Genomic DNA, 57,064 nt, shown 5'->3' with positions numbered 1-57,064 from the left:
GGATCAAAATCAGCCGGCCTGTGAAAATGCTGTTGCCGCTGCTTTTCTATTGCCGATTTTGAAACAATCTCGGGTAGAAATTTTGTGTGCAGCAGTACCCCCGATGGCGCCTGACCACCTGGTCCGTCGTAAAGAAGGTTCAATTGAGGCGGCAGCAATGAGTGCGTTGAATTGACGTAGGAATACCGGCGGCTCCACTTCACCAGAGGGGTTTTGTTCAAGGTGGGTGAGCGCCGCAGGTCATCGCCATAGAACATCCGTTCGCGCGCGCCACCCTGCACCCAGAGGTTCCCCATTGGCGCCTGTCGCACCACCCGGTAGGGGCTGGGATCAAACCAGGGCATCACATCGCGCGGGTCCTGCCCTGGCGCATAGGCGCATTGATCCAGCGGCCCCTTGGGGTACAGATCCAGCATCAGCGCGCCAAAGCCGAGCTGCCCGCGCCCCTCCAGCCAGGCGGTGAGTTGGCGCAGGTCCCGGCTGTCATCGCCGCTGTAAACCAGCAACTCATCCGCATCGACCAGCAGACACCAGTGTCCCTGTGCATAATTGATCTGCAGCCAGGTCAACCAGTCGAGGCCAAAACGCGAAGCGTGATAGCTCTGCGCCGTGTGCCACAGCGAGACATCCGGTTGCGCCGCCAGGAACTCTGCGCTGCCATCATCGCTGTCGTTGTCCACCACCAGAAACTGAGCCACCCCCAGCCGCCGGTAATGCTCCAGAAAGAACGGCAGCCGGGTGATCTCGTTGCGCAGCACGACAACGGCAACAATGTCATCCGGTTTGATCGTATCTGTGCGATCGCTGACAACAGCCAGGTGATGCCGTGACTTGTATGATCTCCAAAGCGCCCGCCGCCGCCGCCAGCGCAACCGATAGGCCTCGCGCCAGCTGATCGCTTGCTCTGGGAGTTCAGGCGCAGTCAATTCAGGACTCGTAGTGGCCTGTTTGGTGCCAACGCCAAGCGTCCTTGATCATAATATCCAGGGTTGACCGGGTTGGCTTCCAGCCAAGTTCTACTTCAGCGCGGGTAGAACCGGACACCAGTTTGGTGCAATCGCCCGCCCGACGATCACCAATGGCAAAGGGAACGTCCCGGTTGGTAACACTGCGCGACTGATCAATCACCTCGCGCACGGAGAACCCAGTGCCAGTGCCCAGATTGAACACCCGGCTGCCCTTGTCATCCTGCAGCCACTGCAACCCCAGAACATGGGCATCAACCAGATCGCAGACATGGACATAGTCGCGGATACAGGTGCCATCCGGGGTGTCATAATCGGTGCCAAAAACCGTCAGCGCGCCGCGCTTGCCTTCGATTGCGTCCAGCACCAAGGGCACCAGATGGGTCTCGGGGCGGTGAAACTCACCCACTTCAGCCTCGGGATCGGCACCGGCGACATTGAAATAGCGAAAGATCACCGAGCGCAGCCCATAAGCCGCCTCAAAATCCTGCAGAATATCCTCAACCGCGCGCTTGCTGGCGCCGTAAGCGTTCAGCGGCTGTTGGGGAGTGTCCTCGTCCAGCACCACATTGTCATGCTCGCCGTAAGTGGCACAGGTCGATGAAAATACAAAATCCAGACAGCCCGCAGCAACCGAGGCTTCGATCAAATTCAACGAGCCACCAACATTGTTGGCCCAATAACGGCCGGGCTGGCTCATGGCCTCGCCCACCTGGCTGAGGGCGGCAAAATGCACCACCGCCACGGGCTGATATTTGGCAAACACCTGATCCAGCCGGGCGCGATCCGTCAGCTCACCTTGCTCAAACGGGCCGAATTTCACCGCATCTTTCCATCCGGTGACCAGATTGTCATAAACAACAGGAGTATACCCCGCCTGCTTCAACGCCTTACAGGCGTGCGAGCCAATATAGCCGGCGCCGCCTGTCACCAAAATATGTACCACTATTTTATTTGCCTTCTGTCAAAACCCGCCCTACGGCGTACTTATTCTGCGGCCTTTGTGACCGGGGAAATACTGCTCAGATAGCGGCTCAGATCATCGCGCAGATCGTCGCGCGCCAGAGCAAAGGACACCGTTGCCTGCAAAAAACCCGCCTTGGAGCCACAGTCAAAACGCTGACCACGGAACCGGTAGCCATAAACCGGGACATCACTGCCGATATCCTGCGCAATGGCATCTGTCAGTTGGATCTCACCACCCGAGCCGGTCTTGATTTTATTCAGATTGCGCAACACCGAAGGTTCCAGGATATAGCGGCCAATCACCGCCAAATTCGACGGCGCATCTTCGGCTTTGGGTTTTTCCACCATGCCGTTGATCGACACCACCGATCCCATGTCTTCCTTCACGTCCAGCACACCATAATTGCTGATCTGCTCGGGCGGCACTTCCATAGCGGCAACCATATTGCCACCGGTCTCGGCATAGGCTTCGACCATCTGCTGCAGACAGGGTGTCTCGGCTGCGATCACGTCGTCAGGCAATATCACCGCAAATGGTTCGTTGGAAATCAGCCGCCGGGCGCACCAGACCGCGTGCCCCAGCCCCAGAGCCTGATGCTGGCGGACATAAGCGATGGCACCGCTTTCCATATTGGTCTCTTTGAGCGTTTCCAGCAGGGCCGTCTTGCCCTTTTTTCGCAGCGCCTGTTCCAGCATGGGCGAGTGATCAAAATAATCTTCCAGCGCACCCTTGCCGCGCGATGTGACAAATATGAATTCCTTGATACCGGCGGCACGGGCCTCGTCGATGGCATATTGCACCAGTGGACGGTCCACCAAGGTCATGATTTCCTTGGGAACGGATTTGGTTGCCGGCAGGAACCGTGTTCCCATGCCCGCCACCGGAAAAATTGCTTTGGTTACTTTTCTACGCATATCTACTCTCAATATAATAGATGGATAGCTCAGGTTCGCCCCGCGATAAGCGCCGGACAGAGCCACCACAATCAAAATACCACCGCACAGCCATCAAGCCCAGCCCCCCAAAAGGGTAAACAAGTCGTCAGACGCGCGCATCACAACCCTCATTCACACGGGCACATTGCATATCGAGTACGTCAGATATGCTAATTTTGCCCCATTTCCCGCATCATTTGCTCCAACCGCGGCACGTCTTCGGGGTTATTCAACTCCCAGAACTGTCGTCCGCGTGCCTCAACTTCAACGCAGAGTACCTTGCGGCCATGTTCCATAAACCGCAACTGCTCCAACCCTTCCAGCGCCTCAAGTGGTCCCGCCTCCCAGCGCGGATAAGCGCCCAGCGCGGCGGGCCGGTAGGCATAGACGCCGACATGGTGAAACACCGGTGCAGCCTCATCATCACCATACACCCGTGACGTGTACGGCACTACTTCTTTAGAAAAATATAGCGCGTGATGATCCTGGGTAAAGACTGCTGTGGTGCCGCCAACGCGACCAGCCCTGCGATCACTCAAAAACCCTTTCAGCGCCCGGCCGTCACAGCGCAGCACCGGCGTCGCCACCTCGGCCATTGGATCGTCGCGCAATCCCTTGATCAGATCCTCGACAAACCAATGTGGGGTCAAGGGCGCATCCCCCTGCAAGTTGACCACAATTTCATAGCCACCACCCAGGGTGTCGAACGCCTCGGCGCAGCGTTCAGTGCCATTGGCGCAGTCAGACGAGGTCATCACCACCTCAGCCCCAAAGCCCTGCGCGACCTCTTGAATTTGCGCATCATCGGTGGCCACCACCACCCGGTCCACACCCTCCACTGCTGTGGCAGCCCGCCATGATCTCTCGATCAGCGTGCGTTTCTCACCCGAAGCACCGGTCAACTGAACCAGTGGTTTACCGGGATAGCGGCTCGAGGCAAAGCGGGCGGGGATAACGACCAGTACAGACATCAGGCTTTTTTCAACTCCACTCCGGGGGCACAGGCAATAAAGAACGGGTTGGCATAACCGTCCTTTCCGTAGAGCAGTGGCGAATGGTCATCAAACCGAACGACCTGACCGCCGGCCCCCGACAGCACGGCGTGACCGGCGGCGGTGTCCCACTCCATGGTCCGGCCAACGCGCGGATAAAGATCGGCCTCGCCTGTGGCCACCAGACAAAACTTCAGCGACGAGCCGGCGCTTTTGCTGTCTTTGACATTGTATTTGCCAATGTAATCATCGGTGGCCTGATCGCGGTGTGATTTGCTGGCCACCACCATCAGCGCGGCATTATCACTGTCGGCCACCCGAATCGGGGTCACCTCTCCCGGCTTATCTGCGTCAAACGGGCCGGTCTCTTCGACGGCGGTGCCATCTGCCAGAGTATAGAACATCCGTTCCTTGGCCGGGGCGTATACAACACCACGGGTTGGAACGCCGTTTTCCACCAGCGCAATATTGACGGTAAAATCACCACGCCGGTGGATGAATTCCTTGGTGCCATCCAGCGGATCAACGATCAGAAAGGTATCCCCTTTGATCTTGTGCGAATCCGCCTGCTCTTCGGTCACCAGCTTGATGTCAGGAAACGCAGCCCGCAGCCCAGCCGAAATCAACGCATCAGCGGCCTCATCCGCTGCCGTGACCGGACTGTCGTCGGACTTCTGCTTTACCTCAAAATCATCGGAATTATAGATCTCCATGATCTTGCTACCTGCTTCAATTGAAAGCTGACGGATCACGGGAATAAGAGCATCATACGGCACTAAAAGACTCCACCACACGGGATTTGTTGAAAATACACATTTATCCCCTTATGATGGTGCGGCAACGGAACAGCAAGAAATCCGTGCTATATTTGAGCAAAGTTTCAGGTCCACAGCATTATGTTTCAACAGCAAGCCAAGCCAACAGCCCTCTCCGGCGCCTTCTCGATGTCAGAGGTGGTGTTCCATTCCATCGTGCGCAACGTACGATCCAATCACAACAACGCCTTTATTGCGCTGGGGTTGAACCTGCTGCAAACCCTATTGATGGTTGCCGTCTTTTATTTGATGTTCTCGGTTCTAAATATGCGCGGATCAGCCGTTCGTGGTGATTTCCTGCTCTATGTGATGTCCGGTATATTTCTGTTTATCACCCACACCAAAGCGGTAAGTGCCGTGGCCGGGGCTGAGGGGCCCAGCAGCCCGATGATGCAGCACGCCCCAATGAACACCATAGTTGCCATCCTGTCAGCGGCGATCGGATCACTTTATATTCAGGTGCTGTCACTGTTCGTTATCTTATCCATCTATCACATCGCCTTTACCCCGGTGCATATCGAAGAGCCGATCCCGGCCTTTGGCATGCTGTTGCTATCCTGGATCTCTGGCGTTGGAGTCGGACTGATACTGCTGGTGCTAAAACCCTGGATACCCAGCCTAGTCGGGATTTTCACAACCATCTATCAACGGGCCAATATGATTGCATCGGGCAAGATGTTCCTGGCCAACTCGATGCCATCCTTCATGCTGTCGATGTTCGATTGGAACCCGCTGTTTCATTGCATCGATCAGGCGCGCGGCTATGTTTTTATCAACTACAATCCGCATTTCAGTAATTGGCAATATGCCGGATGGGTGTCGCTGGTGCTGATCATGATCGGATTAATGGGTGAATTTTACACCCGCCGTCACGCCTCTCTCAGCTGGGGTGCGCGGCGGTAATATGAGGGTCTTGGGCGGGTGTGCTGCTCGCTACCGCGCTAAGCGCCCTGCCAGCGGTTCAACAGCCAATACCATTGGTCCGGGTGCGCCCGGATGCGTGCCGACAGACTGTCGTTGAACGCTGCCGTCATAGTCTTGGCGTCGCTATGCGGGATCGGCGCCTCGTATTCGACTGCAAAATCACTGCCATCGCCAATACGCGTGCCATAGGCGGGCACCATCGGAATGTCGTATTTCAACGCCAGTTGCGCCGCCGCCAGCGAGGTCAGCGCCGGGCGGCCCAAAAACGGCAGGCGGGCACCGTCGGGGTGTTTTTCGTCCAACAATATCGCAACCACGCCTCCGGACCGCAGATGCCGCACTAGTGTTTTAGTGCCAACCCGTCCGGTTTCCATGATCGGCAAGCCGCCAGCCTCGATCCCGGCCAACAGGCGGCGCTGATAGTGCCGGTTGCTCTGGCGGCGATACACCGCGCCCACTTCGATGCCACGCGCCTTGAGCGAGGCGCGCACGGCCTCCCACTGGCCAAAGTGACCCGATACGATGATCGCCCCCTTGCCCGCCGCCTGCGCCGCCTCAATCGCCTTGAGGCCCGGCCCTGAGACGTGGAAATGGTCCAGCCGGGTGTGAAATTCCGCGTTATGATAGATCTCGAACAGGGTCTGCCCCATGTTCCGCCCCATTTGGCGTCGCAAACAATTGCGCTCCTGGCGGGACATTTCGGGGAACACCTGCTTCAAATCACGGTTCACCCGGCGCCGCGCGATCGGGAACCAACGCATTACGCCGCCAACGGCACGCCCCAGCGCCGCCGAACGTGTTCTGAATGAGCGCCATCGCGAAACGGTCAACATGGACCAGAGAGGAACATACCTGATATGTTGCCAAGCGTATTTAACCGGACGTGTAATCATACCTACTATATGGGCATTTTTTCAATCTGCGCCAAGGGCCTCGTTGGCAAAATTCCGCCACGTGAACTTCTCACGTCACCACCCTCAATGTCAGATTGATCCGGCCACCCTTGGGCAGCAACCGCGACGACTTATACCGAATCCGGTCCACACCATGATAGCTCAGCCGCGCCTCTCCGCCCATCACAACCACATCGCCCGAGCTCAGCCAGATCGATTCCGTCTTGCCACCCCGAGTCTGGTTGCCCATGCGAAAAAGCCCATCATCGCCCAGACTGACGGACACCACCGGATAGGAAAAATCCGCTTCATCCTTGTCCTGATGCAGCCCCATTTTTGCATCTTCGCCGTAATAGTTCAGCAAACAACATTCGGGCTGACGCTCAAGCCCGGTCAGTTGATGCCAGATCGAGACTATTGGCTCCGGGATTGCGGGCCAGGCCTGCCCTTTGGGATGAGTGTCGATGTAGCGGTACCCAGCGGCATCAGAATACCAGCCGAATTGTCCAGAGGAGGTCATCCGAACGGACATCTCGCCACCGCCGGCAACCCGGGGCGAAAACAGTGGCGCCGCCTTCAGGACGGGCCGCAGGGCGTCTATCAGCGCCCGTTGCGTCGGCAAATCCAGATATCCTTTGTGGATTTCAAACCCGCGAAGCCGCAGCCTGGCCATCAACATTATTCCATTCTTAACCAAGCCCGTTCAAAAAAACCGTATGGATTCGCACGAAGCAGCGTCATGTGACGGTTGCAGGGCTCATTTGTGCTCCCTATATACGCCGAGACGCATGATGGTGTAGGCCATTGTGCAAATGAATTGAGGTCAGGATGCCAAAAAGGGTTCAGGCCTCAGGTAATCGCCTTATTGAGAAAAGGGATCGAAGAGTATGAGCAAAGTTATCGGCATTGACCTGGGCACCACCAACTCCTGTGTGGCCATCATGGACGGATCGCAGCCTCGCGTGATTGAAAACGCAGAAGGCGCCCGGACAACCCCCTCGATCGTCGCCTTCACCGACGACGAACGCTTGGTTGGCCAGCCGGCCAAACGCCAGGCCGTCACCAACCCGGAAAACACCGTATTTGGCGCCAAACGCCTGATCGGTCGCCGCTTTGACGACAAGGCCGTCACCAAGGACCAAAAAATGGTTCCCTTCTCCATTGTCAACGGTGGCAACGGCGACGCATGGGTACAGGCCAAGGGCGAAAAATATTCGCCATCGCAAATCTCCGCCTTCACCCTGGGCAAGATGAAAGAAACCGCCGAGTCCTATCTTGGCGAAGAAGTAACCCAGGCGGTTATCACCGTTCCTGCCTACTTTAACGACGCTCAGCGTCAGGCCACCAAAGACGCCGGCAAGATCGCCGGTCTCGAAGTGCTGCGCATCATCAACGAGCCGACCGCGGCTGCGCTGGCCTATGGCATGGACAAAGAAGAAACCCAGACCATCGCAGTTTATGACCTTGGCGGCGGCACTTTCGACGTCACCATCCTGGAAATCGACGACGGGTTGTTCGAAGTTAAATCGACCAACGGTGACACCTTCCTGGGTGGCGAAGACTTTGACATGCGCATCGTCAACTACCTGGCCGACCAGTTCAAAAAAGAACACGGCGTCGATCTGTCCAAGGACAAGATGGCCCTGCAGCGCCTGAAAGAAGCCGCTGAAAAAGCCAAGATCGAACTGTCCTCGGCCAGCCAGACCGAAATCAACCAACCGTTCATCTCGATGGGCAAAGACGGCGCGCCACTGCACATGGTGCTGAAACTGACCCGCGCCAAGCTGGAAAGCCTGGTCAGCGACCTGATCAAAGCCTCGCTGAAGCCCTGCGCCGCTGCGTTGAAAGACGCCGGCCTGTCCGCCAGCGACATCGACGAAGTTGTTCTGGTTGGCGGTATGACCCGCATGCCGCGCGTCACCGAAGAAGTCAGCAAGTTCTTTGGCAAAGAGCCGCACAAGGGTGTGAACCCGGACGAAGTGGTTGCCATGGGCGCCGCCATTCAGGCCGGTGTTCTGCAGGGCGATGTCAAAGACGTGGTTCTACTGGACGTAACACCACTGTCGCTGGGCATCGAAACCCTGGGCGGCGTGTTCACCCGTCTGATTGATCGCAACACCACCATCCCGACCAAAAAGTCGCAGGTGTTCTCGACCGCCGAAGACAACCAGAACGCCGTGACCATCCGGGTGTTCCAGGGTGAGCGCGAAATGGCTGCGGACAACAAGATCCTTGGCCAGTTCAATCTGGAAAGCATTCCGCCCGCTCCACGTGGCCTGCCGCAGATCGAAGTGACCTTTGACATCGACGCCAACGGCATCGTGTCGGTTGGCGCCAAAGACAAAGGCACCGGCAAAGAGCAGCAGGTCACCATCCAGGCCTCGGGTGGCTTGTCAGATGCGGACATCGACCAGATGGTCAAGGACGCCGAAGATAATGCCGAGGCGGATAAAGAACGCCGCGAGCTGATCGAAGCGAAGAACCAGGCCGAAGGTCTCATCCACTCGACTGAACGGTCGATGGAAGAGCACGCTGACAAGGTGGATCCAACCACCATCGAAGCAATCGAACTGGCTATCGTTGCGCTGAAAGATGAAGTCGACACCGACAATACCGATAAGATCAAATCCGGCATCCAGAACGTGACCGAAGCAGCCATGAAGCTGGGCGAGGCGATCTACAAAAATGCCGCCGCCGAAGCGGATGAGCCTGCGCCGGCTGACGCTCCGATTGATGACGACATTGTCGATGCCGAGTTTGAAGATCTGGACGACGACAAACGCGCCTAAGCGGCAAATCTACGCCAAGGCGGGCCGGTCCAAATTCAGGGCCGGCCTACTTTCGTTCAGGCAGAAGGGATAAACTGATGTCCAAGCGTGACTATTACGATGTACTTGGCGTGGCCAAAGGGGCCTCTGCTGACGAAATCAAAAAGGGCTTTCGTACGAAAGCCAAAGAGCTGCACCCCGACCGGAACCAAGACAAACCGGAGGCTGAATCGCAGTTCAAAGAGGCCAACGAGGCCTATGACGTTCTGAAAGACGGCGAGAAGAAAGCCGCCTATGACCGCTTTGGTCACGCCGCCTTTGAAAATGGCATGGCTGGCAATGGCGGCGGTCGTCCGGGTCAGGGCTTTGGCGGCGGCGGTGGAGACTTCTCCTCGGCCTTCTCCGATGTGTTTGACGACCTGTTTGGCGACTTCATGGGGGGTCAGCGCGGCGGCGGGGGCGGACGTCGGGCCGCACGCGGTGCTGATCTGCGCTACAACCTGCGTGTCTCGCTCGAAGACTCCTTTGCCGGTGTGCAGAAAACCATCAACGTCCCAACCGCCGTCGGCTGCACCTCCTGCGAGGGCACCGGGGCCGAGGGTGGCGTCGAGCCAACAACCTGTCCCACATGTTCGGGCATGGGCAAGGTGCGCGCACAGCAGGGCTTCTTTACTGTCGAACGTGGCTGTCCGACCTGCTCCGGTCTGGGCCAGGTCATCAAGAACCCCTGCAAAAGCTGCGGTGGCCATGGCCGGGTGGAAAAAGACCGTTCCCTGTCGGTCAACATCCCGGCTGGCGTCGAAACCGGCACCCGCATTCGCCTGTCCGGCGAAGGCGAAGCTGGTATGCGCGGCGGCCCCCCCGGTGATCTCTATATCTTTGTCGAAATGCTGCCGCACAAGCTGTTTGAGCGCGATGGCCAGAACCTCTACTGTCGGGTCCCCGTCAGCATGGCCAAGGCCTCGCTCGGCGGCGCGATTGAGGTGCCAACGATCGACGGTGGCCGTGGTCGGGTACAGATCCCCGAAGGCAGCCAGTCCGGCCGCCAAATGCGGCTGCGCGCCAAGGGCATGCCTGCCCTGCGTGGCGGCGGTCCCGGTGATATGTTCATCGAACTGGCGGTGGAAACTCCGGTGAACCTGACAGCGCGGCAAAAAGAGCTGCTGCGGGAGTTTGAAGATCTCTCCGAAGACACCACCAACCCGGAATCCGGCAGCTTCTTTTCCTCGGTGAAGAGCTTTTGGGATTCGATGAAAAGCTGATCTCGTTCCTTGGACAGATGATCTATGAAAGGGCGTCACCGTATCGGTGGCGCCCTTTTATTATTCAGAACGGTGTGACGGCTGGTATCAACCCGAACTTCAACCCCGCACGTTAACAACTTATCAACCATAACGAGAGCACCCTAACGCCATGACACGGCGCGATTCCTTTCAGGACACATCTCTGCCGCTGTTTCAGGGCAGTGACGAGGCGCCGGTGCAAGCGCTGCCAAAGGGACGCTTGCCGTCCTACATTCAGGACCACCGCGCCCGGCTGCGCCAACGATTCATGCAGGGCGGCGCAACTGCGATGCCGGACTATGAATTGCTGGAACTGGTGCTGTTCCGCTCCATCCCACGCCGCGATGTGAAGCCGCTGGCCCACGCGCTGCTGAACAAGTTCCGGGATTTCAATCGGGTGGTCACCGCTCCGACAGAGCGGCTGCAGGAGGTCAAGGGTATTGGAGCTGCGGTGATTGCCGATCTCAAAATTCTCGAGGCAGCGGCGCACCGCATGGCGCGGGCCCGTGTCATGCAACAGCAAGTGATTTCCGGCTGGGACGCGGTGCTGGATTATTGCCACACCACCATGGCCCATCGCGAAACGGAACAATTCCGGGTGCTGTATCTGGACCGCAAAAATGTGCTGATCGCCGATGAGGAACAGGCCCGTGGCACCGTCGATCATGTGCCTGTCTACCCCCGGGAGGTCGCCAAACGCGCCCTGGAACTGAACGCCAGCGCCTTGATACTGGTACATAATCATCCATCTGGTGATCCAACTCCGTCGACCAGTGACATCGACATGACCGACCGGATCAACACCGCATTGATGGCACTGGGTCTGGTGCTACACGATCACTTGATCATCGGAAAATCCCGCGAGTTGAGCTTTCGTAGCGAGGGCTACCTGTAGCCCTGCCAAACGAGTGAACAGCCCCATACCTCGCAATGCTCCCGCCCCCGCGCCCTGCATCGGCTGATCGCCGCTGCCGCTTGCAGCCTTGGGCGTGGCGCCGCGCTTGCGCGGCGCCACGCCCAACGGAGGGCGGGTCTCGAAGAGACCGACAGCGGGCGGGAGACATTGGCTTTGACAATGCGCGCTCTGCTGCCCGGATTATCCCCAACAGGTCAGCGCAGCCAGACTTCGACCCGGCGGTTTACCTGGCGACCCCAGTCGCTGTCATCGCAGGCCATCGGCAGCGCCTCACCAAAGGCCTCCACCTCAATTTGCATACGCTCCAAATTGACCGTTTGAGCGGCCCTGACCACCGCATCCCGCACCGTCTCGGCCCGTTTCATCGCGATATTTCGATTGCCAGCCGCGGCACCTTCACCGTCGGAAAACCCGACAAATACCAGCGTCTTGGTATCATACACCCCGGCCTCCATCGCCCGCGCAAGCTGAGCGATATTGGCGCGAGACTGCGCGTCTGGTCGGGTGGACCCGGTTTCAAACCGAAACGATGTGGTCAGCCGCTGCATATCATCCATCAGGCCAACCAGGCGCTGCAACTCGGCCAGGTCAATTTCTTCGCCCGCTGCCATAATGGCATTTGCCAGCCGTTGGCCCTGGGCCTTGATCGGGATCTGTTCCGGCGCCTGGTCGACAAATCCAACGCGCCGAATCACCACTTGCGCCGCCGGGCCACGGGTATAGTTCAGAAAATCGCGCGCCACCTTGGGCAGGCGCCGCGCCGGCAGGTACAAAAACATCGGCGCGCTTAACGGGTAATCCTCTGTTTTGATGGCGCGACGCCCCGCAGCCAAGGCAAACCCACAGGACCCGGTCAGCGTCAGCATCCGCGCAGTGCCTGTCTCGGCATAGCTGGCAATGCCAATGGCAAACGGATCGGTGGTCACCGCGCGGGCCAAGCCGCTGCTGCGATCATGGCGCCGCAAGTCCTGCGACAGCGGCAATTTCGCGGGCGCCAGCAGACGATCTTCGACCGCCTGGCTCAAGCCCGAGCCCGCCACCGGAAGATGCAGCGATATCGGCGCATCTGCGCCGCCTAGCTCTTGCCAATTGGAGATCTCGCCGGCAAAGACCCTGGCCAGTTGCGGTACGGAAATACTGGTCACCGGATTGCCAGGCGCCACCACTGGCACCATCGCATCCAGCGCCAAAACCCGGCTACGACTTGGGTCTGTCATGTCTCCCATGCCGGCACCCCGAGCCCGTTGGCGCTCCTCTGGCCGGATTTCGCGCAGGGCCATGACCACATCTGCCTCGTTGGCCAGAAGATCGGCAAAACCTTCGTCGGTGTTGCTGACCAGAAATGTGAACCGCGCCACTGGCGTGTAGTCGCCCCGCAACAACAGATATTCAAAATACCCGTTTTCCAGGCTGTTCCTGCGGGTTTGGTAATCGTTTCTCAGCGCGAAGGCCTCGATCAGGGCCGGCAACAGAACTTCGGCCATGGTCGAGGAGCCGGACAGTGTCAGTTCCGCAACAAAATCCGCCAGATTGGGGCATCCCGGTCCGTCACAGATCACCCCGGATCCATCTACGGTCAGTTCACCAAACTGGGTATCCACCCGGTAAAACTGGCCGTCAAAGCCAAGCAGGTCGCCGCTGATCTCAACCGCGCCATCCGGTGAGGACAGTGTTACGTCCTGCGCCGAAGCGGACAGGGTGGAGCCAAAAAGAAAGAGTGCGGCGCAAACCGCCGCACGATGCCAAGCCATATAGAAACCCTAGTGAACCGCAGATCAATTGGCGGCGATTTTCAGGTCTTCTACAAGATTATTCAACACCAGAAAGTCGCCAATCGCATTACAATTTGGCATGGATAATACTAAATCGCGTGTTCGCAGCCCTTGACCACCGCGAATCTCCAGGGTTTGCGCCGAAATTTCACGGCCACAGTTATTTGCCGAGACCTCGGCCTCGATGCTCAGCGCGACCGTTCCATTGGCGTCGGTCATGTTGCGGGCAAAACTGTAGACCTCGACCATACGGGGCAATAACTGCTGGCCATCGCCAAGTCTCAGCACCTGACTGGTCCGCCCCCTGTCAGCCGCACCCGACCATACATGGCCACCCTGGCCGTAATCAGCCCCAAATTCACGGGCATGGATTTCAAACCCGCTGCCGCCAGTCCACTGCAGCGCAACCCGGTCGATCTCGTCCAGATCGCTCACCTTGGTGGAGGCCACGGCGCCGGCGCCGGACTCCAACTCAATGATGAAGATCGCATTTTCCACCAGAGCCGGAACCTGCATGGACAATCTGCCATCGCCATCCGTGGTTGCGGTAAACATCAGGCCCGAGTGGTGAACGGTAACCCGCTCACTGCTGTTACACGGCGCCCAAAAGGTCAGCGCAACAAGGGCCTGCGGTTCAGGACGGGCCTGTGCCGACACTGCGCAGTTGATCTTTTGCGAGAACGCCATCGCCGGCAGTTGATCGCGACGGATCAGATCTGCTGGCTCAATATTCACGGTTGAGGTCAGTCGAATGTCGCGAAGAACCAGTTCAGCCTGGGCCTCTTCTGCCGCTGGCGGCACTGTTGACTGAATATCACCGGGGCCGGAATTGTATTGCATAGCAAAGCCAATCCCCAAGGCCGCAACCAGGGTCACTCCGCTCATAGCCATCATATGTTTGTCTAGCATCACCACTTACCTCACCAAATAAGTTAACACAAAAGTGACACTAAAAAACGGCCGGTTTGTGGCCAGCGCCGGGTGAGACTTTGGCAAATGCAATCAATCCATGTCGGTTCAAAGTCTTCCCAGACGGGTTTGGGCTGACTGAGGGCCGCATTCGGCGGCGGCGCCCCGGCCCGCAAACACGGCTCACAAACCCGGCCAGTAGTAACCACGAATGTTGGCCCCAAACAAAACAGCGCCCCTGAAATCCTGGGATTTAGGGGCGCTGCTTCTAGAACAATTGTAGCGGCAGATCAGGCCAGTCGGCCGTGACAATGCTTGAATTTCTGCCCCGAGCCACAGGGACATTTATCGTTGCGTGATGGCGAACCCCAAGTGGAGAGATCATCCTCAACAAACCCCGGCGCGGGCTCCTCTGCCAGCGCCTGCCCAGGCGCGATTGCGCTGCCCTGCAACTGCGCCTGCCGTGCGGCCATCTCATGCAGCATTGCCTGCTGCTCTTCTTCGCTCATCGGGCGAATGTGGCTCAGCTGCTTGCTGACGGCTTCCCGCAGGCTGTCCAGCATGCTTTCGAACAATTGGAAGCTCTCGTTCTTGTATTCGTTGAGAGGATCACGCTGCGCATAGCCACGGAAGCCAACAACCGAGCGCAGATGCTCCAGAGTCAGCAGATGCTCGCGCCATTTTGAGTCGATGGCCTGCAACAATACCTGTTTTTCGATATTGCGCATGTTCTCAGGGCCAAAGGCGACTGCCTTTTTGGCCATCAACTCATCGCTTTCCTTGATCAGGCGCTCTCGGATTTCTTCGTCATCCACACCTTCTTCGGCCGCCCAATCAACCAGCGGCACATCAATGCCCAGCTTTTCAATGACCTGTTGATGCAGACCCTCGGTGTCCCACTGATCGGCATAGGTTTTGGGTGGCATATAGGTGTCGAGAAGGTCGTCGATCACCTCGTGACGCATATCACTCACGATATCCGAAAGATCCGCTGCTGACATGATCTCGCGGCGCTGACCAAAGATTACCTTCCGCTGGTCGTTCATCACGTCGTCAAATTTCAACACGTTCTTACGCTGGTCAAAGTTGCGGCCTTCGACTTTCGCCTGCGCCCGCTCCAGCGATTTGTTCACCCAGGGGTGAATGATCGCCTCGCCCTCTTTCATGCCCAATGTGGTCAGCAGCTTGTCCAGCCGCTCCGAGCCAAAAATGCGCATCAGGTCGTCTTCGAGGCTGAGGTAGAACCGGGTCAGCCCAGGGTCACCTTGACGGCCCGAGCGGCCGCGCAGCTGGTTGTCGATCCGGCGGCTCTCGTGGCGTTCGGATGCCATCACGATCAAGCCACCCGCGTCGATCACCTTTTGCTTTTCTTCGGTGTGCCGGGCCTCTTCTTCAGCGCGCAGAACAGTCGGATCGGCATCCGGGTTTTGCGCCAGCACCTCCAGCACCTTCATTTCGACGTTGCCGCCAAGCTGAATATCGGTGCCACGCCCGGCCATATTGGTGGCAATGGTCACCATGCCAAACCGGCCTGCATCCGCAACAATCTGCGCTTCTTTTTCGTGCTGGCGCGCGTTCAGGACGTTATGTTTAACGCCTTCCTTCTCCAGCATCTGGCTCAGCAACTCGGATTTCTCGATGGAGGTGGTGCCCAAAAGAACCGGCTGGCCCTTGGCATTTGCGACCTTCGCCTCGTCGATCATAGCCGTGTATTTTTCGGCCGCCGTGCGATAAACCCGGTCGTCTTCGTCCACCCGCGCAATCGGCTTGTTGGTGGGCACTTCGACCACAGCCAGCCCGTAAATCTCGGCAAATTCCTCGGCCTCGGTCAGGGCGGTGCCGGTCATGCCGGACAGCTTGTCATAAAGACGGAAATAGTTCTGGAATGTCACCGAGGCCAGAGTGGTGTTCTCAGGCTGAATGGTGACGCCTTCCTTGGCCTCGATGGCCTGGTGCAACCCGTCGGACAGACGACGCCCGGGCATCATGCGGCCGGTGAATTCGTCGATCAAAACCACATCGCCATCACGAACAATATAGTCCTTGTCGCGCTGGAACAGCTTATGCGCGCGCAGAGCCTGGTTGACGTGGTGCACCACCGACGTGCTTTCCGGATCATACAGCGAGGCACCTTCAGGCAGCAAACCGCGCTCCATCAGCTGTTGCTCCAGATAGTCGTTGCCATCGTCGGTGAAGGTCACACCACGGGTTTTCTCGTCCAGGTCATAATGGTCGTCGCTCAGCAGCGGAATCACCAGATCAATGGTGGAGTATAAATCCGAGCGATCTTCGGCCGGGCCGGAAATGATCAGCGGGGTACGCGCCTCATCGATCAGGATACTGTCAACTTCGTCCACAATCGCAAAGTTGTGATGCTTCTGGAACAACTGGTTCAGTTCCGACTTCATGTTGTCGCGCAGATAATCGAAACCCAGCTCGTTGTTGGTGGCATAGGTGATATCGGCTTCGTAGGCGGCCTTCTTTTCAGCCTCCGGCATGTTGGACCAGATCACCCCGGTGGTCATGCCGAGTTGAGCGAACACATTGCCCATCCACTCCGAATCCCGCTTGGCCAGGTATTCGTTGACCGTGACCACATGCACGCCCTTGCCGGTCAGTGCATTGAGATAGGCCGGTAGCGTCGCCACAAGGGTTTTACCCTCACCGGTCTTCATCTCGGAAATGCTGCCCTGATGCAGGAAAATGCCGCCCATCAACTGGGTGTCAAAGGCGCGTAGGCCCAAGGCCCGCTTGGCGGCCTCGCGTGCATTGGCAAAGGCCTCGGGCAGTAGATCATCCAGCGAGGTGCCATCCAGCGCGCGTTGGCGCAGCTCTTTGGTCTTGTCCTTCAGCCCGTCATCGCTGAGCTTCTCGAACTCGGGTTCAAGCGCGTTGATCTTTTCGACCAGCGGCTTTGTCGCCTTTATTTTGCGGTCATTCGGTGTCCCGAAAACCTTTTTGGCGATTGTTCCGATACCCAGCATTTGCTCTCCAACGATCCTGTCTTGGCCCCTAATATTTGGCAGGGTTGCCCGCTCAGCTCACAACCCATAAACACGGATGTGAATGACGGTCCTGCCACGGGCCACTAAGGGATGTAAGCGGCAGGGTATTCAGTGTCAACGCCATGCCCGTTTGCGGCAACAAAATAGGAAGAATCGAATGCGTAAAGGTCTCACTTTTTTGCCTCGTGTGGCGCTGGCCGCCTTGCTGGTCTTGCCGCTGCCCGCAGCAGCCGCCCCACATGCCAATACTGTTGTTGCCATTGTGAACGGCGAAGAGATCACCATTGGCCATATGATCCTGTCCCGTTCTGTGCTGCCAGCCCAGTATCAGCAGTTGCCTGCGGATGTATTGTACAATGCCATTTTGGATCAATTGATCCAGCAAACGGCGCTGAAACAGGCGCTGCATGGTGAAGTCCCGCATTACGTTCAGCTTTCTCTTGAAAATGAAAAACGCTCATTGCTGGCTGCCGATGTGATCGAATCCGTGATGGAGATGGCCTCCAGCGAAGAAGATCTGCTAGCCGCCTATGAGCAGGCCTATTCCGAAGGCGATGGCGGCGACGAATTCAATGCCTCCCATATCCTGCTGGAAACCGAAGAAGACGCCCGCGCTGTGCGGGTCGAACTGAACATCGGCGCTGATTTTGCGACTTTGGCCAAAGAAAGATCAACGGGCCCCTCTGGTCCAAGCGGCGGGTCTTTGGGCTGGTTCACCAAGGGCCGCATGGTACCGGAATTCGAAGAGGCAGTACTGACCCTTAAATCGGGAGAAATTTCGGCGCCCGTCCAGACCCAGTTTGGCTGGCATGTGATCATTCTGAACGAACGCCGCAAATCCGCCGCACCTGAATTTGAGGCCGTGCGGGAGGAACTGGCAACCCAACTGCGCAATCAGGCAGTCGAGGCGCGGGTCTCGGAACTGACCGCATCAGCCACCATAGAGCGGGTTTTGCTCGAAGATCTGGACCCCAGTATTTTGCAGAATATTGAACTGGTAAGGAACTGACCATGGCGCAGTCTTTGTCACCCTCTCCGCTGGCCCCCGCCAGCTTTCCTGACATGCCCATTGTCGGCGGCGTCCGGTTTGCTTCGGCTGCGGCCGGCGTGAAATATAAAGACCGCGCGGATGTGATGCTGGCCCTGATGGTCCCCGGCACCACAGTGGCCGGCGTCTTCACCCAGTCGTTGACCCGATCCGCCCCGGTGCGCGATTGTCAGGCAAAATTGACGACCAGAGGTCCCGATGGTGCTGCCATTCTGGTCAACTCGGGAAATTCCAACGCCTTTACCGGCCACTTTGGTCAGACCTCGGTGGAGCAGATCGCCAGCGCTGTTGCCGCAGCGACTGCCCTGCCCGAAGCCCGTGTTTTCACCGCCTCTACCGGCGTTATCGGCGAGCCACTGCCACATGATCGTATCGTTGCAAAAATCGGCGAACTGGCGGAGGGACTGTCCGAGACCCGGATCAAAGACGCCGCCGAAGCCATCATGACAACGGACACTTTCGCCAAGGGTGCCTCAGCTCAGGTTGAGATTGACGGGCAGACGGTTTCCATTGTCGGCATCGCCAAGGGATCGGGCATGATCGCGCCGGATATGGCCACCATGCTGGTCTATATCTTTACCGACGCACAGGTAGAGCAGAGCGCCCTCCAGGCCCTGCTGACGTCGATTTGCAACCGCACCTTCAACTGTATCACTGTCGACAGCGACACCTCGACCTCGGACAGCCTTATGCTCTGCGCAACGGGTGCCGCGAACGTTGACGCCACCGGCAGTAACGCCTTTGCCTCTGCCTTGGAGACGGTGATGCTGGATCTCGCGCATCAGGTGGTAAGGGATGGCGAAGGCGCCACAAAATTTGTTGAAATTCAGATCACCGGGGCGGCATCCGATGGTGATGCCAAGATCCACGGGTTGGCTATCGCCAATTCGCCGCTGGTCAAAACGGCGCTTGCCGGTGAAGATCCCAACTGGGGCCGTATCGTAATGGCCATCGGCAAATCCGGCGCCGACGCCGACCGGGATTTGCTGTCGATCTCCTTTGGCGATGTTCTTGTCGCTGAAAAAGGCTGGGTTTCGCCCAACTACCGCGAAGAAGAGGCGGCCGCTCTGATGAAACAGGACGAGATTACCATCAAGGTGGATCTGGGCCTTGGAACCGGCCAGGCCACGGTGTGGACCTGCGATCTGACCCACGGTTATATCCAGATCAACGCGGATTACAGATCTTGAAGACCCTGCTTGTTTCCGCCGTCGCGCTGATTGACGTCGAAGGACGGGTGTTGCTGGCGCAGCGCCCGCCGGGAAAATCCATGGCGGGTCTGTGGGAATTCCCCGGCGGTAAGGTGGAACCCGGAGAGACACCCGAGATCGCGCTTATCCGGGAACTGGAAGAGGAACTGGGGATCAATACCTGGTCCTCATGCCTGGCGCCGCTGACCTTTGCCAGCCATAGCTACGATGATTTCCACCTGTTGATGCCCCTGTTTGCCTGCCGCAAATGGCAAGGTATCCCGCAGCCGCGAGAAGGTCAGACCCTGAAATGGGTCCGGGCGAAGGATCTGCGCAATTACCCGATGCCTGCCGCCGACATCCCACTTATCCCGATCCTTCGGGACTGGCTCTAATTCCAACTTTAACGAAGCTTACCTTGCCTCAATCACCCTCAGGCTGAATTGAGCCGCTATTTACGGAAGATTACGGCGAAATCATGGCTTTTATGAACGTTTTATTAAGTTTTGCTGTGTCAAATTATCGTTAACCAAGGTTAAACTCCAACAGTGAAATTCCTTTGGGGAGGATATGACATGCTTCGGACTATTATTATGGGCAGCTGTGTTTCAGTTCAGGGAACATATGTTCGCGCGCTTCCGGATGGCCGGATCGCCGTGAAGGTCGGACGTCAAGTGTTTGAGGGATATCCGGTCAAAGTTGCGGCCTAGGGCTTCAATACTCACAGACCAAATGAAAGAGGACTGCCTAAGGGCAGTCCTTTTTTTATGTGCAGCCAATAAAAAACCCCGGCACAGGGCCGGGGCTTCTTGATTTTGACTGGCGAGACAGCTGTTAGGCCAATGTTCGGGTGACCTCTTCGCGTTCGAAGATCTCGATGACATCGCCGGGGCGAACATCATCGTAGTTATCAAACGCCATGCCACATTCCTGACCAGACTGAACTTCGGGCACTTCGTCCTTAAAGCGCTTCAGAGTCTTCAGGCTGCCTTCATGGATCACCACGTTGTCACGCAGCAGACGCACACCGGCCGAACGACGGGCAATACCTTCGGTAACCAGACAACCAGCGACTTTGCCGATGCCGGTAACCTTGAACACCTCTTTGATATTCGCGTAACCGATAAAGTTCTCGCGGATTTCGTCGCTCAGCAGACCAGAGGCGGCCGCTTTCACATCGTCGACCAGGTCATAGATCACCGAGTAGTAACGGATCTCAACGCCCTTTTGGTTGGCCGTGTTCCGGGCCGATGTATTGGCACGCACGTTAAAGCCAAACACTGGCGCACCGGATGCTTCGGCCAGGCCGATATCGGTTTCGGTGATGGCGCCAACGCCCGAGTGCAGAACCCGCACCCGCACTTCGTCGTTGCCGATCTTGGCCATCGCCTGAACGATCGCTTCGGCCGAACCCTGCACGTCTGCCTTGACCAGAATGGGCAGCTCAGAGACGTTTTCGTCATCCTTGGCCTTGGCCATCAGCTGTTCCAGAGTGGTCGCAGCACCCGCAGCAGCGCGTTTGTCTTTCGCTGCCTGAGCCCGGTATTCCGCAATCTCACGCGCCTGCGCTTCGGTCTCGGTCACGTTCAACACGTCGCCCGCTTCGGGGGTGCCGTTCAGACCCAGAACCTCAACAGGCACCGAAGGACCGGCTTCTTTGATCCGCTCGCCCTTGTCGTTGATCAGCGCACGGACCTTACCGTACTGCTCGCCCACAACAAAGATATCGCCTTGGCGCAGGGTACCGTTTTGCACCAGAACGGTGGCAACGGGACCACGGCCAACGTCCAGCTGAGCCTCGATCACGGCGCCTTGGGCGGCACGATCGGGGTTGGCTTTCAGTTCCAGGATTTCTGCCTGCAGCGCGATGGCTTCCAGCAGTTGATCCAGACCCTGACCGGTGATTGCCGAGACTTCGACGTCCTGAACATCACCAGACATTGCTTCCACGATGACAGAGTGCTGCAACAGATCGGTGCGCACTTTGGTCGGGTCGGCGGCCGGTTTGTCGATCTTGTTGATGGCAATAATCATCGGCACGTTGGCGGCCTTGGCGTGGTTGATGGCTTCGATGGTCTGCGGCATTACCGCGTCATCCGCAGCCACCACCAAGATCACGATGTCCGTTACATCCGCACCACGTGAGCGCATCGAGGTGAACGCCGCGTGACCCGGAGTATCCAGGAAGCTAATGATCGAACCATCTTTGGTTTCAACCTGATAGGCACCGATGTGCTGGGTGATACCCCCCGCCTCGCCGGCCACAACACGCGCATCGCGGATCGCATCCAGGATCGAGGTTTTACCGTGGTCAACGTGGCCCATGATGGTCACCACCGGCGGCCGCGGCTTCAGATCGCCGTCTTTGTCATCGACTACGTTGATCACATCTTCAACGTCCGAATCCGACACCCGAACCATCTTGTGGCCGAATTCTTCGATGATCAGTTCCGCTGTATCGGCGTCGATGGTCTGGTTCTGAGTAACCATCAGGCCCATGTTCATCAGTGATTTAACAACGTCACCAACACGTTCTGCCATCCGGATAGCCAGCTCCGACACCACAATGGCTTCGGGCAACTGAACTTCGCGGAATACCTTTTCGCGCTCGACCGTGCCCATGGCTTTTTGACGGGCGCGCTCTTGCTTGCGCTTCATCGACGCCATGGAACGGTGACGGTTACCGGCACCACCAGTGGCTTGACCCAATGTCAGCTTGCCTGAGCGACGGCTGTCGGTCGGACCTTTGCCACGGTTCTGGCGTTGATCGCGCTCACGGTCTGATTTGCGCGGAGTGGCCGCAGGGGCAGGCTTACCAAAATTCGCAGTGCGCGGTGCAGTACTGGCAGGCTTTTTCTCATCAGGAACAGCCGCAGCACGTTCGGCCGCCACTTCGGCTTCGCGCTTTTTGCGCTCAGCTTCTTCGACTTTGGCCTTAGCGCGCTCTTCAGCTTCGCGTTGATCTTTTTCTTTTTGTTCCATTTCCGCACGGCGACGCGCGCGGCTTTCTTCGCGTTCTTTTTCCTCAGCAGCACGCTTGGCGGTGTCTTCCGCTTCCCGGGCGCGCGCAATTTGCAGCGCCTTCATCCGGCGTGCCATTTCGTTGTCGGTTATTCCAGCAGGCCGTCGCGATGGATCGCCAACAATCGTAGCGCTGGCGCCATCTCGGCCGGCACCCGGCTTCGGGACCACAACGCGCTTGCGCTTGGTTTCCACTACGACATTCTTGGTCCGACCATGGCTGAAACTCTGTTTCACGTTCCCGGGCCGGGACCCACCACGAAGACCCAAAGTCTTTTTGCCGTCACTATCGCTCATTAAGATACTTATCCTTCTGTGCGGCCCGTGCCGCCCACCGTTTTACGCATGCCCTGCAATCGCTGCGCTTCCTCTACAACACGTTTGCTGAGTCCACCAGAGGCAAGCGCCGCATGTATCACAGTTTGACGCCCAAAGGCCATGCCTAGCTCATCTGCGGTCAGGCAACCGATATAGTTACCCTTGTGGGGCGTGCTTAGTTTTGACTTACCACGACCCGACCCATCAATTGCCTGTATCAGCACCTGGGCCTCTTCTTTGGACAGCCAGTCTTTGACTTTTTCGTAGCCACCAACTGCTGCCCCCGATTTCCTTGCCAGACTAAGCAGCTCAACCAGGCGGCGCAAAATCTGTCGCTCCACCTCATCAACCATCCCGTCAGGCATAGTCACCTGGGTCTTGAAGCCACGGGAAAAGAGTTTTTTCTTTACCGCATTTTCAAGAGCTTCCCGCTCGGCGGTCACATAGACCCCACGACCGGGCAGCTTCCCCATGATATCCGCAACAACCTGCCCATCCGGACCGATGACAAAACGCACCAATCCGTGTTTCGGTTGCACCTCACCCGTGGCAAGACACTTGCGATCTGGACCGTCACTCAGGTCCCTTGAGTTGCTAGCGCCACCCATGTTCAATCACTCGAGGCCTGAGATCAGGCCTCGGCCTCCGACTGTTGTTCATCTTCGTCTGCGTCTTCAGAAACGTCCTCGTCTGTTTCCAAATCGGCGGGATCTACCCAGCCCAGCAAGATGCGGGCGGTCATTACAAGTTTCTGTGCCTCCTCAAGCGGCATTTCAAAGGGCTCGAGAATGCCGTCATCCTTGATTCGCTCGCCATTTTCGGTGGTCCAGCCACCGGCCAGCTCCCAATCGGCGCAGGTGGCAAAGTCTTCCAGCGTTTTCACGCCATCCTTTGCCAGGGCTTCCACCATCTGTGGTGTCAGGCCTTCGAAATTAATCAGGCTGTCCTCAACACCCAAAGCGCGGGCCGCTTCGATAGCGGCATTGGCTTGAGCCTCGATATTGTCGCGGGCGCGGGCCTGCAACTCAGCCGCGGTGCTTTCATCGACACCGTCGATGACCAGCAATTCATCCAGATCAACATAGGCGACTTCTTCCAGGTTGGTGAACCCTTCGGAGACCAGCAGCTGGGCAAAGAATTCATCGAGATCCAGAGCCGCCATGAACAAGCCGGTACGGCTTTCGAATTCCTTCTGGCGACGCGAGCTTTCTTCTTCTTCGGTCATGATGTCGATATCAAGTCCGGTCAGCTGCGACGCCAGGCGCACGTTCTGGCCACGGCGACCAATCGCCAGGCTCAGCTGCTCTTCGGGCACCACAACTTCGATCTTGCCGGCTTCTTCGTCCAGCACAACCTTGGAAACCTCGGCAGGCTGCAACGCATTGACCAGGAATGTCGGCTGATCTTCGTTCCACGGGATGATGTCGATCTTTTCACCCTGCAACTCGTTGACCACGGCCTGCACGCGCGAGCCGCGCATACCAACACAGGCGCCAACCGGATCGATTGATCCGTCATAAGAGATCACCGCAATTTTGGCGCGCGACCCGGGGTCCCGGGCCACAGCCTTGATTTCGATGATGCCGTCATAGATTTCCGGCACTTCCATCTTGAACAATTCGGCCATGAATTCAGGAGCGGTCCGCGACAGGAAGATCTGCGGTCCGCGCTGCTCACGGCGCACGTCCTTGATGAAGCAGCGGATACGATCGTTCGGGCGATAGCTTTCGCGGCCGATTTTCTCGTTGCGGCGCAGGATGGCTTCGCCCGCACCAACGTCAACGATCACGTTGCCATATTCTTCGCGCTTGACCAGACCATTGATAATGGTGCCGGCGCGGTCCTTGAATTCTTCGAACTGGCGATCACGCTCAGCTTCGCGGACCCGCTGCAGGATAACCTGCTTGGCCGACTGCGCCGCAATCCGACCCATTTCAACCGGCGGCACTTCCTCGACGAAAGTATCGCCAACGGCGGGTTCAGCCATATATTGCTTGGCTTGTTGAACCGTGAACTCGGACTGGTAGTTTTCCAGCTCTTCGTCCTCGACCACTGTACGCACCCGGGTAAAAGTGGCTTTGCCGGTCTTGCGGTCGATCGCCACCCGAATGTCCATCTCACTGCCGTAGCGGCTTTTGGCGGCTCGGGCGAGGCTTTCTTCCATCGCATCGACAACCAGGCTGGGGTCGATCATCTTCTCGCGGGCCACCGCTTCGGCGGTCTGCAAGAGCTCCAGCTGGTTAGCAGAGGTGATTGCCATTATTCTTTCTCCTCTTCGGACCCTTCGGTCTCGATCTCGTCGAATGCGTCTTCGTTCAAAGCGCCCGCATCTTTACGCTGGCGCAGCATTTCCTTGATCAACTCGTCGGTCAATACCAGCTTGGCATCAGTTAACCAGTCAAACTGCAATCCGATGGTGCCTTCTTCGATATTGATCAGCACCTCTTCGCCCTCGATGCCCGCCAGCTCACCCTTAAAGCGGCGGCGGCCACCGATCAGCTCACCCGTCTCGATCTTGGCCTCATAGCCTTCGAACATGGCGAAATCTTTCAGCCGTGTCAGTGGCCGGTCAATACCCGGGCTTGACACTTCCAAAGCATAAGCGTCCAGGATCGGATCTTCTACATCCAAAACAGCACTTACGGCATTGGAGATCACGGCGCAGTCATCAACTTCGATGCCGCCATTGGGCTTGTCCGCCATGATCTGTAGCATCGTCGTCTTACCGGACATCAGTCGTACACGCACCAACTCATAGCCAAGATCTTCAATCACCGGAGTGATAATCTCGGCCATACGGCGGTCAATGGCAGCTTTGGCAATCAGGTCGTTTGTCATCATGATCCATCACATGCGTTAAAGCACAAAAAAACGGGCGCGCGGCCCGTCAGATCATCCCGATGGTGCTTCGTACCCAAGGCCCGACGCGCCGCTGTTGAAACGGGATATAGGCGGGACAGGCTGAGTCTGCAAGCCCTCAGTTCTACTTGTGCCAAATACATCCACCCAAGATAGAATAAACTGGTTACTTAAAGCCGCCACCACCGTTCGGCGATACGGCCATCATCCAGCGCGGCGCGGCGGCCGATCACCCGTGGCACCCCAACGCCAGAATGGGTCGCAATCGCAATATCCTGCTGCGACGGCAGATAGCGAAAGTCGCCGCGTTTAATCAGCCCCTTGGGGTCAGGCAGAGCGGAAATATCGACATAGCCATCGCGCAGCGCTTCGGCCCGCACGGTTTCGTCGGGGATCACGATCACCTCAATCTGATCCGCCCAGCCGGCCTGGCCATCCTTGAAGTGACCCGCCACCCGCGCGGCGCGAAAATGGCGGTTCTGCTGATAGCGCTCAACCCGGTAACAGCCGGTCCCACAGGCCTGGGCCAAAGGCGCATCCACACGCCCATCGCGGGCGATAAAAAGCGCCGGATCGGCCAGCAAATAAGGGAAATCAGGGTTTGATGCCGAGAGCTCGATCTGTAACTGCAGCTCTGACAACACGGAATATTCCAGAACCTCGACCCCATCCGGCAAGACATGCGCCGCCAGCGACGCCACGACATCCCGGGCCGTCATCTCTTGGTCATCATGGAACCGCACAGCAGGGCGCAGATCAAAGGTCCAAATGCGCGCGTCCTGACTGCTGTGCCAATGGCTTGCCAGCTCTCCGCGCAGCACTCCATCGGGCGAGACCTCGGTCAGGCTGTGATACAATGCGCCGCGCGCCACCAGATCCAATAGGTCGCCATCGCGGGGAACCGCCAGTCGCAGTATCCCACCACGCAGCGGCGCCGCCGACAAGGAGGTGCCGGTGGCCGCCAACAAGGCAGCAGCAGCACCCGAGGCAAACAGGGCCCGGCGGTCAATCCGACTCATCTATAGCTCCTCCGCAATGACATTCATCACCCGCACCAATTCAGCGCTGATTCCCGGTTCTGACAGCGCATGCCCGGATCCGCGAATCATCTTCAGCTCACCCTCGGGCCATAGTTCATTCAGGCGCCAGGCCATCACCGGTGGGCAAATCATATCATACCGCCCCTGCACGATAACACCCGGGATATGCGATATCCGCCCCATATTCGCAAGAATTTGCCCGTCGCTCTCAAGGAAACCCTGATTGATAAAGTAATGATTCTCAAGCCGAGCAAAGGCGCGGGCGTACTCGCCCGGGCTTTCCCCCGACCGTCCGTTTGAGTGGATCGAGGCCAAAGCGTTTTCCCAGGCGGACCAAGCTTTGCCAAAGCGGATTTCCTCGGGAACATCCCCCGAAAATAGGCGTTTATGGTAGGCGCCGATTATGTCGCCACGCTCGTTCTCGGGGATCAGCGACACAAATCTGGCCCAGGTTTCTGGCCAGAATTTGCCGGCACCGCCGCCATAGAACCAGTCCAGCTCACCCTTGGTCATCAAAAACACCCCCCGCAGGATCAGATGACGCACCCGGTCAGGGTGGGCCTGGGCATAGATCAGCGACAAAGTCGCGCCCCAACTGCCACCAAAGACCATCCAGTCGTCGATCTCTAGCAAGCGGCGAATCACCTCCATATCCGCGACCAGATGCCAGGTCGTGTTATCCTCGCACGAGGCATAGGGTCGCGAGCGGCCGCAGCCGCGTTGGTCGAACAGAATCACCCGGTAGATATTGGGATCAAAATAACGTCGCATCGCCGGGCTACAGCCGCCGCCGGGCCCACCGTGACAAACCACCACAGGCACGCCCTGCGGGTTGCCACTTTGCTCCACATATATGCGATGTCCCTGGCCAACATCGACCATCCGCTGATCAAAGGCTTCGATTGGCGGGTAAAGATATTGAACTGCGCGCTTTTGATCCCGGTGTTTGTCCATTATTGACCTAACTTATAATGTCCGAACTAAAAGAACACACGGAGACAGGAATGCAAGCGCCTCAATCCACGGTGGACCCCTCTGAGATCGCAAAATTCGAAGCGATGGCCGCAGACTGGTGGGATCCGAATGGTAAATTCAAGCCGTTGCACATGCTGAACCCTTGTCGGCTAGACTATATCACACAGCAGATCGCCGGTGAATTTGATCGTGATCTGAGTAAATCAAAGCCCTTTGCGGGGCTGCGTTTGCTGGATATCGGCTGCGGTGGCGGACTGCTTTCGGAACCAATGGCGCGTCTTGGGGCCACTGTTGTGGGCGCCGATGCCGCCGCGGGCAACCTGCCCGTAGCGCGCATCCATGCCGAACAATCCGGGCTCGACATCGACTATCGCCACACCACGGCCGAGGCCCTGGCTGAAGCGGGCGAACAGTTCGACGTGATTCTGAATATGGAAGTCGTTGAGCATGTCGCCGATCCGCTGGCCTATCTGACCGCAACCCGGCAGCTGTTGCGCCCCGGCGGGTTGCAAATTTGTTCGACGATCAATCGCAACCCCAAAAGCTTTGCCATGGCTATTATCGGGGCTGAGGTGATTATGCGCTGGTTGCCACGCGGCACCCACGAGTGGTCAAAATTCATCACCCCGGACGAGCTGTTTGATCTGCTGTCACAAGCCGGTCTGTCCCCGGTGGATCGAAAAGGTTTTCTCTTCAATCCAATCACTTGGGGCTGGTCAATCTCGGACCGTGATCTGAGCGTCAATTACGTCACCGCCAGCATCAAGCCTTAACCTCCGCACCTATACTTTAGGATAGGCAGCAGATCCTTCTGCGCTTTTGTTTAAGGCAGGGGGGAATGTTATTGCCAACCAACACTCAGGAATGATCCTGGGGGTTATTGGGCAGGTTTTGCCCTTAATCGAGTGAATGCTACTGCGTTCCAATAGGCATATTTTCCACTCACGGAGCCTATCGGAACAGCGGGGTGCCTGGGAGCAGGCGCCCCGTTTCTCGTTTCAACGAGGGTCTGACCCGTCGTTTTCAAGCTTGCTGCGCAACTCGCGCAGGATTGGCAAAGCGGCGCGGACACGGTCATGGCCCAAGTCATTCACCACTTCGGAAATTATCGGAGTAATCCCGGCCAGCGCTGCATCGCGGGCCTGGCGGCCAGCCGGGCTGATCGCCACCATCTTGCGCCGCGCGTCGTCCCAGTCTGGGCGGATATGTATATACCCAGCCACTTCCAGTTTATTTAATGTGTTGGTCATCGCGCCTCGGGTAACATGAAATGCTTTGGCCAATTGCGCTGGTGATCGCTCCAGACCAACCCGGGCCAATTGATTGAGCACCGAAAAATGCGACAGCTCCATACCTTTTGGCAGCGCCTTGGTCAGGCGCGAGCGGGCCAATTGGTCGGCCATCAAAATCTCGCTAAACAGCGAAATCGCAAGAGAATTATTGTCTTCCATCAGGGTCCGTCAAAGTCTCGGTCATGGCTCAGCGCAGGGACGCGCCTGCGTGCTTCTGACACTTTTTCCATATCCAGATCAACGTAGGTCACGCCCGGCTCGGTGCCCGCATCCGACAACACCTCGCCCCAGGGGGCGACCACCAGGGAATGGCCATAGGTCTGGCGGCACCCGCCGACACGGGCAGAGTGTTTGCCGGTTTGCGCCGGAGCCAGGATATAGCAGCCGGTTTCGATGGCGCGGGCGCGCAGCAGCGTATGCCAATGGGCGGCACCGGTCACAGGCGAAAAGGCGGCTGGCACGGTGAGGATTTCGGCCCCGCCCTTGGCCAGTGCCCGATGCAAATACCCAAACCGCACATCGTAACATATGGTCATGCCGATCCGACCAAACGGAGTATCAGCCAGCACCGCCCGGTCGCCCGGTCGATAGCCCTCTGATTCGCGGAAGGTCTCTTTCGGGGTCACTTCCACATCAAACATATGGATCTTGTCATAGCGCGCGGTGATCTGACCCTGCGGTGAAATCAGGAACTGGCGATTCGCAAAACGTCCATCGCTGTCCTGCGTCTTGACCGCCAGTGACCCCAGCAACAGCCAGATCCCATGCCGCGCGGCTGCCCCCTGCAGCGCCGCCAACGTCGGGTCGTCTTCTTCGTGATGCAGCACGGCCTGCTGATGCCTGCGACTGGTGCTGACGCAATTGGTGACCTCGGGGGTCAGAATAAACCCAGCCCCCGCCGCCACGGCCTCAGCCAGCATCGCCTCAACCAGACCCAGGTTTTCACCCGGATCATCGCTTGATGTCATCTGCAACAGCGCCGTGCGCATGTGAGGTCTCCGTTTTCAGGCCGCGAGCAGCGAGTCGAGTTGACCCGACTGCTCAAGCGCAAACAGATCATCGCAGCCACCCACATGGGTATCACCGATGAAAATCTGCGGCACCGTGCGGCCGCCATTGGCGCGCTGGATCATCTCGGGCTTGCGCGCGGGATCAGTCAGCACGTTCACCTCGGCAAAGGTGACGCCCTTTTGGGTCAGCAACCGTTTGGCTGCGTGGCAAAAACCGCAGAGCGGCGAGGTATAGATTTCGACCGATTTCATCGAGGTCTCCATTTCATTCAGCTTTGACGTTGTGGGGGATTTGGGGGGGCAATGCAACAATTGCTAGGGGGGCGCCAAAAGGTGATCAAGCGATCATCGTTTACTGACACGCGCCAGCACCACTACGCGCACCTCTGCCGCACCACCGCGCAGGCAGGCATCTGTGCAGGCAGTCAGGGTGGCACCCGAGGTCATGACGTCATCGACCAGCAAAATCACCCGCCCCTGCAGTCTTGCCCTTTGACGCCGGTTGAAGGCGACGGCATCGCCCAGCGCCACAAACCGTTGCTCACGGGTTTTCCCATCCAGCGACTCGGTGCGTTTTCGCCGGTGCAGCAGGTCCACACAGCACTGCAGTTGGCATTGCTTGGCCAGCTGGACAGCCAATAGCGCCGATTGGTTGTAACGCCGCTTTAGCAGCCGGGTCCAATGCAGAGGCACAGGCACAATGAGCGGATCGTTTTCCAACAACGGTTTTGCTGCCACCATCATCCAGACGGCAGCAGATCTGGCAATATCACCGCGATCCCCGTGCTTCAGCGCCAGCACCAGGGATCGTGCCTGATCCCGGTACAGCAATGCCGCACGTCCTTGGCTCCATGCGCGCGGATGGGCCATGCAGTCGTCGCAATCCAGCCGAAACCCATCCGCCTGCCCCGGCAGTGGCACCCCGCAGCTTTCGCAGACCGTTCCGCCAATAAACGGCGTTTCGCGCCAGCAAGTGCCGCACAGGCCAAAGTCACTATCGACCAGATCACCACAGCCCAGACAGCGCGGCGGGTAAATCAGTGAAACGGCCATTTGTATCTGCTTCAGCATCAGCCTAAACAGCCCCCATGACGCAAGCCCCAAAACCCCAGCCAGCCCTGTTTGACCGTCCAGCCCTGAGCGCCCACCGGGCGCGCCGCAAGCCGACAGCCCTGTTCCTGCATGAAACCGCACGGGATGAAGTCGAGGATCGGCTCTGCATGGTTAACAGGAGCTTTACGGACCCGGCCATCGTCACCCCTTTTGCGGAGATTTGGCAGAACTGCCTGCCGGGCGCAAAAATCGTACCCGACGACGACCTGCTGGCGCTGGACCCAGGCGCCCATGATGTTGTGGTGCACACCATGTGCCTGCATTGGGCCAATGACCCGGTGGGCCAGTTGATCCAGTGTCGCCGCGCACTAAAAGAGGATGGGTTGCTGCTGGTGGTGATGCTCGGCGGGCGGACGCTGCATGAATTGCGCAGCTCCCTGGCCGAGGCGGAAACGGCACTCACTGGCGGTCTATCCCCCCGGGTGGCACCGATGGGTGAAATCCGCGATCTGGGCGCCCTGCTGCAACGCGCCGGTCTGGCGCTGCCGGTGGCCGATCTGGTACCCCTGACGGCTGAATATCGCGACCTGCGCCATCTGATGCAGGACCTGCGTGACATGGGGGAAACCAACGCGCTGGCGCAACGGCAGAAACACCCCAGCTCGCGGATGCTGTTCGAAATGGCGGATCACCTGTATCGACAGCATTTTGCAACGCCGGATAATCGCCTGCCTGCCACCTTTGAAATCGTCTGCCTGACCGGCTGGTCGCCCTCGGACACCCAGCAAAAGCCACTGCGCCCAGGCTCGGCGCAATCGCGGTTGTCCGATGCGCTGAAAGTACCGGAAACCAAACTGCCCGAGTAGCGACACCGGGCAATTGCCCGATTGACCTGCAATCGGTTATGCCTATTCATCCGACCCAGCCCAACAGGACGCCACCATGCCGGACGCCACACCACAAGCAACCCAAGCTGCCAAACCCGCCGAAAAGATCGGGGTTCTGCTGGCCAATCTTGGCACCCCGGATGATTATAGCTACTGGCCCATGCGCCGCTATCTGAGCGAGTTCCTGTCCGACCAGCGGGTGATCGATTACCCCAAGTGGAAATGGCAGCCGCTGCTGCAACTGGTCATCCTGAGCAAGCGGCCGTTCAGCTCGGGCGCGGCCTATAAATCGATCTGGAATCACGACAAGGGCGAAAGCCCGCTGATGACCATCACCAAGGATCAAACCGCCAAGATGGCCAGCGCAATGGCGGCCCGCTACGGCGATCAGGTGATGGTTGATTTCTGCATGCGCTATGGCAACCCATCCACCAAATCCAAGGTCCGGGCGCTGGTCGAGGCCGGCTGCACCAAGATCCTGTTCTTACCGCTGTATCCGCAATACGCCGGTGCCACCTCGGGCACCGCCAATGATGCGTTTTTTCGCGCCCTGATGGACGAGACCTGGCAACCGGCAGCGCGCACGGTGTCGGCCTATTTCAACCACCCCAGCTATATCGATGCCCTGGCCAGATCAATTGAAACCGCCTATGCCAAGATGGAAAACCGCCCCGATATTCTGGTCTGCTCGTACCACGGAATGCCCGAGCGCTATGCACAGCAAGGCGACCCCTACAGCCGCCAGTGCCATGAAACCACACAACTTTTGCGGGATCGGCTGGGCTGGGCAGACAGCCAGATCATTAGCAGCTTCCAGTCCAAATTCGGCCCCGAGGAATGGCTAAAGCCTTACACCGTCGATCACGTCGCCGAACTGGCGCGGCAAGGCAAAAAGAGCATCGCAGTGGTGGCACCGGCGTTTTCGGCGGATTGCATCGAAACGCTGGAAGAGATCAACGAAGAGATCCGCGAAAGCTTTGACCATGCAGGCGGTGAGAGCTTCACATATATACCCTGCCTAAACGACGATGACGGCCATATCTCTGCATTGTCGGCGGTGGTGGACGAGAATTTAAAGGGCTGGCTGGGCTAAACGCCTAGGGCAGACATTGATAATTGAGGGAATGAATGAGCGAACTGCATTGGGCAAATGTCCTGAAAACATCCTGGGGCATCAGCGCCACATTGGCGCGGCTCGATGGGGAATATGACCTCAATTTTCTGGCCCAGGGCGACGATGGCCAGGACTACATTCTAAAGGCCATGCGCCCCGGCTGCGAGGCCTGGCTGGTTGATATGCAGATCAAGGCGCTGGACCATTTGGCCGCCTGCGCACCCAAGCTGCCCTGCCCACGAGTGATCCACACCCCCAAGGGTGCCGCAATGCTGGAACTGGCGGATGATAACGGTGATTTGCGGCTGGTCTGGCTGCAGAATAAATTGCCGGGGCAATGTTATGCCAAGATCGCGCCCAAGTCGCAGGAGCTGATCCATCACTTAGGTCAGGTACTGGGTGAAACAGGCAAGGCCCTGCAGGATTTTCACCACCCCGGCTTGGCGCGTGACTTCAAATGGGACTTGATGCAGGCCGGCTGGATTGCCCCAAAACTGGACTGCATCACCGATCCGGATCGCCGGGCCCTGCTGACCGAGATTTCCCAGGGATTTGCCGCGATTGAGCCGACACTGGGTGGCCTGTCCAGTCAGGCAATCCACAACGATGCCAATGACTACAACATTCTTGTAAGTGACGCACTAAGCGGGCCGCGCCGGGTGTCTGGCCTGATCGACCTTGGCGACATGTGCACCGCGCCCCGGATCTGTGATCTCGCCATTGCCGCAGCCTATATCGTGCTGGATCATCCAACCCCCGAGATGGCTCTGGCGGCTTTGGTCTCTGGCTATCACGCCACCAACCCGCTGACCGCGACCGAGATCGACTTGCTTTGGCCATTGCTGCGGGCGCGACTGGCGGTCAGCATCGTGAACTCGACGCTAGAGGCAGCAAAGAATCCCGATGATCCCTATGTGGTGATCTCGCAGGCGCCGGCCTGGCGGTTTCTTGAAACACAATTCCTCCACGCCGGCCTGCTGACCGCCCGGCTGCGGGCCGCCTGTGAGCTGCCGGTTGTCGATGGGGCTGACCGGGTGATGACCTATCTGGAGGCCCAGCGCGGCAGCTTTGCACCGCTGATGGGTGTTGAGCTGACAGACACTCCAATGGGGTCTTTGTCGGTTGAAAATTCCACTTGGCCGCAAAATCCGTTCCACATGCCACTGGAGGAAGCCGCCCGTGTTGGCGCCGAATTTGGCGACGGTCTGTGGCTTGGCTATTATCACGAGCCACGGCTGATCTACACCGCAGCCGCCTTTCGCAACGGTGCCTACAAGGCCAGCGACCGGCGCACCGTGCATCTGGCGGTGGATGGGTTTGCCGCCGCTGGCACGCCATTGTATGCGCCGCTGCGGGGCGAAGTCTTTGTGGTCGAGAACCGCGACAACCATCTGGATTATGGCGGTGTCATCATTCTGCGCCATGAAACCCCCGAGGGCGATGCCTTCTATACCCTGTATGGCCATTTGGGCCCCGAGTGCTGTGACCGCCTGCGCCCCGGTGAGGTGATCGAAAAAGGCGCCGCGTTCTGCCGCCTTGGCGACGCCAGCCAGAACGGTGGCTGGGCACCACATGTGCATTTCCAGTTGGCGTTAACCACCGAAGGCATCGAGGCCGACTGGCCCGGTGTTGGCGACCCCGACGAGATGTACCTGTGGCGCGCAGTCTGCCCGAACCCGGCGGCGCTGCTAAATCTTCCCGATGCAAAGGTGCACTACCAGCCCACCGATAAGGCTGAGGTGCTGGCGGGCCGGAAAGCCCATTTTGGCGGCAACCTGTCGCTGACCTATAGCGATCCGGTGATGCTGGTCCGCGGCTGGAAGCATCACCTGTTTGACGAATGGGGGCGCCCCTATCTGGACGCCTACAACAACGTGCCCCACGTCGGCCACGCCCATCCGCGCATTCAGGCGGTGGCGGCGGATCAGTTAAAACGGATCAACTCCAACACCCGCTATCTGCATCCGGCACAAACCGCATTTGCGGAAAAGATCCTCTCCAAGCTGCCCGCCCCATTCGAGGTCTGCTTCTTTGTCAATTCCGGCACCGAAGCAAACGAGCTGGCGCTGCGGCTGGCGCGCGCCCATACCGGGGCCAAAGGCATGGTAACGCCCGATCACGGCTATCACGGCAATACCACCGGGGTGATTGATGTCTCGGCCTATAAGTTCAACGCACCCGGCGGCACCGGTCAGGTGGACTGGGTGGAACTGGTCGAGGTGGCCGACGATTATCGCGGATCAATTAAACGTGATGACCCCGACCGGGCGCAGAAATATGCGGATCTGGTCGATCCCGCCATCGCGGCCCTGCAGAATCGGGGACATGCTGTGGCCGGTTTCATCGCCGAGACATTCCCCTCGGTTGGCGGTCAGATCATCCCTCCCCAGGGCTATCTGGCCCTGGTCTACCAAAAGATCCGCGCCGCTGGTGGTGTTTGCATTGCCGACGAAGTGCAGACCGGACTGGGACGGTTGGGGGATTACTACTTTGGCTTTGAACATCAAGCCGCCCTGCCCGACATCGTCGTGCTGGGCAAACCCATCGGCAATGGTCACCCTCTGGGCGTTCTGGTCACCAGCAAGGAAATCGCTGACAGCTTTGCGCAAGGGCCTGAATTTTTTTCAACCTTTGGTGGATCTACCCTGTCCTGCCGGATTGGCAAGGAAGTCCTGGATATCGTCGATGACGAAGGATTGCAGGACAATGCCCGGGTTATGGGCGCGGAGCTGATTGCCGGGCTCAGGGCGCTGCAGCAGCAATATACCTGCATCGGTGATGTGCGCGGCATGGGGCTGTTCCTGGGGCTCGAGTTGATCAACCCGGATGGATCAGAGGCCCGTGAAATATGTGCCTACGTCAAAAACCGGATGCGAGATCATCGGATTTTGATCGGCAGCGAGGGCCCCAAGGACAACATCCTGAAAATCCGTCCACCGCTTACCATTGATCGAGACGACGTCGGGATGATCCTGGAATCGCTAGGTCAGATCCTGGCAGAACTGGATCAGGCTTGAACCATTCAAACAACTGCAAGATGCGTGCCAGATGACGCCTCTTGCAGGACGCCCGCGCCTCGGAACAATGTCGTGGCCAACAAAAAAGGCGGTGGAAAACCACCGCCTTTTCCGTAACTGTGTCGCAGCAATTAGCTGCTTGCGATGGCAGCGCCAACGATAACCAGCATCAGCAGCGGCAGCATGATGCCACTGGACGAGCTTTCAGCTTGCTCAACAACAACGATCGGCTCAACGACGGGCTCAGAATAACCACCAGCAAATGCGGTCGAAGCGGCAGCTGACAGAGCAGCGGCAAGAACGAGTTTTTTCATATTAACCTCCAAAAAAGGCGCGGCCATTCAACAATGGCCCACGCAGCCAAGACATACCTCGTGGTTTTTCTAACCAGTAAAAACCCAAGATTGCAAACGCTTGTTGAGAGAGCTCGACCTGGCGGGATTATATTGTGGTCAAATAAGCAACACTTGAGTGCCAATTTTTACCATCCCAAAAAGCTGTGCAATATGTTCATTATAAAGACCAATACAGCCATTGGAAGACTTTCGTCCAATCTTTCGCGTATCGTGGGTTCCATGGATGCGATAATACTTCCAACTCAGATACAATGCATGGGTCCCCAACGGATTGTCCGGCCCCGGTGCAACATAGCTTGGCCACTCTGGATTACGTTTGCGCATGTTTGGCGTCGGTGACCAAGACGGACCTTCGACTTTACGCACAATTTTGGTACGACCCCGGCGCGTCAGGTCATCTGAAAGCGGCACCGATGACGGAAACAATTTGTAGGTCTCCTCATCCGCAGCCCAATAATGCAAGGCGCGGCTGTCGATATCGACCAGAATGGCCCCGTTCTTCAGGTTGTCGAAATACGGCTGCCAGCTCTTTGCCCGGAATGCCGAGATATTGCGGCGCACCGCTGGTTCCGGCTCAGGCGGCGGACGTAGCGGGTCATACGCCGGTTCACCATCTGGATCAGCGACCTGGGACAAGGCCGGCGTTGCCAGCAAAGCCGCAGTACCGGCTAAAAAAAGCCGCCTCGAGGGAAATTGAATTGATTTGGAAGACATGATCGTCACTACCTGCACTATATCGAAACTGTTGGCGCATAATATGGCGTGAATGCCTCAGTCGCAAATCAAACACGCGTCACTAGCGGCATTTTGATGCCACTGCATTTGCGCCAATGCCACAGTATCGCTAAGTGCTGTATCTAAACATTAGATAAGGTGCAAAATGAAGCGTGTATTTTTGATTCTTGCGGCGGCCCTGTTGACGCTGGCTGTTGCCTGTACCCCTTCTCCAAATGGCGGATCAGGCGGCAGCGGAAAAGCCTATCGCATTCGGAATGCCGACAAGGTTCAGTTTCGCATGCTCGATTCGGTCAATGCGCTCCGGCAGGCATACGGCTCGCCTGCGGTACAGTTGAACGCGCCACTCAACGCCGCTGCGGCCACCCATTCCCGGGATATGGCGGTTCAGAACCGCCCCTGGCACTTTGGCTCGGACGGCTCGTCGCCGCTGGATCGCGTCGCCCGCGCCGGATATACCGGGTCTCTGATGGGGGAAGCCATTTCAGAAACCTATGAGGGCGAAGTGGAAACCCTGTCGGCCTGGATGGAAGACAGCAACACAAAAGCCGTGATCATGGATCCCAAAGCGGTCAACATGGGCTTCTCGTGGTTCCAGGAGCAGAATGGCAAGATCTGGTGGACCCTGGTGATGGGCAGCTAATTCGCCCCGGGGCAGACACCGGATCAAGGGCGGCGCACAGCCGCCTTTGCCCTATCTGCGACACTGTTACAAACGCAGGCTGATCACGGTGCCATCTTTGACCATGGCAAAAATCTCTTCGATTTCATCGTTATTCACGGCAATGCAACCGGCCGTCCAGTCGTCCACCCGACCCGCCCGTTTGCGGGCCTTCGAATCGTTGGGCTGACCGTGAATAAAGATCTCTCCACCGGGCCGTTGCCCGATGGCACTGGCCTCGGCAACATCCTGAGAGTTGGGATATGAAATGCCGACCGACAGATGATAGGAGCTATTGGCATTGCGGCGATTGATGACATAGGTGCCCTCAGGGGTTTTGCCGTCCCCCTCAACCGTCTTGGCCCCGACCGGAGCAAAGCCCAGATCAATTTTATATTCGCGCAGAATCTCTTCATTGTGAAGCAGATACAGCTTTCTGGCGCCTTTATTGACGACCACGCCGGTGACCTCAGCGCCCTGATAGCTCTGGAATCTGTTGCTGGCGCCACTGCAGCCCGCCGAAGCCAGGGTCGCGGCCGCGCCCAATCCAAATGCTCGTCTGTCCATACTGCTCTGATCTCATCTTTTTTTGGGGTCTTTTTGCCAAATTACCGCCAAATACTGCGTTAACCAAAATCACTTTTTGGAAAGTGTCTCAATATGTGGCCGCGACCGTTGCTCAATCACCTCAATTTGCGGCGGCAACCGCTGCTCGATGGCCTCAAGTCGCGCGAGAACCAGATCGCGGTACGCGTCGGTTCGCTCGGTATCTTCAACGCTATGCGCGTCCTGCATCGAGTTCACGATCAGACCCACCAGCAGGTTCACCACGGCAAATGTGGTGACCATGATAAAGGGCACAAAGAACACCCAAGCATAGGGGAAGATCTCCATCACCGGACGCACAATGCCCATGGACCAGCTTTCCAGCGTCATGATCTGGAACAGCGAATAGGCGCTGCCCCCCAAGGTCCCGAACCATTGCGGAAAGAGGCCCCCGAACAGTTTGGTGGCAATCACCGAGCCGATGTAGAAAATAATCGCCATCAGCAGGAACACCGACCCCATGCCCGGCAATGCGGTGATGAAGCCCTCGACCACCCGGCGCAGGCTGGGGGCCACCGAAATAACCCGCAATACCCGCAGAATTCGCAGCGCCCGCAGCACCGAAAGCCCCTGCGCCCCCGGAACCAGCGCAATACCAACGATTATGAAATCGAAGACATTCCATCCATTCAGGAAAAACCGATGCCGGGACACCACCAGCTTGGCCAGAATTTCGAGCACAAAGATCGTTAAACAGAGTTCATCGATCAGACTGATAATCACGCCAGACCGCGCCATGACTGAGGGCGAGGTTTCCAGTCCCAATGTCACCGCATTGATCACAATGACGATGGTGATGAAGTGACCAAAACGGGCGTTTTCCAAAACGGCCGCCATACGTTGAATCAGGGACATGATAAAAATCCGGGCATAGGTTCAATCGGCAAGGGTGAAGGACGCAACCAGTTCGGTATGGGCTGCCCAGCGGAACTGGTCAACAACCTGAACCCAGTTCAACTGATACCCAGCACCAACCAGAGACTTAGCATCGCGGGCAAAGGTGACCGGATTACAGGACACATAGGCGATGGTTCGGGTGCGGGCCTTGATCAGTTCAGCGACCTGAGATTCGGCGCCAGAGCGCGGGGGGTCGATCACTGCCGCCTCGTAGAACGCACCAAAGGGGTTCAGTTCATCCGGCATCATCGGGCGGCGAAACAGGTCACGGGCGACAGCCTTGACCACTTTCAGACCCTTGGCCTGACGCCAGCCGGCCTCCAGCGCCTGCACCATCTCCGGGTCGCCCTCGACGGCCAGGATCTCGGCGTTTTTGGCCAGCGGCAGCGCAAAGGTGCCGCAGCCGGCAAACAGATCGACGATTCGTTTGGAACCCTGAACGATTTCCTGCACCGCAGCCAACAGGGCCGCCTCGCCCTCGCGGGTGGCCTGCAGGAAACTGCCCGGAGGCGGGCAGACCTTAGCAGGACCAAAGGTCTGCGTGGGGGGCTGGGTCATGGCGATCTGTTCATCATCCCAAGTCAGCCGGGTGATACCCAGCTTTTCCACCGATTGCGCCAATAACATGCGCAGCGGCCCATCCAGCGGCTTGCCGTTCTTCACCAACACATCCAGACCAATGTCCGACAGGGTTACGGTGACGGCTAGCGGCGTCTTGCGGCTGGCGCCGATCTGCGCCAGATCTTCGACCATTGGAATGGCTGCCAACAGATCCGGGTCTAGAAGGTGACAATCCGGGATCTCAGTGATGACCCCCGAAGCACGGCCATGAAACCCGGCCATCGCGCCCTTTTTGGTGCGTCGAACCGCCAGAGTGGCGCGGCGACGGGATCGCGGCGGCGAAGTGTGGACGGGACGAAACGTGGTTTCCAGCCCCTGAGCGCCCAGCGCGTGGCGAACTATGCCCTGCTTCCACTCAGCCACAAAATCATCATCGGCGTGCTGCAACTGGCAACCGCCACAGGATTTGTAGTGGCGGCACGGGGCTTGCACCCGGTGCTCCGAGGGTGTTTCGATGCGAATGTCACCCATTGCGCTGCCGGCGACAACTCCTGTCACCACTTCACCCGGAAGGGTGCGCGGGGCAAACAGAGGGCCTTCGGCGACTCCGTCGCCTTGGTGGCCGAGACGCGTGATGGTGGCGGTGGTTCTAGCTGATGTACTCATGGGCGCCCTGATATAGACAGCGGGCCGCTTTGGCAAAAAACTTATTCTGCTGCCTTTGTTTCTGCCTTTGTTTCGGTCTCGGTGCGGATAAAGCCACCAGATTGGCGGGCCCAGAACTGCGCATAGAGCCCAGCCCGCGCCAAAAGCTGATCATGGCTGCCGCTTTCGGCGATACGGCCGTCCTCCATCACGATGATTCGGTCCATTTCGCTGAGCGTCGACAGCCGGTGGGCAATGGCCAGCACCGTCTTGCCCCGCATCACCCGTGACAAGGCCGACTGGATCGCCGCCTCGACCTCGGAATCCAGGGCCGAAGTGGCCTCGTCGAGCACAAGAATTGGTGCATCTTTCAAAATAGCACGGGCCAGAGCAATGCGTTGACGCTGGCCACCCGACAGTTTCACCCCCCGTTCACCGAGATGGGCGTCATAGCCCTGACGGCCCTGCCCATCCTGCAACAAAGCGATGAAGTCATCCGCCTCGGCCTTGCGGGCGGCGTCAAACATCTCTTCCTCGCTGGCGTCGGGGCGACCGTACAAGATATTGTCCCGCGCCGACCGGTTGAACATCGCGGTTTCCTGGGTGACCATGCCGATCTGACTGCGGAGCGAGTTCTGACTGACCGCTGCGATGTCCTGACCATCAATCAGAATTCGGCCACTTTCGCCTTCATAGAGCCGCAATAGTAGCGAAACCAAGGTGGATTTACCTGCCCCCGAGGCGCCAACGATGCCTATTTTTTCGCCCGGTTTAATGGTCAAGGAAATACCCTGGATACCCCCAATATCGCGGCCATATGCAAAACCTGCGTTGTCAAAAATGATCTCTCCGCGCCGCACGACCAGATCCACAGCATTGCTGGCATCTTCGACCCGGTTGCGGCTGGTCAGAGTCGTCATCCCATTTTCAATTTCGCCAATATGCGAGTAGATCGCCATCAGGGTAAAGCTAACCCATCCGGTCATCTGAGCAATGCGGATCGACACGGCCCCAGCGGCAACAATGTCGCCCTCGGTGGCCTGCCCCGATTGCCATAGCACCAGCGTGGCACCAATCAGCAGCACGGGCAGCAACCCGGCCAACGTCATCAGGCAAAACCGGAACCCCGCAGCGAGATAGCCAAATTCCAGCGCCCTTTGCCGAAAATCACCCATCGCACCCTGCGCGGTCCGTTCTTCGTGGTCGGCATGGGCAAACAGCTTCACCGTCCTGATATTGGTAATGGTGTCCACCACCTGCCCGGTCACCATGGCCTTGGCCCCGGCGCGTGCCCCGGCGCGCTTGCGTACACGTGGCAGGAACCAGCGGATCAGCGCAAAATAGCCCACCAGCCAAATCATGAATACGCCAGTGATGCGCAGATCAATTACCCCCAGCAGGGCCAGTGACCCAACCAGCGAGGCCAGCGCAAAGGCAATCACGTTGATAGCTTCGGTTGCCACCGAGGTCACTGCACTGGCGGTTTGCATCTGTTTTTGCGCAATGCGGCCGGCAAAATCATCGTCAAAGAAGCTGACAGATTGGCCCAGCGTCCACCGGTTTAGCCGCGACAGCACCAGTGGGCTAACATTGGGCCCAACGATAATAGAGTTTGCCGCCGCCGACAGGCCAAACAAAATTGGCCTGAGAACCATAAAGAATCCAATCGCGCCGGCGATCATTGCCAGATTGGTGGGTGAGAAAAACATATCCGGGCCGCTGGTATTGGCGGTGTCGATCACCTGACCCAGAATATAGGCGGTGCCGGCCTCCATCGCGCCGGCCAAGGAAGAGCACAGCGCTGCCAAGCCCAACATCGGCCAGGCCCCCGACAGACACCAGCGCAAAAAGGCCCACAGGGTTTGCGGTGGCGGGCCTGACGCCGGTCGAAATGCATCGATCCAATTGCCAATATTCATTCCGCTGCCTCGACATTGAGAAATCCGCCCGATTGCCGGGCCCAGAACTGGGCATATTGCCCCTGTGCTGCCAACAGGTCGTCGTGGCTACCTTCCTCGACGATGCGGCCCTGGTCCAGCACCAGAATGCGATCCATTTGTGCGATGGTGGACAGCCTATGTGCAATCGCAATCACCGTCTTGCCCTGCATCATACCGTATAGCGTCGCTTGGATCACCGCTTCGACCTCGCTGTCCAGCGCGCTGGTGGCCTCGTCGAGCAGCAGAATCGGCGCGTTTTTCAGGATAACCCGCGCCAGGGTCACCCGCTGACGTTGGCCGCCGGACAGTTTCACGCCGCGTTCACCAACTTGCGCATCATAGCCCCGCCGGCCCTGAGGATCCTGCAGATCCAGAATGAAATCATGTGCTTCGGCCTGTTTGGCGGCGGCTATCATCTGCTCTTCGCTCGCCTCGGGGCGGCCATACAGGATATTTTCCCGCACCGAGCGGTGCAGCAGCGAGCTGTCCTGCTGCACCATGCCGATATTGCTGCGCAGGCTGTCCTGGGTGACGGTGCGAATGTCCTGCCCATCGATCAGAACCTGGCCGCTTTCGGTGTCGTAGAACCGCAGCAACAGCTTGACCAAGGTCGATTTACCAGCCCCTGAGCGGCCAATCAGGCCAATTTTCTCGCCCGGCTTGATAGTCAGGTTGATATGATCCAATCCGCCGACCCCGCGACCATAATGATGGCTCAGGTTGCGCAACTCGATCTCACCGGCACTCAATTGCAGCGGGGTGGCATTGGCCGCATCGACCAGATCAATCGGCTGGGCAATGGTTTGCATACCCTCGGCCACCACCCCCAACTGGCGAAAGAACGAGGTCAGCGCCCACATGATCCAGCCGGTCATCGCGTTGAGCCGCAGGGTCAGCGTGGCGGCGGCAGCAATCACCCCAACCGAGGCTTGCCCCAACATCCACAGATAGATCGCCCAGCCAACGACACCGACAATCAGCAGGCCATTCAGGCTGACCAAGACCGCATCCATCACCGTAAAAATCCGCATTTCGGTCTGAAATGTTTTGCGCGTTTTCTCGATAACACGTTTGGCGCCCGTCACTTCCAGATCGTGATGGGCAAACATTTTGACCGAATGGATGTTGGAGTAGGCATCAACCACCAAGCCGGTCACCGCCGAGCGCGCATCAGACGAAGCCTGCGAGGCCGGCCCCACCCGTTTCACCGTCCAGCGCACCAGCAGCCCGTAGAGGACAAACCAGATCAGCATCGGCAGCAGCAGCCGCACATCCGCCATCATCAACAACAGCGCCGCGCCGATCAAATAGGCCAGCGAATAGGAAATGGCGTCGAACACCTGAAACACCACCTCGCCGGCAGCGGGGGGCGTTTGCATGATGCGATTGGCGATACGGCCGGCAAAATCGTTTTCAAACCAGCCCACCGATTGGCGCAGCACATGCCGGTGCGCCCGCCAGCGGATCAGCGTGCCCAAATTGGGCAGAATGGCGTTGTTCAGCAACACAACATCCAGCAATTGCAGCACCGGACGGATGAACAGGATGAACATCGACACTAGGATCAGCTCGGTGCCGTAGTTGGCCCAGACCTGCTCGGGACCCTCTCCAAAGTAATCAATCATCCGGCCCATGTAATAGATCAGCCCGACCTCGATCGCGGCGACCACAAGCGACATCAACGCGGTCCAGATAAAGATGCGGGTGAAGGGGCGGCAATAGTCGCGCATAAAAGGCCACAACCGCGTTGGCGGACTGTCCACTTCAGGATAATCGCAATAGGGATCTACAAGGTTTTCGAAGTAACGAAACATGACGGTGCTCCAGATGAGCTAAAAAGATATGCAAATGCAGACAGAGGCGGCGCCGAAGCCCCCCGGTCAATTGGGAAGGATATCGGCGTTAGCTGAACCAGATCCCACGATACATATGCATTCCTCCGTCATCTGACAGTCATTTGTGGATCATGCGTAGGACAGTTTTTGGGCTTTGTCACGCGCTTTGGTTGCGCCGCTTTTTAAGCGCCTTTGGCCAGCAAGCCATCCCGGGTGAGCGTGAACGCCGAAGCGATCCAATCCGCCTCGAGCCGTTTGAGGGTGTCACCCAGCGCCTTGCCCGTGATCTCCGGCATCAAATCGCGGGCTGAAAGCGGGAACTTTGCAGCAGCGCCCCTTGCAATATCAGTCTCTAAATTGACATTTAGGGGCTGTTCCAGCAAGGCGGCACGCAGCAGTAGAACGTCCCGCGCCTGCGCCTCGCCCAGACGATATCCCAGTTCGGCGGCGCCGGTGGTTGCGACAGCTTGTGCGCGCAGAGTGGTCCAACTGACCATCTGCGCCTTGCTAAGCCGCAGATGCCCGCCCATGTCCGGCCCACCCAAAGCCGCAAGACGGCGGATCGGATTGGCTATCAAGCCGGCCTCAAAGTGAACCAAAGGGGCCAGCGCGCGGTCATCGGATCCGGGTAGAAGTTCCTGCAACACGCCAGACTGGCGCATCGCAGCCACCGAAGGGGCCGGATCCTCAGCCGCCAGTAATTTCAACATTTCAGCGCCAACCCGCTCGCGTGACAATTGGCCCAAGCCCTCCAGATTGGCGGCAATCGCGGCCAGCGCCTCGGGGTCAAATCCAGCCTCGGGGTCGCCATACCAGGCGTGAAACCGGAAATACCGCAGCGAGCGCAGGTAATCCTCGCGGATACGGTTTTGCGCGGTGCCAATGAAGCGAACCCGTCGGGTCTCCAGATCAGCCATGCCCCCCAACGGATCAACGACACGGCCATCCGGGCGGGCATAAATTGCATTCATGGTGAAATCGCGCCGCGCGGCGTCGTCAGCAATATCACTGGCAAAGGCCACGGTGGCGCGGCGGCCGTCGGTGGCGACATCCTTGCGAAAAGTGGTAATTTCAAACGGGATACCACCGCTGATCACTGTAACTGTCCCATGGTCGATCCCGGTTGGAATAACCTTCAACCCAGCCTGCTTTGCCAGTTTCATCACTGTTTCGGGATGGGCATCGGTGGCGAGATCCAGGTCCGACACCGCCACGCCCATCAGCGCATTTCGCACGCTACCGCCGACAAAAAGCAACAGGGCGCCCTCGGCAGTGATCGCGTCGCAAACCGCTTGGGTGGCGGCATCTTTTAACCAGGGTTGATCAATTCGGGTCATCATTTCATCCGCACAGCAAGTTCATGCAACATTCGCGCCGTGGCACCCCAGATATAATAGGGGCCATATGGCACGGTAAAATAGTGCCTCTGCACCCCGCGCCAGCGGCGGGATTCGATGATATAGTTCTCCAGATTCAGCAGATGCGCCAGTGGCACCAAAAACACCTCGTCCACTTCGCCCGGTTCGGGGCGCAGCTGAAAACCCTGCTCCAGCAGCGCCACCACTGGCGTGACGCGAAACCCGGTGACGGTTTCATGCTCTGGCAAATGGCCGATAACCTGCGGCAGGTGACGCGGCAGGCCAATTTCCTCCCAGGCTTCGCGCAGGGCGGCGGCGGTCACATCCTTGTCGCCCTCGTCCTGCTTGCCGCCGGGAAATGCAATCTGGCCGGGGTGATGTTTCAAGGCAGAGGAGCGTTTGGTCAGAAAAACCTGCGGCGTAGCGCCGGCAAGGGAAATGGCGACCAGCACGCCGGCAGCACGCAATTTGCGCCCTGCCGGCAGTTTGAAATCGGGGTTCAGATCGAAATCAGACGAGCCGTCACCGGGATGATCCAGCGCCGCCCGCAGGGTTTCGATCAGCTCAGGCACCCGGTGGATTTTTCGCGTCAAATCCAACCGTTGTCGGGTCGAGATCGTAATGAGCGCTGCAAAATTGACAGTCAGCGGTTATTCGCCCCGCGTCGGTGGTCATTGTTTCGAGGTCGCCGGCCGAATAAATCGACAGGCTTTGACGCACCCTATCTTCGGAACAGGTACAGCCAAATCTAACCGCCTGCGGGTCAAATACCCGGGGCGATTCCTCGTGGAACAAACGAAGAAGAAGATCCTTGGGCGGCACCAAGGGGCCGACCAGCTCCAGATCCTCGACCGTATCCAGCAGGATATTGACCCGATTCCAGTTCTCGCCTTCTTCGCCCTCGACCAGATCTGCGGCGGTCAGGTTGTCTTGCACCGCTTCGGATTGGGCAACAAACGGCGACGCCTTGGGCATGTGCTGCAACATGATGCCGCCAGCACGCCAGTGTTCGGCGCCGCCCGGCACCATGGATGTCCCAAAGCTGAGGCTGAACCGTGTCGGCAATTGCTCGGACTGGGCGAAATAGGCTTCGGCACAGGCCGAAATGCTGTCACCCTCCAGCGAGGTGATGCCCTGATAGGGCTTATTGCCCTCGCCCTGGTCGATCATCACCGCGAAATAGCCATCGCTAACCTGATCAAACGGAGTGCCGTCGGTCAGCCGGTCAGCATCAAAGCTGGCATAGGCGCGAATCCGGGCCGGCGCGCCCTCGGTCTGCGGCGCGTAATAGTCGGTGGCGATCATTCGCACCGGGCCTTTGGATTGCACTTGCAGCGATAATTTCCACTGCAATTTGATCGTCTGGCCAATCAGCGCGGTCAGCACTGCCATCTCGGCTACCAGGGCCTCGACCTGCTTTGGGTAATCATGTTGCTTTAGAATTCCATCAAGCACACCGTCCAGCCGCGCCACGCGGCCACGCATGTCGACAGTATCCAGTTGGAATGGCAGGACGGTATCGTCCCATGCGATTTTTGATCCAAGAGTCATGGGGGTTTCCTTGCACGCCCGGGGTTGGCATATCGAGCCTATATAGGCGTATCATATTTGGATGAAAGGGGTCACCGCGTGATCAGACGATTTGGAGAGCCACCACAAAAGGGCCGACACTATCATCGCCGCCCCGGCGCCTATGCTTTGTTGCCTCGGGATGGGTGCTTTTTGCTTACCTGCCAGTCTGACCCTGACCCAGACCTGCAATTGCCCGGCGGCGGCATAGATCCTGGCGAATCACCACTCACTGCGCTGCACCGCGAAGTCCACGAAGAAACCGGTTGGAGCATCTCCACACCCCAGAAAATTGGGGTATTTCGGCGGTTTGTCTATATGCCCGAGTATGACTTATGGGCAGAAAAACTCTGCCACATCTATATTGCGCGGCCAGCTCTGCGGCTTGGCCCACCAAGGGAAAAAGGTCACCAGCCCGTCTGGATTGACCAGCAAAAGGCGGCCAGCCTGCTTGGCAATCCTGGGGATCGCCACTTTGCCGCACAGATCGCCCTGCAAATGGCAGGTTTTTGAAACAACAAAACACCCGCCGCGGACCTTGGGCCCCAACGGAAGTCAGGTCATCTTTGATGATCTGACAACGGGCGCGGGGCGTTTGGTGCAAAGCTTCAAGGGCCGTTATATTCAAACACCGTGGCTGAGACATCGTCTTCCAGGCCATATTCAGACGACATCACCTGGGTGAGGTTCCAGTACAGATCATCCAGAAATTCCTGGCCGCTATGCTGAGAATCACATTTGGCAACCAGCTCCAAAAGCCCCTCCGGCTCCAGCATCTCACCATTCTCCAGCCGGGCTTCGGTAAATCCGTCAGAATAAAGCAGCAGCCGGTCGCCCGGCTCCATGACTGTTTCTATCTGGGAATAGGGAATATCAGGGAGCAACCCCACCGGGACCCCCCCTTCACCCAGAAATTCAGTCGATCCATCCCGACGCAGAACCAAGGGGTGCGGGTGACCGGCCTGAACCAACTTCAGGACACCGCTGCGCAGATCGACGATGCAATAGGCCATCGTAAAATATTCTTCGATCCCGGTGTCGGCAATCAACCGCGCGTTTAGCAGGCTGGCCACGTCTTCGGGCTGGCGCAGCGCATAGAACCGGTTGAACCGCTTTTCCATCGCCACATTCTGATCAAAATACGTCGAAGACAGATATCCGCCAAGACGGGCGGTCATCATCGCCGAGGTAATCCCGTGCCCGGAAACATCAATTGAGTAAAAGCCCAGGCGGTTCACCCCGGGAGAGAACATTCCCACAAGATCGCCGCCAATATGGCCACAGGGCTTGAGCAGCAGACTAACGGAAGACGCGCCAAATTTGCGTGACAGTTCAGGCACCAGGGATTGTTGGATTTTGCGCGCCTGCACCAGATCCTTGTCAATCGCATCATAGACCCGTTGCAACTCGTCCAAAGTATCGGAAACAATGCGGTTTTTCTCTGACAATTCACGCTGCATCCGCAAAATGCGTTCCCCTGCAGAGATCCGGGCGCGCAACTCGTCCGAATTGACCGGCTTGGTCAGGAAGTCATCCGCACCAGCATCCAGCCCCTCGGCAATTTCGTTCTTTTCACTTTTTGACGTCAGCAGGATAAAATAGCTGTAAATTTCATTAGACTGCTTGCGGAATTCACGACAAAATTCCAGACCACTCATGCCGGGCATCATCCAGTCGCTGAGAATCAGGTCCGGCGGATCTTGAGTACAGATCTCCATTGCCACTTCACCGCTTTCAGCCTCGGTAACCTCAAATCCCCATTTTTTTAACGACGCCACCAGAATGCGGCGCTGCAGCCGACTGTCATCGACAACCAGAACACGCCGGATCGATCCATTGTCGACCTGCTCTTCGTTATTAAATGTACTGTCTGGCAACACAGATGGAACCTCGTTAATCTCGGCAGATGTGCAGTAACTGATAGCAATATCATACTTGTCGCTTAATAAGCTATGAATCCTACAATTTGATATTCTTTCTCCCGTTCACCATAATTTCACCCCTTGCTGCCAAAATCGTGAAATTAGACTTTTTTAACAGGAATTACTCCATGATTGACTGGCCAAGAGTGACAGAGTTGCGTGCAGAAGTCGGCGCGGAAGATTTTGGTGAAGTTGTCGATCTATTCATGGAAGAGGTTGAGGAAGTCATTGGCAAACTCAGCAAAAACATCGACCGAACACAGCTAGAACAGGATTTGCACTTTCTCAAAGGCAGCGCGCTCAGCCTTGGATTTCAGGCCTTTTCATCGCTGTGCCAGGATGGTGAAACTAGATCTGCCCACGGCCAGGCCGAAACAGTCGATGTTGCGGCTATTATTGCAGAATATCAAACCTCCAAGACGATGTTCATCGACGAATTGCCAACCCGGTTTTAACTGCCCCAGAGCCGGTTCAAATCACAAACTGGGCCAGCGTTTCGTCGTTGGTGATGTCAGTGTAGGTGAAACCGGCCGCATCAAGCCGGGCAAAAAGTTTCGGAAAATTCTCGGGTCGTTTGGTTTCAATGCCGATCAGCACCGAGCCAAAGTTGCGCGCTGATTTTTTCATGTATTCAAATCTGGCGATATCGTCTTCCGGTCCCAGAATACCAAGGAATTCTTTCAACGCACCGGGGCGCTGCGGCAATCGCAGCAGGAAATATTTTTTAACCCCAGAGTAACGCTGTGCGCGCTCCTTGACCTCGGGCAGTCGTTCAAAATCAAAATTACCACCTGAGGTGACACAAACCACTGTTTTGCCACGGATCCACGAGCGCACATCGCCCAGTGCCTCAACCGCCAATGCGCCGGCCGGCTCCAGAACGATGCCCTCCACATTCAGCATTTCGATCATGGTGGTACAGATCCGATCCTCGGAAATGCTCAGCACATCCGGCAGCGGCACATGTTGTAACTGGGCAAAGGGCAGCACCCCAATGCGCCCCACCGCAGCGCCATCAACAAAGGTATCGACACGGTCCAGCGACACCGGATGGCCGGCCGTCAGAGCCGCCCGCAGGCAAGCGCCGCCCGCAGGTTCAACAAACAGGCAATGCACCCGGTCGCCGAACCAGGACACCACACCTGACGACATGCCACCGCCGCCCACCGGCAAGATCACATGATCGGGCACCCGGCCCAATTGCGCCTCAATCTCAACCGCGATCGAGCTTTGGCCTTCGATCACATCCGCATCGTCAAACGGTGATAAAAAATACCCGCCCTCGCGCTGGCACCATTCCTGCGCCGCCGCAAGAGTATCGTCAAAATAGTCCCCAACCAGGTGGATTTCGATCTGATCGCCACCAAATATCCGGGTTTTCTGGATCTTTTGCTGCGGCGTCGTCACCGGCATGAAGATCACACCCTTTACCCCCATGTGACTGCACATAAAGGCAACACCCTGGGCATGATTACCGGCACTGGCACAGACAAACAGATCCTGATCCGGCTGCTTGCGCATCGCATTATAGGCACCGCGAATCTTGTAGGATCGCACCGGGCTCAGATCTTCGCGTTTCAGATAAATCTCGGCGCCAAAGCGGTCGGACAGATGCGCATTGCGCTGCAGCGGTGTGGCGGGAAAAACATCGCGCATGGCGGCTTCGGCGGCACGGGCCTGGGTCTGGAAATCAGTCATGTCTTATTGAGTGGCCTATGCCCGCCCCCAAGGCAAGGGGCGAGCGTAAGGCATATTTAGGACCCGATCTCGCGACCTTCGACATAATGACCATAAAACGTGGTCAGGATGCTGACGTTTACCAATGACATCACCAGGGCAACAAACAGCTGAAAGACAATGCCAAACGGCGGGAAAACCATCAGCGACAGGGCGGTCACAAGCTGCAGTAAAAATTGCGCCACAAAAATGACAAAGACCAACACCAGAATCGTTCCAGACGCCCCCCTGGTGGCCTCCCACGCCTGACCAACTGTCAGTGGCTCACCAATGGCGGCGGCGGGCAGAATAGCAACCAGCCGATAGACCAGGACAACCGAAAAGAACATCGCTCCCAGCATGATCAGAACCCCCAAAGGACCCAAGATCGTTACCGCCAACATCACCGGAATCCACATTGCCACCATGATAACCCCGATCAAAAACCCACGGCCCAAATAGGCCATGATACGATCAAATCGAAATTCCGGGATCCAACCTGTGGGATACTCCTCGAGCAGGATAAACCGATGCCAAGACACAAATATCCACAGCTCGATCACAATGAACACGATGGCGAACAGGATAAACGGAAAAAAGAATGCCCCCATACCGCCGTCCCGCATCATCTTGTCCATCGCCTCCGGGTCAGACATAGTGCCAATGGACAGCCCGGTCATCACTGTTAAGGCGACGATCAGTGCAAACCCAATCAACACCGGCACCAGGGCAATCCGCAATGCCTCTGGCAGGTTACGAGTCACCATTCCCACCGAATGAGCAAATATGCTCCAACCTTTCATATCCCGTCCTCTCAAATATCATACACTCTCTGCCCACGACATTAGACGCAGCGGCAGGTCATGAGAAGCCCGGAAAACCTTGCCCTCCTGCGTGAAAACAGATATCGGCCAATCGTTCTGCTTAAGAGGAAAAACCCATGTCCGCGCCCAAAAAAGTTGTTCTGGCCTATTCCGGTGGCCTTGATACCTCGATCATCCTGAAATGGCTGCAGACCGAGTACGGCTGCGAGGTTGTCACCTTTACCGCCGATCTGGGTCAGGGCGAAGAGCTGGAGCCCGCCCGCGCCAAGGCTGAATTGCTGGGGATCCCGCCGGAAAACATCTATATCGAAGACGTCCGCGAAGAATTTGTCCGCGACTTCGTGTTCCCGATGTTCCGTGCCAATGCGGTCTATGAGGGCCTCTATCTGCTGGGCACTTCAATCGCCCGCCCGCTGATCTCCAAACGTCTGGTCGAGATCGCCGAGGCTGTGGGTGCAGACGCTATTGCACACGGCGCCACCGGCAAGGGCAACGATCAGGTTCGGTTTGAACTGGCGGCTTACGCGCTGAACCCTGACATCAAGGTGATCGCACCCTGGCGGATCTGGGACCTGTCCTCGCGCACCAAATTGCTGGAATTTGCCGAGCAGAACCAGATTCCGGTGGCCACAGACAAACGTGGCGAGGCGCCGTTCTCGGTGGATGCCAACCTGCTGCACACCTCTTCTGAGGGCAAAGTGCTGGAAGATCCGGCCGTGATGGCGCCCGATTACGTCTATCAGCGCACCGTGCATCCCGAAGACGCCCCCAACACTCCCGAATTCATCGAAGTCGGTTTCGAGCAAGGCGATGCAGTCAGCATCAATGGCGAGGCGATGTCGCCCGCCACCATCCTGACCAAACTGAACGAGCTGGGCGGCAAACACGGTTGTGGCCGTCTGGACCTGGTTGAGGGCCGCTTTGTTGGCATGAAATCACGCGGCATCTACGAGACCCCCGGCGGCACCCTGCTGCTGGAAGCTCACCGCGGCATTGAATCGATCACCATGGATCGCGGCGCCATGCATCTCAAAGACGAGTTGATGCCAAAATACGCCGAGCTGATCTACAACGGCTTCTGGTATTCGCCCGAGCGTGAAATGCTGCAGGCCGCCATCGACGCCAGCCAGACCCATGTCACCGGCACCGTGCGGCTGAAACTGTACAAGGGCTCCGCCTCTTGTGTTGGTCGCTGGTCCGACCATTCGCTGTATTCCGAAGAGCATGTGACCTTTGAGGATGACGCAGGCGCATATGATCAAAAAGATGCGGCTGGCTTTATTCAATTGCAGGCCCTACGCTTAAAGCTGATTGCGATGCGGAACAAACGGGTCAAGTAACCATGGAAGAAGACGACTTCTCTGATGAATTAGAGATGTTTATCGAGGCCCAGGACACTGTCTGGAACGATGTCCTGGCCGAGCTAAAAATCGGCCAAAAGACAAACCACTGGATGTGGTTTGTCTTTCCCCAGCTTGCTGAATTGGGAGAATCCCATATGGCGCAGCTATACGGGATCGAAGACCTGACCGAGGCCGCAGCCTATTTGGCCCATCCAGAGCTGAACCGCCGATTGATCGAGGTCAGCCGGTTGCTGCTGACCCACCCGGGCATCCCGGCAGATCAGATACTGGGCGCAACGGACGCCAAAAAATTGTGCTCATCAATGACACTGTTTGCCGCCGTTCCCGGCGCTGCAGCTGAATTCCATCAGGTTCTTGATGCCTTTTTTGACGGCGAATTCTGCCCGGCGACAGTGAAAATTCTTTCCGACCGGTAATTCACCTTTGGTCAGCATTGCCCAGCCTGCCGTTCCGACATATCTCAGGTGTCAGGCAGGGAGAGATAAATGACACTTCAGGATATCGCAGACCGCATTCAAAAAGGCCTCAATGGTACCCTATTTGAGGGATCATTGAAATTCGACTGCGGTGGTTCCGGTGTCATCGTATTGGCCGACAATCAGGCCAGCACGACGGATCAGGACACCGACTGCAGCATCCGCCTATCACAAGACAACCTGGGCAAACTGCTAACCGGCAAACTGAACCCGATGACCGGGGTGATGATGGGCAAACTAAAAGTCTCGGGCGACATGTCCGTTGCCATGAAGCTGGGTAAGCTTCTGGGCTGAGCCTGGTTCTTTTTGCCAAAACTACTCTGGGGTGAATGCGCCGCAGGTGCAGAGGGGCAAAGCCCCTCCTTCCCCTTACAGCCGCACCGATTTCATCTGCTCATAATACGGCATCGCTGCATCCAGCACATCTTGCAGGTGCTCCGGCACCTCGGGCAAGGCGGCCTCGGCGCCGGCAAACCCGTTTGAAGTCCAGACTGAGCCATACCAGTGGCGGGCCCAGGCTCCGTCGTCCTTGTGACCGCCCTTGGGCCAGGTCAACATCTGCGCTGAAAACGGCATGTCGATGGCGTCGCATAATTTCTCCAGCATCATCGCCGGGTTCTCCCGGATGTCGTGACTGTCCACAACAATCGGTTTGCCGCCCCAAGCCGTCACTTCATCAAATAACTCGCTCTGCTGCCAAAATCCCATATCGTCCAATGTCGGATCCTCACGTTTGGCGGCGTAGGATGATATCACCCGCGCCGGATGGCGGATCAGGAATACGTTTTTGACCGCGCGCATCCAGTCGCGCGGCACGCCTGCAATCATATGCTGCGTCATGTGTTTTTGATAATAATAGGGCTTTGCCCCTGGGTTAGAGCCGGTAATTTGCTCAACCACGACAGCCGGATCATGGGATTGACTGTCCAGAATCTCTTGCCACATCGGATGCCGCAAACCCGTCTTGACCAGATAGGAGGCATAAAACGGCTCGTCCACAACGGCACAATCTGCGCGATTGCCGAAGGCATACATCATTGCCGTCGACAGGTTTCGGGGTCCCGACCACATCGCAATACGCATCAGCCGGCCTCCTGTTCGATCAAAGCTTTATAAAGGCTGCGGATTTGTTGGGTCACCACTCCCATGTCGCCCGCACCGATCTGACGGCCATCAATTTCACTGACCGGAGTCTGCGCCCCAAAGGTGCCGGTCAAAAATGCCTCATCGGCGCCATAGGTATCCACCAAAGAGAAATTGCGCTCAAACACCGGGATGTCATTGGCACGGCACAGGTCGATCACCTTTTGCCGGGTGATGCCGTTCATGCAGTAATCCCCGGTCGAGGTCCAAACTTCCCCCTTGCGCACGATGAAGAAGTTGCAGGCATTGGTGGTGTTCACAAAACCGTTCACATCCAGCATCAACCCCTCGTCCGCGCCGGCCTTTTCGGCGGCGATGCAGGCCAGGATGCAGTTCAGCTTGGAATGTGAATTCAGTTTGGGATCCTGCGTCATCGGCAAGCCGCGCAGGTGCGGCACCGTGGCCAGCCGAATGGGTCGCGGCAGTTTTGGTGTCGAATGCTCCATTATGATCACAAAGGTCGGACCCTGGTTGGACAGTGACGGGTGCTGAAAGGGGCGGGTTTTCACGCCGCGGGTGACCATCAACCGGGCATGGGCATCGGTGGTCATGTCGTTGGCCTGCTGTGTTGCCATCAATGCGGCAATCACCCCGGCACGGTCCAGCCCCAGGTCCAGGTCAATCGCCTTGGTCGCTTCAAACAGGCGGTCGAGATGCTGATCCAGAAAGGCCCATGTCCCGTTATACAGACGCAGGCCCTCCCACACCCCATCGCCGAGCATGAAGCCACTGTCATAGACTGACACGGTTGCCTCGGCCTTGGCAACAATGCGGCCGTTCACGTAGATCAAGATCGACTCGTTGCGCTGATCATCTTCGGCCTGGTGGGTGCTCATCTTCTCGGTCATCTTATCCTCCTGTTGGCGCGACGCTAGGAGGGTTGGGGCGTCATTCCAAGCAGTAAATTTTGCTCACCAGTTGGTAACATAGAGTGTCACCTTATTGAGCCCGGATGGCCCCCCACAGTCAGGATGGCGCAAAGGGAGACCTTGATGCGTATGTTTGACAATTTGAGGCACCTGCTGTTGTTCGGACTGTTGCTGCTGGTGGGGGTGATACGCGTTTGGTGCAGCTTTGGGGACAGGCTGCGGCTTTTGCAAAGACGCAGTAAAATGGCAAAGGGGGCCAGCCCCCTTTGGATCCCCCGGGATATTTCCGGCCAGATGAATAAAGGACCTTTGTCTTTAGAAACGAGCTTCTTGGACCTCTTTCAGGTCTGGGATGACATCCGCCGTTCCGGGGCGTGTTACCATTAGCGCAGCAGCGCGGGCCGCCAAGGCCATAGCTTGGGGCATTGGCAAACACCGATCGAGACCGGAGAGAACATAGCCTGTAAAAGTGTCGCCGGCGCCGGTTGTGTCAACGGGGGTCACAGCATGTGCCGGAATGTCGAGGATCTCGCCGGTTTCGGCACTGAAGTGGCGCGCGCCTTTGGCCCCCAGGGTGATGATCACATCTGCGACGCCCAACGCCATCGGTGATTTGCCGGTGGCGTGCTGCAGCTGTTGCGCCTCGACCTCGTTGAGGAACAGCAGATCCAGCAAGGGCAGCACCGATTGCACCGCAGCGGCATCAAATGGCGCCGCCGCATAACAGACGCGCAGACCCAGATCGCGGCCCATTTTAGCAGCCTCGGGCTGCATATTGGTTTCGTTTTGCAGCACCAGAATATCGCCGGATGCGGCCTGTGTCAGCGCCTGACCCAGTTGATCAGAGGTTATGGCCCGATTGGCCCCGGGAAACAGGATGATCTGATTCTCGGCCTGACGATCCACCGCAATGATAGCGTGGCCGGTCGGGATATCTACCCGGGCGATATGGTCCGTGTTGACACCGTAGTCCAGCAGCCGATCCACCGCCCAGCCGCCGTCTGGTCCCACGGCGCCGATGTGGCAGACATGAGATCCGGCACGGGTGGCGGCGACCGACATATTGGCCCCCTTGCCGCCCAGAAATTGTTGCAGGTCCAGCGCTGCCAGGGTTTCCCCTGGCGCCGGCAAATGCGGCAAGGTGTAAACCATATCCGCGTTGATCGAACCTAGGTTCCAGATTGCCATGATGTCCTACCCGATGTCGCAGGCAGCCAGAACCGCCATGTTGAGAATGTCGTTGGCGGTGGAGGTGGTCGAGCAGATCTGGATTGGTTTGTCGACGCCGCTAAGGATTGGGCCAACCACGGTGGCACCGCCCATTTCCTGCATCAGTTTGACCGAGATCGAGGCTGAATGGCGGGCCGGCACGATCAGGATATTGGCCGGACCGGTAAGCCGCGAGAAAGGGTAGGCCTCTTGTGCGGTGGCGTTCAGGGCGACATCGACGGTCATTTCACCCTCATATTCAAAACTGACACCGCGCTGTTCCAGCACCGCTGGGGCTAGGTACATCTTTTCAGCCCGTTCCGAGACCGGATAGCCAAAGGTGGAAAAACTAACAAAGGCCACCCGCGGGTCCAGCCCCATGTGACGGGCGACGCCCGCAGCGCGCTCGG

54 protein-coding genes (2 of these 54 only partly in view) are annotated in these 57,064 nt (G+C 57.8%); 17 read left to right on the top strand and 37 right to left on the bottom strand.

The genetic code is table 11. The features are described 5' to 3' along the window. The 5 genes from QPJ95_RS08185 to cysQ all read right to left on the bottom strand — a co-directional run. Positions 1-926: the 5' portion of a glycosyltransferase family 2 protein gene (locus QPJ95_RS08185; protein ID WP_270917321.1), read on the bottom strand. 112 nt of this gene lie to the left of the window's left edge; 926 of the gene's 1,038 nt are visible here — the first part of the coding sequence; its start codon is at positions 924-926; its stop codon lies beyond the left edge, outside the window. A gap of 1 nt (position 927) precedes the next feature. Then, entirely contained in the window at positions 928-1,911 is a 984-nt protein-coding gene (galE, locus tag QPJ95_RS08180) for a UDP-glucose 4-epimerase GalE (protein ID WP_270917320.1), read from the bottom strand. A gap of 41 nt (positions 1,912-1,952) precedes the next feature. Beyond that, complete coding sequence (galU, locus tag QPJ95_RS08175) at positions 1,953-2,846, bottom strand: UTP--glucose-1-phosphate uridylyltransferase GalU (RefSeq protein ID WP_270917319.1); 894 nt, start codon at positions 2,844-2,846, stop codon at positions 1,953-1,955. A 191-nt stretch (positions 2,847-3,037) separates the two neighbouring features. Beyond that, a complete protein-coding gene (locus QPJ95_RS08170; protein ID WP_270917318.1) occupies positions 3,038-3,838 on the bottom strand; it encodes a 3-deoxy-manno-octulosonate cytidylyltransferase in 801 nt (266 codons plus the stop codon). Next, the gene (gene cysQ / locus QPJ95_RS08165) at positions 3,838-4,635 is read right to left on the bottom strand and encodes a 3'(2'),5'-bisphosphate nucleotidase CysQ (RefSeq protein WP_270917317.1); all 798 of its coding nucleotides are present in this window, start codon (positions 4,633-4,635) and stop codon (positions 3,838-3,840) included. Before cysQ ends, QPJ95_RS08170 begins: the two co-directional genes overlap by 1 nt. Positions 4,636-4,755: 120 nt before the next feature. On the opposite strand from cysQ, the gene QPJ95_RS08160 reads away from it, so the two are divergent. After that, positions 4,756-5,577, top strand: a complete 822-nt coding sequence (locus QPJ95_RS08160; protein WP_270917316.1) for an ABC transporter permease — start codon at positions 4,756-4,758, stop codon at positions 5,575-5,577. A 38-nt stretch (positions 5,578-5,615) separates the two neighbouring features. Here QPJ95_RS08160 and QPJ95_RS08155 read toward each other — a convergent pair whose 3' ends face one another. Next, the gene (locus QPJ95_RS08155; RefSeq protein ID WP_270917315.1) at positions 5,616-6,491 is read right to left on the bottom strand and encodes a lysophospholipid acyltransferase family protein; all 876 of its coding nucleotides are present in this window, start codon (positions 6,489-6,491) and stop codon (positions 5,616-5,618) included. 70 nt (positions 6,492-6,561) lie between these two features. Next, on the bottom strand, positions 6,562-7,164 hold the full coding sequence (locus QPJ95_RS08150; protein WP_270917518.1) for an alpha-ketoglutarate-dependent dioxygenase AlkB family protein: 603 nt from the start codon (positions 7,162-7,164) through the stop codon (positions 6,562-6,564). Positions 7,165-7,378: 214 nt separating this feature from the next. On the opposite strand from QPJ95_RS08150, the gene dnaK reads away from it, so the two are divergent. From dnaK to radC, 3 genes are all read left to right on the top strand, one after another. Then, positions 7,379-9,280 (top strand): molecular chaperone DnaK, encoded by a 1,902-nt coding sequence (gene dnaK, locus QPJ95_RS08145; protein WP_270917314.1) that lies wholly within the window; start codon positions 7,379-7,381, stop codon positions 9,278-9,280. A gap of 77 nt (positions 9,281-9,357) precedes the next feature. Next, the gene (dnaJ, locus tag QPJ95_RS08140; protein ID WP_270917313.1) at positions 9,358-10,521 is read left to right on the top strand and encodes a molecular chaperone DnaJ; all 1,164 of its coding nucleotides are present in this window, start codon (positions 9,358-9,360) and stop codon (positions 10,519-10,521) included. A gap of 151 nt (positions 10,522-10,672) precedes the next feature. Next, positions 10,673-11,437, top strand: coding sequence for a RadC family protein (radC, locus tag QPJ95_RS08135; RefSeq protein ID WP_270917312.1), 765 nt, complete (start codon positions 10,673-10,675; stop codon positions 11,435-11,437). Between the two features lie 215 nt (positions 11,438-11,652). Here radC and QPJ95_RS08130 read toward each other — a convergent pair whose 3' ends face one another. The 3 genes from QPJ95_RS08130 to secA form a co-directional block, all read right to left on the bottom strand. Further along, a complete protein-coding gene (locus QPJ95_RS08130; protein WP_270917311.1) occupies positions 11,653-13,209 on the bottom strand; it encodes a phosphate ABC transporter substrate-binding/OmpA family protein in 1,557 nt (518 codons plus the stop codon). A 24-nt stretch (positions 13,210-13,233) separates the two neighbouring features. Further along, positions 13,234-14,139, bottom strand: a complete 906-nt coding sequence (locus QPJ95_RS08125) for a hypothetical protein (RefSeq protein WP_270917310.1) — start codon at positions 14,137-14,139, stop codon at positions 13,234-13,236. 290 nt (positions 14,140-14,429) lie between these two features. Further along, positions 14,430-17,123 carry a preprotein translocase subunit SecA gene (gene secA, locus QPJ95_RS08120; protein ID WP_270917309.1) on the bottom strand — a complete coding sequence of 898 codons (2,694 nt, stop codon included), beginning with the start codon at positions 17,121-17,123 and terminating at the stop codon, positions 14,430-14,432. A gap of 178 nt (positions 17,124-17,301) precedes the next feature. Here secA and QPJ95_RS08115 point away from each other — a divergent pair, with 178 nt between their 5' ends. The 3 genes from QPJ95_RS08115 to QPJ95_RS08105 are packed head-to-tail and all read left to right on the top strand — an operon-like array spanning position 17,302 to position 19,777. Then, positions 17,302-18,153: a peptidylprolyl isomerase gene (locus tag QPJ95_RS08115; protein WP_270917308.1), complete on the top strand. Its 852-nt coding sequence runs from the start codon at positions 17,302-17,304 to the stop codon at positions 18,151-18,153. Positions 18,154-18,155: 2 nt separating this feature from the next. Next, positions 18,156-19,382 (top strand): bifunctional glutamate N-acetyltransferase/amino-acid acetyltransferase ArgJ, encoded by a 1,227-nt coding sequence (argJ, locus tag QPJ95_RS08110; RefSeq protein WP_270917307.1) that lies wholly within the window; start codon positions 18,156-18,158, stop codon positions 19,380-19,382. Next, positions 19,379-19,777 carry a (deoxy)nucleoside triphosphate pyrophosphohydrolase gene (locus tag QPJ95_RS08105; protein WP_270917306.1) on the top strand — a complete coding sequence of 133 codons (399 nt, stop codon included), beginning with the start codon at positions 19,379-19,381 and terminating at the stop codon, positions 19,775-19,777. The genes argJ and QPJ95_RS08105 overlap by 4 nt, the downstream gene beginning before the upstream one ends. Positions 19,778-20,216: 439 nt before the next feature. Here the strand turns inward: QPJ95_RS08105 and infB are convergent, their stop codons facing one another. The 6 genes from infB to pip form a co-directional block, all read right to left on the bottom strand. After that, positions 20,217-22,700 (bottom strand): translation initiation factor IF-2, encoded by a 2,484-nt coding sequence (gene infB, locus QPJ95_RS08100; protein WP_270917305.1) that lies wholly within the window; start codon positions 22,698-22,700, stop codon positions 20,217-20,219. 8 nt (positions 22,701-22,708) lie between these two features. Beyond that, entirely contained in the window at positions 22,709-23,329 is a 621-nt protein-coding gene (locus QPJ95_RS08095) for an RNA-binding protein (RefSeq protein ID WP_270917304.1), read from the bottom strand. Between the two features lie 23 nt (positions 23,330-23,352). After that, complete coding sequence (gene nusA, locus QPJ95_RS08090; protein ID WP_270917303.1) at positions 23,353-24,981, bottom strand: transcription termination factor NusA; 1,629 nt, start codon at positions 24,979-24,981, stop codon at positions 23,353-23,355. Continuing rightward, a complete protein-coding gene (gene rimP / locus QPJ95_RS08085) occupies positions 24,981-25,559 on the bottom strand; it encodes a ribosome maturation factor RimP (RefSeq protein WP_270917517.1) in 579 nt (192 codons plus the stop codon). The genes nusA and rimP overlap by 1 nt, the downstream gene beginning before the upstream one ends. A 191-nt stretch (positions 25,560-25,750) precedes the next feature. Continuing rightward, a complete protein-coding gene (locus QPJ95_RS08080; protein ID WP_270917302.1) occupies positions 25,751-26,599 on the bottom strand; it encodes an ABC transporter substrate-binding protein in 849 nt (282 codons plus the stop codon). Then, a complete protein-coding gene (gene pip, locus QPJ95_RS08075; protein WP_270917301.1) occupies positions 26,600-27,574 on the bottom strand; it encodes a prolyl aminopeptidase in 975 nt (324 codons plus the stop codon). It abuts the gene before it with no gap. 50 nt (positions 27,575-27,624) lie between these two features. On the opposite strand from pip, the gene ubiG reads away from it, so the two are divergent. Further along, positions 27,625-28,368, top strand: a complete 744-nt coding sequence (gene ubiG / locus QPJ95_RS08070) for a bifunctional 2-polyprenyl-6-hydroxyphenol methylase/3-demethylubiquinol 3-O-methyltransferase UbiG (protein WP_270917300.1) — start codon at positions 27,625-27,627, stop codon at positions 28,366-28,368. 225 nt (positions 28,369-28,593) lie between these two features. Here the strand turns inward: ubiG and QPJ95_RS08065 are convergent, their stop codons facing one another. From QPJ95_RS08065 to QPJ95_RS08050, 4 genes are all read right to left on the bottom strand, one after another. Next, a complete protein-coding gene (locus QPJ95_RS08065; protein WP_270917299.1) occupies positions 28,594-29,046 on the bottom strand; it encodes a MarR family winged helix-turn-helix transcriptional regulator in 453 nt (150 codons plus the stop codon). Then, positions 29,046-29,876 carry a carbon-nitrogen hydrolase family protein gene (locus tag QPJ95_RS08060; protein ID WP_270917298.1) on the bottom strand — a complete coding sequence of 277 codons (831 nt, stop codon included), beginning with the start codon at positions 29,874-29,876 and terminating at the stop codon, positions 29,046-29,048. The genes QPJ95_RS08065 and QPJ95_RS08060 overlap by 1 nt, the downstream gene beginning before the upstream one ends. A 15-nt stretch (positions 29,877-29,891) precedes the next feature. Beyond that, positions 29,892-30,149, bottom strand: a complete 258-nt coding sequence (grxC, locus tag QPJ95_RS08055) for a glutaredoxin 3 (RefSeq protein WP_270917297.1) — start codon at positions 30,147-30,149, stop codon at positions 29,892-29,894. 93 nt (positions 30,150-30,242) lie between these two features. Further along, positions 30,243-30,968: a double zinc ribbon domain-containing protein gene (locus QPJ95_RS08050; RefSeq protein WP_390923481.1), complete on the bottom strand. Its 726-nt coding sequence runs from the start codon at positions 30,966-30,968 to the stop codon at positions 30,243-30,245. 17 nt (positions 30,969-30,985) lie between these two features. Here QPJ95_RS08050 and QPJ95_RS08045 point away from each other — a divergent pair, with 17 nt between their 5' ends. The 3 genes from QPJ95_RS08045 (at position 30,986) to QPJ95_RS08035 (ending at position 35,968) form a co-directional block, all read left to right on the top strand. After that, positions 30,986-31,816, top strand: a complete 831-nt coding sequence (locus QPJ95_RS08045; RefSeq protein WP_270917295.1) for a methyltransferase domain-containing protein — start codon at positions 30,986-30,988, stop codon at positions 31,814-31,816. Between the two features lie 76 nt (positions 31,817-31,892). Then, positions 31,893-32,930 (top strand): ferrochelatase, encoded by a 1,038-nt coding sequence (gene hemH, locus QPJ95_RS08040; RefSeq protein WP_270917294.1) that lies wholly within the window; start codon positions 31,893-31,895, stop codon positions 32,928-32,930. Between the two features lie 35 nt (positions 32,931-32,965). After that, positions 32,966-35,968, top strand: coding sequence for an aminotransferase class III-fold pyridoxal phosphate-dependent enzyme (locus QPJ95_RS08035; protein ID WP_270917293.1), 3,003 nt, complete (start codon positions 32,966-32,968; stop codon positions 35,966-35,968). 131 nt (positions 35,969-36,099) lie between these two features. Here the strand turns inward: QPJ95_RS08035 and QPJ95_RS08030 are convergent, their stop codons facing one another. Continuing rightward, complete coding sequence (locus tag QPJ95_RS08030; RefSeq protein ID WP_270917292.1) at positions 36,100-36,282, bottom strand: hypothetical protein; 183 nt, start codon at positions 36,280-36,282, stop codon at positions 36,100-36,102. A gap of 138 nt (positions 36,283-36,420) precedes the next feature. Beyond that, on the bottom strand, positions 36,421-37,038 hold the full coding sequence (locus tag QPJ95_RS08025) for a L,D-transpeptidase (protein ID WP_270917291.1): 618 nt from the start codon (positions 37,036-37,038) through the stop codon (positions 36,421-36,423). Between the two features lie 166 nt (positions 37,039-37,204). Here QPJ95_RS08025 and QPJ95_RS08020 point away from each other — a divergent pair, with 166 nt between their 5' ends. Continuing rightward, on the top strand, positions 37,205-37,702 hold the full coding sequence (locus QPJ95_RS08020; protein WP_270917290.1) for a CAP domain-containing protein: 498 nt from the start codon (positions 37,205-37,207) through the stop codon (positions 37,700-37,702). A 66-nt stretch (positions 37,703-37,768) separates the two neighbouring features. On the opposite strand, the gene QPJ95_RS08015 is transcribed toward QPJ95_RS08020, so the two are convergent. The 8 genes from QPJ95_RS08015 to hslO form a co-directional block, all read right to left on the bottom strand. Next, positions 37,769-38,287, bottom strand: a complete 519-nt coding sequence (locus tag QPJ95_RS08015; protein WP_270917289.1) for a L,D-transpeptidase family protein — start codon at positions 38,285-38,287, stop codon at positions 37,769-37,771. Between the two features lie 69 nt (positions 38,288-38,356). Next, entirely contained in the window at positions 38,357-39,181 is an 825-nt protein-coding gene (locus QPJ95_RS08010) for an ion transporter (RefSeq protein WP_270917288.1), read from the bottom strand. Positions 39,182-39,202: 21 nt separating this feature from the next. Further along, positions 39,203-40,450 carry a class I SAM-dependent RNA methyltransferase gene (locus QPJ95_RS08005; RefSeq protein WP_270917287.1) on the bottom strand — a complete coding sequence of 416 codons (1,248 nt, stop codon included), beginning with the start codon at positions 40,448-40,450 and terminating at the stop codon, positions 39,203-39,205. A gap of 41 nt (positions 40,451-40,491) precedes the next feature. Beyond that, positions 40,492-42,348, bottom strand: coding sequence for an ABC transporter ATP-binding protein (locus QPJ95_RS08000; protein WP_270917286.1), 1,857 nt, complete (start codon positions 42,346-42,348; stop codon positions 40,492-40,494). Next, complete coding sequence (locus QPJ95_RS07995) at positions 42,345-44,183, bottom strand: ABC transporter ATP-binding protein (RefSeq protein WP_270917285.1); 1,839 nt, start codon at positions 44,181-44,183, stop codon at positions 42,345-42,347. Before QPJ95_RS07995 ends, QPJ95_RS08000 begins: the two co-directional genes overlap by 4 nt. A gap of 203 nt (positions 44,184-44,386) precedes the next feature. Beyond that, entirely contained in the window at positions 44,387-45,541 is a 1,155-nt protein-coding gene (locus QPJ95_RS07990; protein ID WP_270917284.1) for a CCA tRNA nucleotidyltransferase, read from the bottom strand. After that, positions 45,541-46,155, bottom strand: coding sequence for a CoA pyrophosphatase (locus tag QPJ95_RS07985; RefSeq protein ID WP_390923476.1), 615 nt, complete (start codon positions 46,153-46,155; stop codon positions 45,541-45,543). Before QPJ95_RS07985 ends, QPJ95_RS07990 begins: the two co-directional genes overlap by 1 nt. Beyond that, positions 46,127-47,113 carry an Hsp33 family molecular chaperone HslO gene (hslO, locus tag QPJ95_RS07980; RefSeq protein ID WP_270917283.1) on the bottom strand — a complete coding sequence of 329 codons (987 nt, stop codon included), beginning with the start codon at positions 47,111-47,113 and terminating at the stop codon, positions 46,127-46,129. The genes QPJ95_RS07985 and hslO overlap by 29 nt, the downstream gene beginning before the upstream one ends. Before the next feature lie 78 nt (positions 47,114-47,191). Here hslO and QPJ95_RS07975 point away from each other — a divergent pair, with 78 nt between their 5' ends. After that, positions 47,192-47,644, top strand: coding sequence for an NUDIX hydrolase (locus tag QPJ95_RS07975; RefSeq protein WP_270917282.1), 453 nt, complete (start codon positions 47,192-47,194; stop codon positions 47,642-47,644). A gap of 95 nt (positions 47,645-47,739) precedes the next feature. On the opposite strand, the gene QPJ95_RS07970 is transcribed toward QPJ95_RS07975, so the two are convergent. Continuing rightward, positions 47,740-49,008: a PP2C family protein-serine/threonine phosphatase gene (locus tag QPJ95_RS07970; RefSeq protein WP_390923473.1), complete on the bottom strand. Its 1,269-nt coding sequence runs from the start codon at positions 49,006-49,008 to the stop codon at positions 47,740-47,742. Positions 49,009-49,181: 173 nt separating this feature from the next. On the opposite strand from QPJ95_RS07970, the gene QPJ95_RS07965 reads away from it, so the two are divergent. Next, positions 49,182-49,508 (top strand): Hpt domain-containing protein, encoded by a 327-nt coding sequence (locus tag QPJ95_RS07965; RefSeq protein WP_270917280.1) that lies wholly within the window; start codon positions 49,182-49,184, stop codon positions 49,506-49,508. Positions 49,509-49,524: 16 nt separating this feature from the next. On the opposite strand, the gene ilvA is transcribed toward QPJ95_RS07965, so the two are convergent. Then, positions 49,525-50,751 (bottom strand): threonine ammonia-lyase IlvA, encoded by a 1,227-nt coding sequence (gene ilvA, locus QPJ95_RS07960; RefSeq protein WP_270917279.1) that lies wholly within the window; start codon positions 50,749-50,751, stop codon positions 49,525-49,527. A gap of 56 nt (positions 50,752-50,807) precedes the next feature. Next, positions 50,808-51,572 (bottom strand): hypothetical protein, encoded by a 765-nt coding sequence (locus QPJ95_RS07955; protein ID WP_270917278.1) that lies wholly within the window; start codon positions 51,570-51,572, stop codon positions 50,808-50,810. A gap of 137 nt (positions 51,573-51,709) precedes the next feature. On the opposite strand from QPJ95_RS07955, the gene QPJ95_RS07950 reads away from it, so the two are divergent. The 3 genes from QPJ95_RS07950 to QPJ95_RS07940 all read left to right on the top strand — a co-directional run bounded on the left by QPJ95_RS07950 (position 51,710) and on the right by QPJ95_RS07940 (position 53,727). Further along, positions 51,710-52,933, top strand: a complete 1,224-nt coding sequence (locus QPJ95_RS07950) for an argininosuccinate synthase (protein WP_270917277.1) — start codon at positions 51,710-51,712, stop codon at positions 52,931-52,933. Positions 52,934-52,935: 2 nt separating this feature from the next. Further along, positions 52,936-53,373 (top strand): DUF1810 domain-containing protein, encoded by a 438-nt coding sequence (locus QPJ95_RS07945; RefSeq protein ID WP_270917276.1) that lies wholly within the window; start codon positions 52,936-52,938, stop codon positions 53,371-53,373. 69 nt (positions 53,374-53,442) lie between these two features. Further along, positions 53,443-53,727 carry an SCP2 sterol-binding domain-containing protein gene (locus QPJ95_RS07940; RefSeq protein ID WP_270917275.1) on the top strand — a complete coding sequence of 95 codons (285 nt, stop codon included), beginning with the start codon at positions 53,443-53,445 and terminating at the stop codon, positions 53,725-53,727. 75 nt (positions 53,728-53,802) lie between these two features. Here the strand turns inward: QPJ95_RS07940 and QPJ95_RS07935 are convergent, their stop codons facing one another. The 4 genes from QPJ95_RS07935 to QPJ95_RS07920 form a co-directional block, all read right to left on the bottom strand. Then, on the bottom strand, positions 53,803-54,516 hold the full coding sequence (locus QPJ95_RS07935; protein ID WP_270917274.1) for a sulfotransferase-like domain-containing protein: 714 nt from the start codon (positions 54,514-54,516) through the stop codon (positions 53,803-53,805). Then, positions 54,516-55,424: a D-amino acid aminotransferase gene (locus QPJ95_RS07930; RefSeq protein WP_270917273.1), complete on the bottom strand. Its 909-nt coding sequence runs from the start codon at positions 55,422-55,424 to the stop codon at positions 54,516-54,518. The genes QPJ95_RS07935 and QPJ95_RS07930 overlap by 1 nt, the downstream gene beginning before the upstream one ends. A 336-nt stretch (positions 55,425-55,760) precedes the next feature. After that, a complete protein-coding gene (locus QPJ95_RS07925) occupies positions 55,761-56,633 on the bottom strand; it encodes a ribokinase (RefSeq protein ID WP_270917272.1) in 873 nt (290 codons plus the stop codon). Between the two features lie 6 nt (positions 56,634-56,639). Beyond that, on the bottom strand, positions 56,640-57,064 hold the 3' end of the coding sequence (locus QPJ95_RS07920; protein ID WP_270917271.1) for an NADP-dependent malic enzyme. 1,831 nt of this gene lie beyond the right edge of the window; only the last 425 of its 2,256 coding nucleotides appear in the window; its start codon lies beyond the right edge, outside the window; it ends in the stop codon at positions 56,640-56,642.

The sequence above is a fragment of the Parasedimentitalea psychrophila genome (genome assembly GCF_030285785.1).
Taxonomy (GTDB): Bacteria; Pseudomonadota; Alphaproteobacteria; order Rhodobacterales; family Rhodobacteraceae; genus Parasedimentitalea; species Parasedimentitalea psychrophila.
Note: the sequence above shows the minus strand (reverse complement) of the source record. Positions and strands in the feature narration are given on the sequence as shown.

Bases quoted from the DNA above. Each gene is read 5' to 3' on its own strand.
- QPJ95_RS08010 (WP_270917288.1), bottom strand. From the start codon at position 39,181: ATGTCCCTGATTCAACGTATGGCGGCCGTTTTGGAAAACGCCCGTTTT.
- QPJ95_RS07965 (WP_270917280.1), top strand. From the start codon at position 49,182: ATGATTGACTGGCCAAGAGTGACAGAGTTGCGTGCAGAAGTCGGCGCG.
- QPJ95_RS08065 (WP_270917299.1), bottom strand. From the start codon at position 29,046: ATGGAAGACAATAATTCTCTTGCGATTTCGCTGTTTAGCGAGATTTTG.
- hslO (WP_270917283.1), bottom strand. From the start codon at position 47,113: ATGACTCTTGGATCAAAAATCGCATGGGACGATACCGTCCTGCCATTC.
- QPJ95_RS08000 (WP_270917286.1), bottom strand. From the start codon at position 42,348: ATGAATATTGGCAATTGGATCGATGCATTTCGACCGGCGTCAGGCCCG.
- QPJ95_RS08025 (WP_270917291.1), bottom strand. From the start codon at position 37,038: ATGTCTTCCAAATCAATTCAATTTCCCTCGAGGCGGCTTTTTTTAGCC.
- QPJ95_RS08060 (WP_270917298.1), bottom strand. From the start codon at position 29,876: ATGCGCACGGCGCTGTTGCAGATGACATCAAGCGATGATCCGGGTGAA.
- hemH (WP_270917294.1), top strand. From the start codon at position 31,893: ATGCCGGACGCCACACCACAAGCAACCCAAGCTGCCAAACCCGCCGAA.
- nusA (WP_270917303.1), bottom strand. From the start codon at position 24,981: ATGGCAATCACCTCTGCTAACCAGCTGGAGCTCTTGCAGACCGCCGAA.
- ilvA (WP_270917279.1), bottom strand. From the start codon at position 50,751: ATGACTGATTTCCAGACCCAGGCCCGTGCCGCCGAAGCCGCCATGCGC.
- QPJ95_RS08015 (WP_270917289.1), bottom strand. From the start codon at position 38,287: ATGGACAGACGAGCATTTGGATTGGGCGCGGCCGCGACCCTGGCTTCG.
- pip (WP_270917301.1), bottom strand. From the start codon at position 27,574: ATGGACAAACACCGGGATCAAAAGCGCGCAGTTCAATATCTTTACCCG.
- galU (WP_270917319.1), bottom strand. From the start codon at position 2,846: ATGCGTAGAAAAGTAACCAAAGCAATTTTTCCGGTGGCGGGCATGGGA.
- QPJ95_RS07955 (WP_270917278.1), bottom strand. From the start codon at position 51,572: ATGAAAGGTTGGAGCATATTTGCTCATTCGGTGGGAATGGTGACTCGT.
- QPJ95_RS07930 (WP_270917273.1), bottom strand. From the start codon at position 55,424: ATGACCGAGAAGATGAGCACCCACCAGGCCGAAGATGATCAGCGCAAC.
- QPJ95_RS07940 (WP_270917275.1), top strand. From the start codon at position 53,443: ATGACACTTCAGGATATCGCAGACCGCATTCAAAAAGGCCTCAATGGT.
- QPJ95_RS08130 (WP_270917311.1), bottom strand. From the start codon at position 13,209: ATGGCTTGGCATCGTGCGGCGGTTTGCGCCGCACTCTTTCTTTTTGGC.
- QPJ95_RS08160 (WP_270917316.1), top strand. From the start codon at position 4,756: ATGTTTCAACAGCAAGCCAAGCCAACAGCCCTCTCCGGCGCCTTCTCG.
- ubiG (WP_270917300.1), top strand. From the start codon at position 27,625: ATGCAAGCGCCTCAATCCACGGTGGACCCCTCTGAGATCGCAAAATTC.
- rimP (WP_270917517.1), bottom strand. From the start codon at position 25,559: ATGACAAACGACCTGATTGCCAAAGCTGCCATTGACCGCCGTATGGCC.
- QPJ95_RS08035 (WP_270917293.1), top strand. From the start codon at position 32,966: ATGAGCGAACTGCATTGGGCAAATGTCCTGAAAACATCCTGGGGCATC.
- grxC (WP_270917297.1), bottom strand. From the start codon at position 30,149: ATGAAATCGGTCGAAATCTATACCTCGCCGCTCTGCGGTTTTTGCCAC.
- QPJ95_RS07925 (WP_270917272.1), bottom strand. From the start codon at position 56,633: ATGGCAATCTGGAACCTAGGTTCGATCAACGCGGATATGGTTTACACC.
- QPJ95_RS08095 (WP_270917304.1), bottom strand. From the start codon at position 23,329: ATGGGTGGCGCTAGCAACTCAAGGGACCTGAGTGACGGTCCAGATCGC.
- QPJ95_RS08050 (WP_390923481.1), bottom strand. From the start codon at position 30,968: ATGCTGAAGCAGATACAAATGGCCGTTTCACTGATTTACCCGCCGCGC.
- QPJ95_RS08155 (WP_270917315.1), bottom strand. From the start codon at position 6,491: ATGATTACACGTCCGGTTAAATACGCTTGGCAACATATCAGGTATGTT.
- QPJ95_RS08150 (WP_270917518.1), bottom strand. From the start codon at position 7,164: ATGGCCAGGCTGCGGCTTCGCGGGTTTGAAATCCACAAAGGATATCTG.
- secA (WP_270917309.1), bottom strand. From the start codon at position 17,123: ATGCTGGGTATCGGAACAATCGCCAAAAAGGTTTTCGGGACACCGAAT.
- QPJ95_RS08125 (WP_270917310.1), bottom strand. From the start codon at position 14,139: ATGCTAGACAAACATATGATGGCTATGAGCGGAGTGACCCTGGTTGCG.
- QPJ95_RS07990 (WP_270917284.1), bottom strand. From the start codon at position 45,541: ATGACCCGAATTGATCAACCCTGGTTAAAAGATGCCGCCACCCAAGCG.
- radC (WP_270917312.1), top strand. From the start codon at position 10,673: ATGACACGGCGCGATTCCTTTCAGGACACATCTCTGCCGCTGTTTCAG.
- QPJ95_RS07995 (WP_270917285.1), bottom strand. From the start codon at position 44,183: ATGTTTCGTTACTTCGAAAACCTTGTAGATCCCTATTGCGATTATCCT.
- argJ (WP_270917307.1), top strand. From the start codon at position 18,156: ATGGCGCAGTCTTTGTCACCCTCTCCGCTGGCCCCCGCCAGCTTTCCT.
- QPJ95_RS07945 (WP_270917276.1), top strand. From the start codon at position 52,936: ATGGAAGAAGACGACTTCTCTGATGAATTAGAGATGTTTATCGAGGCC.
- QPJ95_RS07950 (WP_270917277.1), top strand. From the start codon at position 51,710: ATGTCCGCGCCCAAAAAAGTTGTTCTGGCCTATTCCGGTGGCCTTGAT.
- QPJ95_RS08020 (WP_270917290.1), top strand. From the start codon at position 37,205: ATGAAGCGTGTATTTTTGATTCTTGCGGCGGCCCTGTTGACGCTGGCT.
- dnaK (WP_270917314.1), top strand. From the start codon at position 7,379: ATGAGCAAAGTTATCGGCATTGACCTGGGCACCACCAACTCCTGTGTG.
- infB (WP_270917305.1), bottom strand. From the start codon at position 22,700: ATGAGCGATAGTGACGGCAAAAAGACTTTGGGTCTTCGTGGTGGGTCC.
- QPJ95_RS08170 (WP_270917318.1), bottom strand. From the start codon at position 3,838: ATGTCTGTACTGGTCGTTATCCCCGCCCGCTTTGCCTCGAGCCGCTAT.
- dnaJ (WP_270917313.1), top strand. From the start codon at position 9,358: ATGTCCAAGCGTGACTATTACGATGTACTTGGCGTGGCCAAAGGGGCC.
- QPJ95_RS07935 (WP_270917274.1), bottom strand. From the start codon at position 54,516: ATGCGTATTGCGATGTGGTCGGGACCCCGAAACCTGTCGACGGCAATG.
- QPJ95_RS08115 (WP_270917308.1), top strand. From the start codon at position 17,302: ATGCGTAAAGGTCTCACTTTTTTGCCTCGTGTGGCGCTGGCCGCCTTG.
- QPJ95_RS08005 (WP_270917287.1), bottom strand. From the start codon at position 40,450: ATGAGTACATCAGCTAGAACCACCGCCACCATCACGCGTCTCGGCCAC.
- QPJ95_RS08030 (WP_270917292.1), bottom strand. From the start codon at position 36,282: ATGAAAAAACTCGTTCTTGCCGCTGCTCTGTCAGCTGCCGCTTCGACC.
- QPJ95_RS08045 (WP_270917295.1), top strand. From the start codon at position 30,986: ATGACGCAAGCCCCAAAACCCCAGCCAGCCCTGTTTGACCGTCCAGCC.
- QPJ95_RS08080 (WP_270917302.1), bottom strand. From the start codon at position 26,599: ATGAGTCGGATTGACCGCCGGGCCCTGTTTGCCTCGGGTGCTGCTGCT.